The sequence below is a fragment of the Desulfotomaculum sp. genome, assembly GCF_982386235.1.
In genome coordinates, this window is the sequence record NZ_CEVWQM010000025.1 from 1 (window position 1) to 57,671 (window position 57,671).

At 43.2% G+C, this 57,671-nt stretch carries 55 protein-coding genes, 1 riboswitch and 1 other annotated feature (1 of these 57 running past the window's edge); of the genes, 10 read left to right on the forward strand and 45 right to left on the reverse strand.

Annotated elements, in window-relative coordinates; genetic code table 11:
- Window positions 1–649: 649 nt before the first annotated feature.
- Window positions 650–2,314: an L-lactate permease gene (locus AC1U9Z_RS13900; RefSeq protein WP_479957961.1), complete on the forward strand. Its 1,665-nt coding sequence runs from the start codon at window positions 650–652 to the stop codon at window positions 2,312–2,314.
- Window positions 2,315–2,332: 18 nt separating this feature from the next.
- Here the strand turns inward: AC1U9Z_RS13900 and AC1U9Z_RS13905 are convergent, their stop codons facing one another.
- From AC1U9Z_RS13905 to ychF, 5 genes are all read right to left on the reverse strand, one after another.
- Window positions 2,333–3,979, reverse strand: coding sequence for an ASKHA domain-containing protein (locus AC1U9Z_RS13905; RefSeq protein WP_333532291.1), 1,647 nt, complete (start codon window positions 3,977–3,979; stop codon window positions 2,333–2,335).
- Between the two features lie 19 nt (window positions 3,980–3,998).
- Window positions 3,999–6,398, reverse strand: a complete 2,400-nt coding sequence (locus AC1U9Z_RS13910; RefSeq protein ID WP_479957963.1) for a homocysteine S-methyltransferase family protein — start codon at window positions 6,396–6,398, stop codon at window positions 3,999–4,001.
- Window positions 6,388–7,074 (reverse strand): Vitamin B12 dependent methionine synthase activation subunit, encoded by a 687-nt coding sequence (locus AC1U9Z_RS13915; protein ID WP_479957966.1) that lies wholly within the window; start codon window positions 7,072–7,074, stop codon window positions 6,388–6,390. The genes AC1U9Z_RS13910 and AC1U9Z_RS13915 overlap by 11 nt, the downstream gene beginning before the upstream one ends.
- A 74-nt stretch (window positions 7,075–7,148) precedes the next feature.
- A riboswitch (SAM riboswitch) is annotated at window positions 7,149–7,256 on the reverse strand.
- 61 nt (window positions 7,257–7,317) lie between these two features.
- Complete coding sequence (locus AC1U9Z_RS13920) at window positions 7,318–8,574, reverse strand: BaiN/RdsA family NAD(P)/FAD-dependent oxidoreductase (RefSeq protein ID WP_479957969.1); 1,257 nt, start codon at window positions 8,572–8,574, stop codon at window positions 7,318–7,320.
- A gap of 174 nt (window positions 8,575–8,748) precedes the next feature.
- A complete protein-coding gene (gene ychF, locus AC1U9Z_RS13925) occupies window positions 8,749–9,849 on the reverse strand; it encodes a redox-regulated ATPase YchF (RefSeq protein ID WP_479957971.1) in 1,101 nt (366 codons plus the stop codon).
- 129 nt (window positions 9,850–9,978) lie between these two features.
- Here ychF and AC1U9Z_RS13930 point away from each other — a divergent pair, with 129 nt between their 5' ends.
- Complete coding sequence (locus AC1U9Z_RS13930; protein WP_479957973.1) at window positions 9,979–11,286, forward strand: sodium-dependent transporter; 1,308 nt, start codon at window positions 9,979–9,981, stop codon at window positions 11,284–11,286.
- A gap of 119 nt (window positions 11,287–11,405) precedes the next feature.
- Here the strand turns inward: AC1U9Z_RS13930 and rbr are convergent, their stop codons facing one another.
- The 8 genes from rbr to AC1U9Z_RS13970 form a co-directional block, all read right to left on the reverse strand.
- Complete coding sequence (gene rbr / locus AC1U9Z_RS13935; RefSeq protein WP_333532297.1) at window positions 11,406–11,939, reverse strand: rubrerythrin; 534 nt, start codon at window positions 11,937–11,939, stop codon at window positions 11,406–11,408.
- Between the two features lie 269 nt (window positions 11,940–12,208).
- Window positions 12,209–12,370 (reverse strand): hypothetical protein, encoded by a 162-nt coding sequence (locus AC1U9Z_RS13940; RefSeq protein ID WP_333532298.1) that lies wholly within the window; start codon window positions 12,368–12,370, stop codon window positions 12,209–12,211.
- A 139-nt stretch (window positions 12,371–12,509) separates the two neighbouring features.
- A complete protein-coding gene (locus tag AC1U9Z_RS13945) occupies window positions 12,510–12,869 on the reverse strand; it encodes an arsenate reductase family protein (protein ID WP_333532299.1) in 360 nt (119 codons plus the stop codon).
- Window positions 12,870–12,906: 37 nt separating this feature from the next.
- Window positions 12,907–14,445 (reverse strand): glycine betaine uptake BCCT transporter, encoded by a 1,539-nt coding sequence (locus AC1U9Z_RS13950; protein WP_479957975.1) that lies wholly within the window; start codon window positions 14,443–14,445, stop codon window positions 12,907–12,909.
- Between the two features lie 130 nt (window positions 14,446–14,575).
- Window positions 14,576–15,769, reverse strand: a complete 1,194-nt coding sequence (locus AC1U9Z_RS13955; RefSeq protein WP_479957977.1) for a M24 family metallopeptidase — start codon at window positions 15,767–15,769, stop codon at window positions 14,576–14,578.
- A gap of 239 nt (window positions 15,770–16,008) precedes the next feature.
- A complete protein-coding gene (locus AC1U9Z_RS13960) occupies window positions 16,009–17,208 on the reverse strand; it encodes a DEAD/DEAH box helicase (protein ID WP_479957979.1) in 1,200 nt (399 codons plus the stop codon).
- Between the two features lie 123 nt (window positions 17,209–17,331).
- Window positions 17,332–17,793: a chemotaxis protein CheX gene (locus AC1U9Z_RS13965; protein WP_479957981.1), complete on the reverse strand. Its 462-nt coding sequence runs from the start codon at window positions 17,791–17,793 to the stop codon at window positions 17,332–17,334.
- Window positions 17,794–18,213: a bacteriohemerythrin gene (locus AC1U9Z_RS13970; protein WP_479957982.1), complete on the reverse strand. Its 420-nt coding sequence runs from the start codon at window positions 18,211–18,213 to the stop codon at window positions 17,794–17,796.
- Between the two features lie 226 nt (window positions 18,214–18,439).
- On the opposite strand from AC1U9Z_RS13970, the gene AC1U9Z_RS13975 reads away from it, so the two are divergent.
- Window positions 18,440–18,604: a hypothetical protein gene (locus AC1U9Z_RS13975; protein ID WP_479957984.1), complete on the forward strand. Its 165-nt coding sequence runs from the start codon at window positions 18,440–18,442 to the stop codon at window positions 18,602–18,604.
- A 146-nt stretch (window positions 18,605–18,750) separates the two neighbouring features.
- Window positions 18,751–20,151 (forward strand): MFS transporter, encoded by a 1,401-nt coding sequence (locus AC1U9Z_RS13980; protein ID WP_479957986.1) that lies wholly within the window; start codon window positions 18,751–18,753, stop codon window positions 20,149–20,151.
- Window positions 20,152–20,320: 169 nt separating this feature from the next.
- On the opposite strand, the gene carB is transcribed toward AC1U9Z_RS13980, so the two are convergent.
- The 3 genes from carB to AC1U9Z_RS13995 all read right to left on the reverse strand — a co-directional run bounded on the left by carB (window position 20,321) and on the right by AC1U9Z_RS13995 (window position 24,713).
- Window positions 20,321–23,545: a carbamoyl-phosphate synthase large subunit gene (gene carB, locus AC1U9Z_RS13985; protein WP_479957988.1), complete on the reverse strand. Its 3,225-nt coding sequence runs from the start codon at window positions 23,543–23,545 to the stop codon at window positions 20,321–20,323.
- A gap of 165 nt (window positions 23,546–23,710) precedes the next feature.
- A complete protein-coding gene (locus AC1U9Z_RS13990; RefSeq protein ID WP_479957991.1) occupies window positions 23,711–24,247 on the reverse strand; it encodes a small multi-drug export protein in 537 nt (178 codons plus the stop codon).
- A gap of 130 nt (window positions 24,248–24,377) precedes the next feature.
- On the reverse strand, window positions 24,378–24,713 hold the full coding sequence (locus AC1U9Z_RS13995) for a tRNA-binding protein (RefSeq protein ID WP_333532311.1): 336 nt from the start codon (window positions 24,711–24,713) through the stop codon (window positions 24,378–24,380).
- 339 nt (window positions 24,714–25,052) lie between these two features.
- On the opposite strand from AC1U9Z_RS13995, the gene AC1U9Z_RS14000 reads away from it, so the two are divergent.
- From AC1U9Z_RS14000 to AC1U9Z_RS14020, 5 genes are read left to right on the forward strand one after another with little or no spacing between them, the layout of a single operon-like run.
- Window positions 25,053–25,778 carry a hypothetical protein gene (locus AC1U9Z_RS14000; protein WP_479957993.1) on the forward strand — a complete coding sequence of 242 codons (726 nt, stop codon included), beginning with the start codon at window positions 25,053–25,055 and terminating at the stop codon, window positions 25,776–25,778.
- A 16-nt stretch (window positions 25,779–25,794) separates the two neighbouring features.
- A complete protein-coding gene (locus AC1U9Z_RS14005; protein WP_479957994.1) occupies window positions 25,795–26,052 on the forward strand; it encodes a PqqD family protein in 258 nt (85 codons plus the stop codon).
- Window positions 26,030–26,500: a S24/S26 family peptidase gene (locus tag AC1U9Z_RS14010; RefSeq protein ID WP_479957996.1), complete on the forward strand. Its 471-nt coding sequence runs from the start codon at window positions 26,030–26,032 to the stop codon at window positions 26,498–26,500. Before AC1U9Z_RS14005 ends, AC1U9Z_RS14010 begins: the two co-directional genes overlap by 23 nt.
- Entirely contained in the window at window positions 26,490–28,184 is a 1,695-nt protein-coding gene (locus tag AC1U9Z_RS14015) for an ABC transporter ATP-binding protein (RefSeq protein ID WP_479957997.1), read from the forward strand. The genes AC1U9Z_RS14010 and AC1U9Z_RS14015 overlap by 11 nt, the downstream gene beginning before the upstream one ends.
- Window positions 28,165–29,358 (forward strand): nucleotidyltransferase domain-containing protein, encoded by a 1,194-nt coding sequence (locus AC1U9Z_RS14020; protein ID WP_479957999.1) that lies wholly within the window; start codon window positions 28,165–28,167, stop codon window positions 29,356–29,358. Before AC1U9Z_RS14015 ends, AC1U9Z_RS14020 begins: the two co-directional genes overlap by 20 nt.
- 185 nt (window positions 29,359–29,543) lie before the next feature.
- On the opposite strand, the gene AC1U9Z_RS14025 is transcribed toward AC1U9Z_RS14020, so the two are convergent.
- The 23 genes from AC1U9Z_RS14025 to AC1U9Z_RS14135 form a co-directional block, all read right to left on the reverse strand.
- A complete protein-coding gene (locus tag AC1U9Z_RS14025) occupies window positions 29,544–30,023 on the reverse strand; it encodes a 2-thiouracil desulfurase family protein (protein ID WP_479958001.1) in 480 nt (159 codons plus the stop codon).
- A 109-nt stretch (window positions 30,024–30,132) separates the two neighbouring features.
- Window positions 30,133–31,575 carry an Asp-tRNA(Asn)/Glu-tRNA(Gln) amidotransferase subunit GatB gene (gatB, locus tag AC1U9Z_RS14030; RefSeq protein WP_479958003.1) on the reverse strand — a complete coding sequence of 481 codons (1,443 nt, stop codon included), beginning with the start codon at window positions 31,573–31,575 and terminating at the stop codon, window positions 30,133–30,135.
- Window positions 31,576–31,592: 17 nt separating this feature from the next.
- Window positions 31,593–33,047, reverse strand: coding sequence for an Asp-tRNA(Asn)/Glu-tRNA(Gln) amidotransferase subunit GatA (gene gatA / locus AC1U9Z_RS14035; RefSeq protein ID WP_479958005.1), 1,455 nt, complete (start codon window positions 33,045–33,047; stop codon window positions 31,593–31,595).
- Window positions 33,048–33,060: 13 nt separating this feature from the next.
- A complete protein-coding gene (gatC, locus tag AC1U9Z_RS14040; RefSeq protein WP_333532320.1) occupies window positions 33,061–33,345 on the reverse strand; it encodes an Asp-tRNA(Asn)/Glu-tRNA(Gln) amidotransferase subunit GatC in 285 nt (94 codons plus the stop codon).
- A gap of 141 nt (window positions 33,346–33,486) precedes the next feature.
- The gene (locus tag AC1U9Z_RS14045; RefSeq protein WP_333532321.1) at window positions 33,487–34,761 is read right to left on the reverse strand and encodes an amidohydrolase family protein; all 1,275 of its coding nucleotides are present in this window, start codon (window positions 34,759–34,761) and stop codon (window positions 33,487–33,489) included.
- A gap of 132 nt (window positions 34,762–34,893) precedes the next feature.
- The gene (gene msrB, locus AC1U9Z_RS14050) at window positions 34,894–35,844 is read right to left on the reverse strand and encodes a peptide-methionine (R)-S-oxide reductase MsrB (protein ID WP_479958048.1); all 951 of its coding nucleotides are present in this window, start codon (window positions 35,842–35,844) and stop codon (window positions 34,894–34,896) included.
- Between the two features lie 185 nt (window positions 35,845–36,029).
- Window positions 36,030–36,731 (reverse strand): SanA/YdcF family protein, encoded by a 702-nt coding sequence (locus tag AC1U9Z_RS14055; protein WP_479958008.1) that lies wholly within the window; start codon window positions 36,729–36,731, stop codon window positions 36,030–36,032.
- A gap of 152 nt (window positions 36,732–36,883) precedes the next feature.
- On the reverse strand, window positions 36,884–37,702 hold the full coding sequence (locus AC1U9Z_RS14060) for a divergent polysaccharide deacetylase family protein (protein WP_333532323.1): 819 nt from the start codon (window positions 37,700–37,702) through the stop codon (window positions 36,884–36,886).
- 47 nt (window positions 37,703–37,749) lie between these two features.
- Window positions 37,750–38,397 (reverse strand): N-acetylmuramoyl-L-alanine amidase family protein, encoded by a 648-nt coding sequence (locus AC1U9Z_RS14065; RefSeq protein WP_333532324.1) that lies wholly within the window; start codon window positions 38,395–38,397, stop codon window positions 37,750–37,752.
- Between the two features lie 200 nt (window positions 38,398–38,597).
- Complete coding sequence (locus AC1U9Z_RS14070; RefSeq protein ID WP_333532325.1) at window positions 38,598–39,296, reverse strand: uracil-DNA glycosylase; 699 nt, start codon at window positions 39,294–39,296, stop codon at window positions 38,598–38,600.
- A 223-nt stretch (window positions 39,297–39,519) separates the two neighbouring features.
- Window positions 39,520–41,445, reverse strand: coding sequence for an oxidoreductase (locus tag AC1U9Z_RS14075; RefSeq protein ID WP_333532326.1), 1,926 nt, complete (start codon window positions 41,443–41,445; stop codon window positions 39,520–39,522).
- Window positions 41,446–41,619: 174 nt separating this feature from the next.
- Window positions 41,620–42,435, reverse strand: a complete 816-nt coding sequence (locus tag AC1U9Z_RS14080; RefSeq protein ID WP_333532348.1) for an undecaprenyl-diphosphate phosphatase — start codon at window positions 42,433–42,435, stop codon at window positions 41,620–41,622.
- A gap of 74 nt (window positions 42,436–42,509) precedes the next feature.
- Window positions 42,510–43,682, reverse strand: a complete 1,173-nt coding sequence (locus tag AC1U9Z_RS14085; RefSeq protein WP_333532349.1) for a TraB/GumN family protein — start codon at window positions 43,680–43,682, stop codon at window positions 42,510–42,512.
- 228 nt (window positions 43,683–43,910) lie between these two features.
- Window positions 43,911–44,750 carry a CvfB family protein gene (locus tag AC1U9Z_RS14090; RefSeq protein ID WP_479958050.1) on the reverse strand — a complete coding sequence of 280 codons (840 nt, stop codon included), beginning with the start codon at window positions 44,748–44,750 and terminating at the stop codon, window positions 43,911–43,913.
- A 336-nt stretch (window positions 44,751–45,086) separates the two neighbouring features.
- Window positions 45,087–45,446, reverse strand: a complete 360-nt coding sequence (locus AC1U9Z_RS14095) for a NifB/NifX family molybdenum-iron cluster-binding protein (RefSeq protein ID WP_479958012.1) — start codon at window positions 45,444–45,446, stop codon at window positions 45,087–45,089.
- Window positions 45,424–46,317: an ATP-binding protein gene (locus AC1U9Z_RS14100; protein WP_479958014.1), complete on the reverse strand. Its 894-nt coding sequence runs from the start codon at window positions 46,315–46,317 to the stop codon at window positions 45,424–45,426. The genes AC1U9Z_RS14095 and AC1U9Z_RS14100 overlap by 23 nt, the downstream gene beginning before the upstream one ends.
- A complete protein-coding gene (locus tag AC1U9Z_RS14105; protein WP_479958053.1) occupies window positions 46,295–47,155 on the reverse strand; it encodes a nucleotide-binding protein in 861 nt (286 codons plus the stop codon). Before AC1U9Z_RS14105 ends, AC1U9Z_RS14100 begins: the two co-directional genes overlap by 23 nt.
- 1 nt (window position 47,156) lies before the next feature.
- Window positions 47,157–47,525 (reverse strand): NifB/NifX family molybdenum-iron cluster-binding protein, encoded by a 369-nt coding sequence (locus AC1U9Z_RS14110; protein ID WP_479958016.1) that lies wholly within the window; start codon window positions 47,523–47,525, stop codon window positions 47,157–47,159.
- Window positions 47,526–47,554: 29 nt separating this feature from the next.
- The gene (locus AC1U9Z_RS14115; protein ID WP_479958019.1) at window positions 47,555–47,926 is read right to left on the reverse strand and encodes a DUF134 domain-containing protein; all 372 of its coding nucleotides are present in this window, start codon (window positions 47,924–47,926) and stop codon (window positions 47,555–47,557) included.
- Window positions 47,927–47,968: 42 nt separating this feature from the next.
- Window positions 47,969–48,217 carry a DUF5320 domain-containing protein gene (locus AC1U9Z_RS14120; RefSeq protein ID WP_479958021.1) on the reverse strand — a complete coding sequence of 83 codons (249 nt, stop codon included), beginning with the start codon at window positions 48,215–48,217 and terminating at the stop codon, window positions 47,969–47,971.
- A 233-nt stretch (window positions 48,218–48,450) separates the two neighbouring features.
- Window positions 48,451–49,077: a cysteine hydrolase family protein gene (locus AC1U9Z_RS14125; protein WP_479958023.1), complete on the reverse strand. Its 627-nt coding sequence runs from the start codon at window positions 49,075–49,077 to the stop codon at window positions 48,451–48,453.
- Window positions 49,078–49,278: 201 nt separating this feature from the next.
- Window positions 49,279–49,677, reverse strand: a complete 399-nt coding sequence (locus tag AC1U9Z_RS14130; protein ID WP_479958025.1) for a molybdenum cofactor biosynthesis protein MoaE — start codon at window positions 49,675–49,677, stop codon at window positions 49,279–49,281.
- A 15-nt stretch (window positions 49,678–49,692) separates the two neighbouring features.
- The gene (locus tag AC1U9Z_RS14135; RefSeq protein ID WP_479958027.1) at window positions 49,693–49,887 is read right to left on the reverse strand and encodes a YwbE family protein; all 195 of its coding nucleotides are present in this window, start codon (window positions 49,885–49,887) and stop codon (window positions 49,693–49,695) included.
- Window positions 49,888–50,131: 244 nt separating this feature from the next.
- On the opposite strand from AC1U9Z_RS14135, the gene AC1U9Z_RS14140 reads away from it, so the two are divergent.
- A complete protein-coding gene (locus AC1U9Z_RS14140; RefSeq protein ID WP_479958055.1) occupies window positions 50,132–50,626 on the forward strand; it encodes a cupin domain-containing protein in 495 nt (164 codons plus the stop codon).
- A gap of 99 nt (window positions 50,627–50,725) precedes the next feature.
- Here AC1U9Z_RS14140 and tyrS read toward each other — a convergent pair whose 3' ends face one another.
- The 6 genes from tyrS to AC1U9Z_RS14170 form a co-directional block, all read right to left on the reverse strand.
- Entirely contained in the window at window positions 50,726–51,949 is a 1,224-nt protein-coding gene (tyrS, locus tag AC1U9Z_RS14145) for a tyrosine--tRNA ligase (RefSeq protein WP_479958029.1), read from the reverse strand.
- A gap of 47 nt (window positions 51,950–51,996) precedes the next feature.
- Window positions 51,997–52,226, reverse strand: a binding site (T-box leader).
- A gap of 187 nt (window positions 52,227–52,413) precedes the next feature.
- Complete coding sequence (locus AC1U9Z_RS14150; RefSeq protein ID WP_479958031.1) at window positions 52,414–54,999, reverse strand: cation-translocating P-type ATPase; 2,586 nt, start codon at window positions 54,997–54,999, stop codon at window positions 52,414–52,416.
- 153 nt (window positions 55,000–55,152) lie between these two features.
- Window positions 55,153–56,061, reverse strand: coding sequence for an Mph(B) family macrolide 2'-phosphotransferase (locus AC1U9Z_RS14155; RefSeq protein WP_479958032.1), 909 nt, complete (start codon window positions 56,059–56,061; stop codon window positions 55,153–55,155).
- Window positions 56,062–56,223: 162 nt separating this feature from the next.
- Window positions 56,224–56,457: a hypothetical protein gene (locus tag AC1U9Z_RS14160; protein WP_479958034.1), complete on the reverse strand. Its 234-nt coding sequence runs from the start codon at window positions 56,455–56,457 to the stop codon at window positions 56,224–56,226.
- 46 nt (window positions 56,458–56,503) lie between these two features.
- Window positions 56,504–57,292 carry an aminoglycoside nucleotidyltransferase ANT(9) gene (gene ant(9), locus AC1U9Z_RS14165; protein ID WP_479958057.1) on the reverse strand — a complete coding sequence of 263 codons (789 nt, stop codon included), beginning with the start codon at window positions 57,290–57,292 and terminating at the stop codon, window positions 56,504–56,506.
- 248 nt (window positions 57,293–57,540) lie between these two features.
- A protein-coding gene (locus tag AC1U9Z_RS14170) for an RtcB family protein (protein WP_479958036.1) crosses the window boundary here: on the reverse strand, window positions 57,541–57,671 show its 3' portion. Its footprint extends 1,078 nt past the window's final position; 131 of the gene's 1,209 nt are visible here — the last part of the coding sequence; the start codon falls outside the window, past its right edge; its stop codon occupies window positions 57,541–57,543.

Sequence of the window (57,671 nt, forward strand, 5' to 3'; positions counted from 1 at the left end):
AGTTGATATACATTCCCGGTTAATGTATAATTTGGCTGTAAAGTTTTGTTCACAACTATATTTTACAACAAAAGACGGCTTCTGGCATCTGCCAGTCGCCGTCTTTTGTTGTTTTCCAGGCTGGCTTACTGCGACAGCCCCAAATCTGTGTTACTTCTGGCATTCAGAGCACATTTGATCGGAGTTATCAGAAACAGAGCTGCTAGAGCTAGAACACTCACTTGAATTTGAACAACTGGATGTCAATTGTTCTATTTCTTCTAGAGCCTTTGATGTACGTTTCTCTTTAGCCATTAATGTAACACCTCCTGTTCATAGATTGTCCAAATTAGACATTTTCACTCCTGTAAGGATTTACTATTTATGTCGGCCACATTGCCAACTAATGGAATGTTTTAATTTTTAAAAATATTTTTTATATAACAGAGGATTTTGACAAAACATGTTTAATATTAATATTAACGGTCTGACCATCAGATATCATGCCATACTATTATCAGATTTGCGTTGCATTTTAGGAAGTACGGCTCCCATTACCACAAGGTTCAAAGTTTGAGTATTACAAGGGGAGGTGATTTTCAAGTTTTAAGGCATTATTTATAACTAAAGAGGCAATCATAAATAACTAAAACTTGCAAGGAGGTCCTCTATGTTAGCTTTCATGGCCTTTGTGCCGATTTTACTAACGATTATACTAATGGCTGCTTTTAACTGGCCCGCCAAAAGAGCGTTACCCCTATCCTGGGCCCTCAGTGCCGGCATAGCTTTAACAGTTTGGCAAATGGATTTTCAACATGTTTTTGGCTATTCCTTATTTGGATTTTTAAAAGCCATTGACGTTCTTATTATTATCTTTGGAGCCATTTTAATTCTCAATACCATGAAAACTTCCGGTGCCATGACCACCATTAACAATGGTTTTAACGGCATCACCAAGGACCGTCGTATTCAGGCTGTCATTATTGGCTGGATGTTCGGTGCCTTCATCGAAGGTGCCGCTGGTTTTGGTACACCCGCTGCTATTTGTGGTCCCCTGCTAGTGGGTCTTGGTTTTCCTCCCCTGGCTGCGGCCATGGTAGCACTTATCTTTAACAGTACCCCTGTATCCTTTGGTGCAGTTGGTACCCCTGTATTTGGTGCCATGAGTACTTTGGCCGGAAACTTGAGCCAGGTAGGCGCTGATCAAGAAGTCTTTAAGTTACTAATGACTAAGTGGGTAGCAATTCCCCATGGTGTGGTTGGTGTATTTATTCCCTTACTGGGTCTCTGCCTCATGACCAAGTTCTTCAGTGAAGAAAGATCCATTAAACCTGGTTTGGCAGCAGCACCCTTTGCAATTTTTGCCGGTTTAGCCTTTGTCATACCTTATATTTTGACCGCTGCGTTCTTAGGACCTGAGTTTCCCTCTCTGGTCGGTGCTTTCATTGGACTGCCTATCGTTCTATTGGCTGCCAAAGCCGGTTTCTTAGTACCCAAGGATACCTGGGATTTCCCCCACAAATCCAAGTGGGAGGCTGATTGGAAATCTGTTATGGAAGAGAACACGGGTGATATTGGTGAGGCCAAAATGTCCCTGGCCAAGGCTTGGGCTCCCTATGCCTTAATTGCTATTATCCTTGTTGCAACCCGTATTCCCTCCCTGGGTTTAAAGGCCATGTTGGCCGCCCAAACTATTACTATCCCTAACATCATGGGTATTGAAAATCTAAATTATGCCTTACAATGGGCATATCTACCTGGAACCGTTCCCTTTATCCTGGTGGCCTTAATCACCCACTTTATTCACGGTATGAATGGCCAACAAATCAAGACTGCTTGGACCAACACCTTTAAGCAAATTACCGGTGCTGCCATTGCCCTATTCGCCGGTGTAGCCTTGGTTCAATTGATGCTTAACTCAGGTACCAACGCTGGCAACCTGCCCAGCATGATGACAGCGATGGCCCAAGCTGCAGCTGCTCTATCCGGGGATGCCTTCCCCTTCTTTGCACCCTTTATCGGTGTGTTAGGTGCCTTTATTTCCGGGTCCAACACAGTATCCAACATTCTATTTGCTTCCTTCCAGTTTGAGACCGCCAGAATTCTGGCCATGCCCGAGATACTGATTGTAAGCCTACAGATTATTGGTGGTGCTGTGGGTAACATGATCTGTGTTAACAACGTCGTTGCGGTTTGTGCCACAGTGGGTACCATCGGCGCAGAAGGTAAGATAATCAGAAGAAATGCCATCCCCTGCTTCATTTACGGCATCATCGTGGCTGCCATTGTAGCTGCCATGATTTACAGTGGATTCAACCCATTCCCAATTAAATAACCAAAACCCCCTGGATTTTTAAAGATCCGGGGGGTTTTTTAGCCTTTCGTATTCCTTATTCGGGAAATTGATTTGATCCAGGAACAACCCTTGATACCTTTCATCCATTGCCAGTTCCAAATGTTTAAAGGCTTTTTGCATATTCTCCGCCCTTAGTCTTTCACCGTAGGAAAGCAGCATCCTAATTGACCCTATTCCGGCGGCATTGCCAACCTGTTGTACCTTTGCTAAGGAGATGCCATTTAACAGACCGATTCTTTGGGCATTGGCCGGGTCTAAATAGTTCCCAAAACCCCCGGCCAGCTTTAACTCTGTTATATCTTCCGGTGCTATGCTTGCTTCTGTTAGGATCACCTTTATGGCTGCCGCCACTGCTGCTTTAGCAAGCTGCACTTCCCGAATATCCTGTTGGGTAATAAAAATGTCTTTCGTCAGATTTACGGCTCTTTCCGGGTGCGTTTTTAGTCTTTGTTTAATCTTAAAGGATATTACCGGGGAAAGTTCCTCTACCCCTTGGATACGGCCACTGCTGTCAACGATACCCAACCGCAGCATTTCAGCCAGGGCATCTACCAGACCGGAACCACAGATTCCTTCTGCCCGGCCCCCGCCGATAACGCTTGCATGCACATCAAAATCCATCGTAACCTTATCAATGGCACCGGACCTAGCTACCATGCCGTGCTTAATATTACCACCCTCCAGGGCAGGTCCCGCCGGGGCAGAGGCAGCCAGAAACTTTGCCCCTTTTTGCAGTAGGATTTCACCGTTGGTGCCAATATCCACCAGTAACTTGGTTTCATCGGACCAAGAAAAACCTTGGGCCAGACAGGCAGCCAGGGCATCGGAACCCACAAAACCACCGATCAAAGGTGGTAAATAACAAACTGCTTTGGGCACAGCGGTAAGTCCCAATTCCTCTGCCGTTTTATAGAAAGGTCCCTTGGCGTAAGGCTGAAAGGGGGCATTGGCCAGTCCATGTAAGGGAAGTTGCAACAATATGTGAATCATGGGAGTATTTCCTACCATGACAATTTCCCGGATCTGCTCAGGGTTAACCTGAGCCTCCTGGGCACAGGACAAGGCAAGTGAATTTAAACCTGCCACCAATGCTGAGCGAAGGTTTTGATAGTTTGCCTCTCCCGTTAAAGCATGGGACAGACGCGATATAACATCCGCCCCGTAGAGATATTGGCCGTTCCTTAGAGAGGCCACAGCCAGTCTTTTACCACTAAAGAGATCATATAAATAGCTAACCATCGTAGTGGTTCCTATATCCACGGCCAGTCCCAGCGGCGGATCGTCCCATTCAAACTTTTCTACAAAAACCCCTGCACGGTGCTTTAGCTCACCGTTTTTTTCTACCACAAAGGCAGGATCGGTAGGTATCCCCTGGGCGTGGCCTTCTGCCAAAATCACCAGTTCCCCAGAGGCTGGCACTTCCACTGTGCCAGCCTGATCAATAGGAGTTTGACAGGCTAAAACCCACTGCCCCTCCGTGTCAGAGGGCAATACCTTGACCAGGCATTTACCACAGCGGCCCGTACCCCCACAGGGGGCAGCCAGATCAATGCCGAGCAGTCTGGCTGCATCAAATACGGTTGTGCCCGGTGATACCTCAATTGATTTCCCCATTGGCTGAAAAACAATTTCTATTTTATCCAAGGCAAACCCTCTTTTGAAGTTAACATACCAATTTTTTAACCATATTTACTGCTTCCACCGCATCAACGGCATAACCATCGGCCCCGATTTCCTGGGCATATTGTTCCGTAACCGCAGCCCCACCCACCATTACTTTGCACCGTAGCCCCTGTTCTTTCACTTGCTTAATTATTTCAGGCATATTCACCATGGTGGTGGTCATTAAGGCACTTAAACCAATAATCTCAGCATTTTTTTCTGCTGCCACCCGGACAATCTCCTCATTGGGTACATTTTTGCCCAGGTCTATGACATCAAAACCATGGTTAGACAGCATTACCGAGACAATATTTTTGCCGATGTCGTGGATATCTCCCTTAACCGTTGCCATCACCACTGTGCCTGCTTTTTTAGAGGGCCCCTTGGCCAATTCCGGACGTAAATGTTCAAAGCTTTTGGTCATGGTCTCACCGGCCATCATTAACTGCGGCAAAAAGTAAATACCTAGCCCATATCTTCGTCCCACTTCCTCGATCCCAGGCACTAAGGCTTTATCCAACAATTCCATTGGCGATAGCCCTGTGGCCAAGGCTTCATCAATGTATGTCACAACATTATCTTTGTCCCCGGAAAGCACTGCCTGGTATAAAACTTCCAAGGGAGTAGTGGCCAACTTCTCTTGGGGCTTTGCCACTTGAGGACCGTTCGCTGCCTGTTGCTCCCTGGCAATGTACTTCTCAGCCCTGACATCCCGGGCCAGCAGCACGGCAGAGGCCCTCAGGGTTTCCATCATACGTTCATCCTGGGGATTTAGGATGGCTGCATCCAAGCCGGCATATAAGGCCATGGCAAAGAATGCCGTATTGATCAAGCCGCGGTTTGGCAGGCCAAAGGAAACATTGCTGACCCCCAAACTAGTGGTTACTCCCAGTTCCTTCTTTACCCGTCTAATGGCTTCGAGGGTTTGCGGTACTCCTTCCGGTTGGGCACTGACAGTTAACACCAGACAATCCAGCATCAAATCCTGTCTGGGAATACCCCACTCTTCGGTTTTTTGCACCAGCTTTCGCGCCACCTCCAGCCTACCCTGGACTGTGGCTGGAATACCTTGCTCATCCAGAGTTAAACCAATCAGGGCCGCCCCATAGCGTTTGGCCAGGGGTAGGATTGTTTCGATGCTACTTTCTTCACCATTGACAGAATTGATAATCGCCTTGCCGTGGTACAGTTTTAAAGCCTGTTCGATTACCTGAGGGTCTGTACTATCGATACATAGGGGAGCTTCTACCAAAACCTGAATGGCCTGAATGGCTCGCTCCATGGCCGAAATCTGGTCTACCCCGCCCACTCCAACGTTAACGTCTAAAATTTCCGCCCCGGCTTGTACCTGAGCCAAAGCATCCCGTCTGGTAATTTCCGTTTTCCCTGCACGAATTTCTTCTTGCAAAGCCTTTTTGCCGGTGGGGTTGAGACGCTCCCCGATGGCTACGGGTATACCCTGGGGATCAATGGTCACGGTTTTAACCCGGCTGGCTACCCTTAAACCAAAGGTTTTACTCCGGGGTTTTCTTTTAAGTTTCTTTACCCGGCCATAAATTGCCTGGATATGCTCGGGGGTGGTGCCACAGCAACCGCCCAGAATAGAGGCCCCATAGGTGACAAAACGCTCGGCATACTGGGCCATGGTCTCTGGTGTCTCCCGAAAAACGGTTTTACCATCCATAATTTCCGGCATACCGGCATTTGGTGAAACCAAGATCGGCAGGTTCGTACTTTCTGTAAGGGTCTGAACCACCTTTTCCAATTGACGGGGTCCCACTGAACAATTGACCCCAATGGCAGCAACACCAAGTCTTTCAGCCACCACTGCGGCGGTTTCCGGGTCGGTACCGGTAAAGGTGCGACCCGTTTCATCAAAGGTAAAGCTAGCCACCACTGGTACATTGCCGGCATCTGCAGCAGCAATGAGGGCTGCACGCATTTCTCCGATGTCGCCAAAGGTTTCAAAGAGGATTAAATCAACACCTGCCTCCACCATTGCCAGGCATTGTTCATAAAATTGCTCATAGGCTTGATCAAAGGTCATGGTACCCAGTGGTTGCAAAAACTTACCCAGGGGTCCCACTGAACCGGCTACCATTGCTCCGTATGGCCTGGCCGCCTCTTTCGCGATGATAACGGCCTGCCGGTTAATTTCTTTGACCTGATCAGCCAGGTTATAGTCCGCCAATTTTAATCCGATGGCCCCAAAGGTGTTGGTCGTTATGATGTCTGCCCCTGCTTCTAGATACAGTTTATGAATTTCCTTAATAATCTCGGGCTGGCTGAGGTTCCATTCCTCTGGACACCAACCCCCGGGAAGTCCCCTCTGTTGCAACAATGTACCCATGGCACCATCAATGATTAAAACTTCTTTTTGAACTCTTTCTCTAAAGGACAAATTCTTCTCTCCTTCCATTCCAGCAACGATATAGACAATCAGCCTTCTGACACAGGTCACATTTCCCACGTATTTTAGGCGGCTCTGGCACCCAACCAATAAAAAAACATAGGGATTTTGAGGGTTTCATCTGGCAAAACTCATTGCAAGCTATATTTATCTGCCACGCTTCAGCCAATTGAAGCACTGCCGGCAAATACTCCAGCGGCATGTCTTGATAACCAGGGCCTAGCTTGGCCGTGGCATATAATCCCCTTACTCTCATCTGGCGGGCTGCCAGGCCAATTACTTGCTCTGACAGTTCTTCCACCGCCACAGTTCCCACTGCATCCAGGATAACTCCCTTGGTTGTTTCGCCCTTATTAAATAACCGTGTCACTTCTTGTTCGATAGCTTCCCCAACTGTTACTGCCACCACGCTTACAGCACTAATTTTTCTTAATGCAGCATCTCCAAGCACAAGGTCAGGCATCGAGCCAATGGCAACCCCCTGCTGCTCTAGATAAAAGGGTACTTGATTAATTGCCGCCGTAGGTGTGGCTAAAACTTTCCCGGCTTGAATAACCGCTTCAATCTGCCTAAGCAATTCCGGCCAATGGTCCGTTGAATTTTTTATGCCCAGGTAACGAAGTACCTTGGCTGGTGGAATCTTTAAAGCTATTTGTGGCAGCAGCATATAATCCTCCAATAATTACCATAATAAAAAAACACCCAATAAGGGCGTTATGGGTGATCGAAATCCCGTCGCACACCTTATCTTTCAAGAAACAAAAGTCCCTGCAGGAGTTGGCACCGCCGCCATAAATGGCCGGTTGCCGGGTTTCATAGGGCCAGTCCCTCCACCACTCTTGATAAGTGCAAAATTTTTATTTTATTATTGTAATGTACAATAGGTTTAGCTTTTTCGTCAAGATATTAATTAGATAAAATTTGCCGCAGACTCCCCTGCCACATAGCCAGTGCTAAAGGCCACCTGCATATTAAAACCACCCGTCTGTGCATCCACATCCAGAACTTCTCCGGCAAAAAACAGACCTTTCATCAGCTTGGATTCCATTGTCCGGGGATTTATTTCATTTACTTTAATTCCTCCGGCAGTTATTGTGGCCTCTTGAATGGGTCTGGTACCGGTTATATGAATTGGCAAACCCTTCAATAAAGCAGTCAGATTGCTTATCTCGTGGTGGCTTACCCTATTTGAAGGACGCTCTAAGGGAATATCAACCAACCGTAGGATCACTTTGGTCAACCTCTCTGGTATGCTTTCGGCTAAACTATTTTTTATGGAACGCTTGCCGGCTTGGTCAAGGTTTTTTGTTAGTTTTTGTTCTAGGTCACCCAAGGGGTAGCCGGGGAACAAATCTATTTTTCCTTGGATTAAGGCCTGGCTATCCTTCTGACAGGCCAGTGCCACTGGTCTGCTTACCCGCAGAGCACCGGGACCCGAAAGACCCCAGTGGGTTACAATAACATCGCCAACCTCCGCTGCCATTGTTTTTCCTTTTTGATTGTAAAGGGTGATGGTTACGTCCTTTAAAGAAAGTCCCTGCACCTCTCGGTTGAGTATCCAGGGGTCGTTACAGGTAATGGAAACAGCCGCAGGCAACAATGGGGTCACTGAATGCCCCACCTGCCGGGCCAGCTTGTAACCATCCCCGGTGCTGCCAGTGGCAGGATAAGAAAGCCCGCCGGTGGCTACCACCACTGCTTTAGCAGTTACGACCTGGTCATTTATTTTGACACCCTGACAGGTTTGATCCGCCACCAAAAGAGAACTTACCTTAACGGCATAACTTATTTTCACACCAATTTGCTTTAGGTACCCAGTAAGTGCCTGAACCACATCGGCGGCCCGGTCACTAACCGGAAAAACCCGCCCTCTTTCTTCTACTTTCGTCTTAATCCCTAGGGTGCGTAAAAAACTTCTTAAATCTTCGCCTGAAAATCGGTGTAAGGCACCATAGACAAATTTACCATTGCCCGGAATATTGACAATCATTTCATTAATATCAGCACAATTGGTTAGGTTGCAACGTCCCCCGCCAGTAATGAGCATTTTTCTGCCCAGGGATTCATTTTTCTCCAGCAGCAGCACCCGTGCCCCCAGCATAGCTGCCCGGGCTGCCGCCATCATGCCAGCGGGGCCTCCCCCAACCACTAAAACATCCCATTTCAAATAAATCGACTCCCGTTTGGTGATTATGCCTTACTTGTTATATTTTAACTCAAGTAGGGGCTAAAGCATACTCATACTGGAAAGATCCTTCGCTAGCTCAGAATGACAAAACGGCTGGCTGAAGGCTGAAAAAGCAGCCCCTTGGCAGGGCTGCCATTTACCATATATGCAAAATTAAACATTAAATCTAAAATTAATAATATCTCCATCCTGTACGGTATATTCTTTACCTTCCAAGCGGAGGACGCCCTTTTCTTTGGCTTTGGCCATGGAACCAGTGGCCGACAGGTCTGCAAAGGCAATAACCTCAGCGCGGATAAAGCCGCGTTCAATATCGGAGTGAATCTTTCCTGCCGCTCTTTTGGCATCTGTGCTGCGCCTGATTGTCCAGGCCCGCACCTCATCCTCCCCAGCAGTTAGGAAGGAAATTAAACCTAAATATTCATAGGCTGCCTGAGCCAAACGATCGATACCCAATTCCTTGATACCCAGGTCTTCCATAAATAGTTCCCGGTCCTCGTCTGGCAATTGGCTGATTTCCATTTCTATACGGCCACATATCTCTATGACAGCAATGCCCTTTTCTGCAGCGTATTTTTCCACATTGGCCTTACCCGGGTAGCTTCCTTCCCTAAACTGGTCTTCATCAATGTTGATTACCAGCATCATGGGTTTCTCAGTCAAAAAGGCATAGTTTTTCAGAGTTGCTTTTTCTTCATCGGTTAAACCCAATTGGCTAATGGGACTTTCATCCTCCAAAGCCTGCAAACATTTCTTTAAGACTTCTAATTCAAAGGCGTTTTCCTTGGTAATCTTTTTACCCGACTGAATTCTTTCAATTCTCTTTTCCACCAGATCCATATCAGCCAAAAGAATCTCTACGGCAATGGTTTCTATATCCCGCATCGGATTAATCTCATCTTCCACATGGGGTACGTCTGAGTTCTCAAAGGCTCTTACCACATGAACCAATAAGTCAGCATTACGAACGGCACTGAGGAATTGGTTGCCAACACCCTTCCCTTCACTGGAACCCCGTACCAAGCCTGGTACTTCACTAAATTGAATCTGGGCAAAGGTAGTTTTACGCGGCTTGTACATGTTCACTAAAAAATCAATTCTTTTATCTGGTATTTTGGCAGATGCAGTAATGGTTTCGGTTTTACCACTGAGGAAATTTGATGTTTCCTGATTCGAGTTGGTCAATAAATTAAATATTGTTGTTTTTCCCACCATCGGCAGTCCAATAATACCACTGGTTAAATTGGTTGACACATTTATCACCTCTGTTGATGAGAATTTTACCATATAATTATTAAGTTTGCTATCAATATGGGCATAATTAACTTGGTTGGAGGAAGTTTATCCTTGGTAATACTTCATATATAACGGGTGGTGCATGAAATGGCTGCAGAACGTGAGACTTGGTCAGGAAAAACCGGTTTTATTTTAGCCTGTATCGGAGCAGCAATGGGGCTTGGCTCCATATGGATGTTCCCCTGGCGGATCGGTGCCCACGGCGGTGGAGCATTCATGATTCCTTATCTGCTCTTTACCTTTGGTTTAGGTGTTTTTGGTTTAATGGGTGAATTTGCCTTTGGCCGCAGCCAACGAAAGGGGGCCATCGGCTCCTTTGCCAAGGTATTTAAGTCAAAGGGCAAGAATTACGGTGCTGCACTGGGTATTATACCCGTTCTCGGTGTTACTGGGGTCTTTGTCTTTTATTTGGTTGTTTGTGGTTGGATTTTGAAATATCTTTATCTTGCCATCCGCGGAGCCTTTGGTAAAATTGATCCCGGTCCTTACTTTGCCGGCTTTGCTGGGCACCCTGAGAGTATTTTCTGGCATTTCTTAGCATTGGCCATAACCTTAACCATTATTGCCAAGGGTGTTTTAGGCGGTATTGAAAGAGCCAATAAATATATGATGCCCGGTCTGTTCATCATTCTAATTATTCTGTTGTTTCGTTCTTTGACCTTACCTGGTTCCATGGAGGGTGTTCGATTTCTGCTGGCACCAGACTGGAGCAAACTGGCAGATGGCACCACCTGGGTGATGGCTTTAGGACAAGCCTTCTTTACAGTGTCCCTGGGTGGTGCTGCCATGCTGGTTTATGGCAGTTACCTTAAGGAAACAGAGGATGTTACTTCCTCTGCCATTCATACTGCACTTTGGACTACCATTGCTTCTCTGTTGGCTGCCTTTGTTACCATTCCATCAACCTTTGCCTTCAATTTAGACATTCAGGCGGGGCCCCCTTTGTTATTTATTACCCTTCCAATGGTATTTAAGACGATGGCTGGCGGCACTATCTTTGCTATTCTTTTCTTCTTAGCTGTAATTTTTGCTGCCATCTCCTCCGCCATCAATCTAATGGAGGTACCCGTTGAGGCGATCATGGATCGCTTTAATCTGAGCCGGCTGAAAGCTTCCCTTATCGTAGCCCTGGCTGGCTTTATAATTGGTATCCCCCTGGATCTAAATATGGATCTATTTGGCAAATTTGCTGACCTTGTGACCATTTATTTTGTGCCCTTTGGTGCTGTTATGGCATCCTTTGTCTTCTTCTGGATATATGGTGCAGCCAAAGCCAGAGAACAAATCAATAAAGGTGCCGCAAAACCATTGGGTAAATGGTTGGAGTTTCACACCAAATATGTCTTTACCACCGTAGCCATTGTGGTGTTAATTATCGGTATAATTCAAAGTTGACAGACCTAATCGTGTTACACAATGAGCGGTGCGGAACGACACAGGGGCTGTTGCCTACATTTTGAATGAAAAAAGTGTCGCCTGCCTACTAAAAAGTAGTTTGCGACACTTCCTTTTGACTAATAGTTTTCAACCAGTAATTCGTAGTGGGCCTGAGGGTGAGCACAGGCGGGGCACAACTCAGGTGCTTCTTTTCCTTCGTGGACATAACCACAATTGCGGCACTTCCACTTGACTTGCTCTTCCCGCTTAAATACTCTGCCTTCTTCAATATTTTTCAACAAGGCCAGAAAACGTTTTTCATGTTCTTCTTCCACCTCGCCAATTTCTTTAAACACATCAGCAATCTCGTTAAAACCTTCTTCCCGGGCAATTCTCTCAAATTCCACGTACATATTGGTGTATTCGTAGTTTTCACCCTCTGCCGCTTCTTTGAGGTGCGTTTTGGTATCTGTAATGCCATTGAGAAATTTAAAAAGTCTTTTTGCGTGTTCCTTCTCATTGTCTGCAGTCTCAATAAAGATACCTGCAATTTGCTCATAGCCTTCTTTTTTTGCAGTGCTAGCCCAGTAGGTATATTTATTTCGTGCCTGACTTTCACCTGCAAAGGCAGCTAATAGGTTTGCTTCTGTTTTCGTTCCCTTTAAATTCATTTTCAAATCCCCCTTGTTCTTTCTTCTCTTTATGATGATAAAATTACTATTCGTTAAATTCCAATGATTTCCCTCTAATATGATAGGTCGTTCAGGCTTTGTTCATTTTTTTGTCATAATTATTAGAAAAGCTCAGGCCCGCGCCAGCCTATCGCGCGAGTCAGAGCTTTTCTAATCCTATCATCCTTAAAATTTTATACTTCTATTTTATACTTCTAATAGCAAGAAAAATAAAGCCGACCCTTGTAGGCCGACTCTTTGATCTTATATTACATTGGCTTTTCTTTGCTGGAGGTAACACGCATCTTTTCCTTGGGCTTTTCATTTCCCTGAAAAAGATCGTCAGCAAATTGATCTAACCTGGCAGGGTGGCTGGCAGGGCGTTCTGGATTCCTGGTGTTCGGGCTGTTGCTGGTACCACGATCTGACATTTTTTCACCTCCGTTAATTTAGAACCTTTTCGATGCGGGTCCAGACTCTCTTTGGGCCTATATAGCCGTTTCAAGGATTGACTGGCTTTCTGACAAAGGCCCTTCGACCTCAGCTGTAGTATTCCCGATCCGTTCCAGGTTATGATGCAAATGTCCCTTGCCATTCCTGTTCTTTAAAACCAACCAAAACCTTCTCACCATTTGTCAATATGGGACGTTTCACCAACATGCCATCGGAGGCCAGGATATCATAAAGCTCTTCCGCAGTGGCAGTTTTAATTCTGTCCTTTAACCCCAGTTCCCTGTATTTGACACCGCTGGTGTTAAAGAATTTTTTAATCTCCAAACCACTTCTTTGATGAAGTTCACGTATTTCATCTTTAGTTGGATTGTCACGAACAATGTGACGGGTAGAAAATTCTATGCCCTTTGCTGTAAGCCAATCCTTGGCTTTTCGAACAGTACTTCATCTAGGATAATCAAACAAAACCCATGTCATTTATCTGTCCTCCGGTATCCTCATATTTTTTTGTAATTTACTTTTCCTTTTTGGGTAAAGGTTTAAAAGCAATCTTGTTGCCCGTCCTCTTACGGTATTCCCTTAGCATACCATCATAGTCATCATCAAGGGCCTTCATAATAGAAAAACACATGAGTACCATGATAATGGCAAAGGGCAGGGCCGTCACAATAGATGCTGTCTGCAGTCCCTGTAACCCCCCGCTTATTAATAAAACAATGGCAATGGAAGACTGCAATATTCCCCAAATAAGTTTCACCTTTTTGGAAGGGTTGTTATCACCCTTAGAGGAAAACATCCCTAAGACAAAGGTAGCAGAATCTGCGGATGTAATAAAAAAGGTTATGATTAATAATGTAGCTGTGGCAGCTAATAAGGTTCCCAGGGGTAATTGTCCCAGGGTAATAAACAATGCAACTGTAATATCTTCTTGGACGGCAGCAGCAATTCCCTTTTGCCCAAATAACTCAAGATTTAACGCTGCTCCCCCAAAGGTTGCAAACCAAAAGAAACTAAACAAACTAGGAACCAATAAAACTCCCAAAATAAATTCCTTAATGGTACGCCCCTTAGAAATTCGGGCAATGAACATTCCCACAAAGGGGGCCCAGGCAATCCACCAAGCCCAGTAAAACAAGGTCCAATTACCAACCCATTTATTCTGGGTAAAGGGAGTAAGACGAAGACTCATTTGGATAATATTTTGCAGGTAATCACCAAGCGTAGTTGTTAGCGTATCAAAAATAAAAGAAGTTGGCCCTAGAAATAAAACAAAAAACAATAGGGCTATTGCCACTGAGATATTGGCATTGCTCAGAATTTTGATTCCCCTATCCAGTCCCGTGGTGGCTGATATCATGTAAAGCACTGAAACAACCAGAATAATTAAAAACTGAACAAAGGTGTTATTCGGAATGTCCAAAAGGTGCGCCAAGCCACCATTAATTTGAAGTGTTCCTAACCCCAGAGAAGTGGCAACACCAAATGCCGTGGCCACAATGGCCAGTATATCAATTGTTTTGCCTATGGGCCCGTTTATACGATCTCCTAGCAATGGGTAAAAGGTGGAACTGATTAATCCCCTGTATCCCTTACGGAAATTAAAGTAGGCCAAGGACAGGCCTATAATTGTATAAATGGCCCAAGGATGAAAACCCCAATGAAAAAAGGCATATCTCATACCGATCCTGGCCGCATCCGCCGTACCTTCTTGATAGCCCTGGGGCGGGTTTAAATAATGGCTAACCGGTTCTGCAACACCCCAAAACACCAGTCCAATGCCCATCCCTGCACTGAACAGCATACTAAACCAAGTGATATTGGAATATTCCGGTTTGCTGTCATCATCACCCAAACGTATCTTTCCATATTTACTGAAAGCAAGGTAAATGGCAAATATAAGAAAACCAAAGGTTGCCAGAAGGTAAAACCAACCAAACTTCTCTGTCATAAAGGCTAGTAAACTATTGGCTTGCTGGCCTAGGCTATGTGGAAAAAGTGCTCCCCAAAATACAAATGCCAGGATGATAGATACAGCTATATAAAAGATAATCAACGACCCCCTGTGCTACAGTTAAATCATTGTTATTTTTATTTCTTTTCAGCATATCTATACTACCTAGAAAATTTAAATAAGTGCACATATTTTACCTCATGCCAGTTATCTTGGGATTTTTCGCCCAATGCTAATATACCGGAAGCAACCCAGGGTGATCCCCGGTAATACTCCGTCCGCCTTGGGGAGTAACCACAAAGGTGTTCTCAATTCCCACTACACCAATGTCTTCAATCCCTTTTTTAGGTTCAATTGCAAAAACCATTCCTTCCTTTAGGGGTTCCGAAAAACCCTTGGCAATGATCGGTAATTCATCTGTCCACAGGCCAATTGCATGACCTAGAAATGGTATAGCCCGTTTACCAAAGCCCATAAAATTTTCACGGAACGCATGGCTCAGGCTATTCATGATCGTGTCATATATAGTAGCAGGAACAGCCCCCGGTTTTAGCATATCTGCAATTTGATACTGTATTTCCACACATTGATTATGGATAGAGATTGCTTTTTCTGGAAGGGATTCCCCAAACATGTAGGTCATCGTTTTATCTGTATGATAACCCCCGACGCCACACCCTAAATCCATATAGACTAAATCCCCTTTTTTAAGTTTACGTTCCCGACTACCCATCGTAGGCACTGCCCAGCTTATGCCATAACTCCCTGCCGGCCCATAAAAACAGGTCGGGTAAAGCGAACTTTCGCCGAAGGCAGTATAACCTAGTGCCATCTCGGTGTCAAACCCTCTTAACCTGGTTACTCCATGATGACCTTCTTCAACCAATAGGCTAAACACCTCCGTGGCAAGTCTTGCTTCACTGATACCTTCTTTAAGTAGTTTTGGTACATCGTCCTCCATCACCCTTTGATGAATTTTACCCGATTGTTCCATTAGTGATAGTTCGTAGGGACTTTTTATAGCCCTTATGGCAGCTATCTGTGCATCTACAGAATGTCCTACGGTAAAAGAGAAATACTTCTGAAGCCGCTGATATAATGCCAGTGGCACACTTTCGGTTTCCATATAAAGCACTTTAGGAAACTCCTTAAAGGATGCAGCCACATCGTTATAGGTTTTCATCGGCTTTATGTTCGGAAAAAATGATTCCTCCATGGCCCGCTCATAACTGCGACGAACCCAAAAAATTGCTTCATCCCCCCGGGGAATCATCAGCAGGCCCTCTTGCATGGTCCCAGTAAAGTAGTAAAGGTTAACTTTATTAATAACTACAGCTATTTGCCAGTCTGGGTTTGACATTTTCATCTTGTCCCTAAACCGTCTCATTCTTGCCTGAAGCTCAGTAAAAGGTACCTTCGACTTCAATGGACAGCACCCCTAAATATTATTTTACAATTAATTGAATAATATCATAATTCAATCTATTTCAACAGCTTCCGTGCTTTAAAAATGTGGCCTTATATCTTAGGCGTTAAGCCATCCGCTAGGTCATCCTGAGCGGCAGCGAAGGTTCTTTTTCTATCATTGAAAGGCTATCCTCAAGATCCTTCGCTCTAGCCAGGCTGACAAAGATTTTTCATGGTGACGTTTTGCTGAATGAGCAGCTATCTGGATTTAACAACGCCTTTTGTTGTGCCTTTTTTCTTAGCAGGTGGCCTGTTCTTCTTTTGATCAACAACGAAACCTTTGAATACGTCTTTTTTACTAATTTTTATCTTAAGCTCTTTTTCGTATCTTTTAATTATAGGTAATTCTTTTTCCGTAATGATGGTCACAGCCGTACCTAGCCGGCCGCTTCTGCCCGTTCTGCCCGCTCTATGCAGATATTCCATAGCTTGTTCAGTTAAATCCATACTAAAGATGTGCGTTACACCCTGCACGTCTAGGCCTCTGGCAGCGATATCCGAAGCCACTAAAATTTGAATCTCTTCATTTCTAAACCCTTCTAAAGCCCTTTGACGGTCTTCCTTCGATACTCCACCCAGTATTTTGTGGGCTTTGTAGTGATGATATTGCAATTTCTCAGTAATTCTCTGAATCTCTTCACTATTATTGACAAAGACAATTGCTTTTTGGGGTTTATATGCTGCTATTAGTTTTCTTAAAACCTCAAGTTTATCCCTTTGACTCTCGGCCATAAAATAAAAATGGGAGATATTTGAATTGACTAGTGCGCTAGCTGTAATCTTTACTACCTCTGCATCCTGCATTAACTCCTTGGCAATTGCCAGGGTTTTTGCATTGATATTTGCTGCAAAAACCATTAATTGCCGATCCTTCATGGTGGTTTTAATCACTGCCTTAACCCGGTTGACATCATTTTGATCCAACAGCCTGTCACCCTCGTCTATGACGATGGTTTTTATGGTATGGGCACTAATCTTTTTCTTCCCTATCAGTTCCTGAATTCTGCCCACTGAGCCTACTATTATATGGGGTTTCTCCCGCAAAGCCTCTATTTGTCTTAGAATGTTAACTTCCCCAATAATGGGGCTGGAGGTTACCGGCAGTCCAGAGTTTTCGGCTAGTTTTTTTATCTCTTGATTAATCTGCATAGCCAGCTCATGGGTTGGTGCCAAAATAATAGCCTGCATTTCCCTTTTATCACGATCGATCTTTTGAAAAATGGGCAATAAATAGGCCAATGTTTTGCCGCTTCCTGTTTGTGACTGTCCGATAAGGTCTTTATTTTGCAATAGTAAAGGTATTGTTTTGGCCTGAATTTCCGTAGGTTCTGCTATTCCTCCCTTATTTAACCCCTCTATCAGTTTTTCATTTAACCCGATTTCAGCAAATGTTGTCATTTTATCTCCCATATTAATTTTATATCGTAATATATCTTCTATTATCTTAACCTTGATTGTTTATTTCTAAGCCTAAAAACACCCTTCTAGGTTAGATGCCGGTCATGAAATAAGACCCTTTTTCTATTTTTCCTTAAGAAATAGAGCAATACTAAATTCTCCAATGGGAGTTTTTAATGGTAATAACAGGGCCTTTTCGTTGCCTAAAGATAAGGATTTGTATTCCCCAACAATTACCTGTGGTGTGGCAATGTCGCAATGATAATTATTAGCTGCCAGCATGGTTATTGCATTACCACCTATAATGTTAGCCACTTCACCAATAGCGGATGAAACAAAGCTATCTATTTCATCCATTTCCATACCACTCATAATTTTAACCATTTCCAACGTCATATCTTTAGGGAAGCTAAATAATACCGTTCCCTTGACGTCACCGATAATGCCAAGAATCACACTGGCATCTTTACTGGACACCATGTCCTCAAGCAACCTCGGCATTCCTCTTTCCGTGGTTATATCAAGCATTAAAGCTAAAACATCATTCGTTGCTTGGTAAAAGGAGTTTACATATTCCGCTTTCATTTATTTTTCTCCCCCTTGACCTTCTACATATTCCCCAATTTTCTGATCCATGGCAGCCACGTGCATAATTAACCAAGCCATTAGTTTTCCACCAAACTCCTGCACAAGTTCTTCACTGTAACCCTCTTGCTCTAACCTTTGTACATAACGATTTACATCTGCTTTAAATTTAGCGTGGATCTTCTGATGATTTTCTAAATCAGGATAGTTAATTTTCTTTTGATAAGCTTCCTCCGCATTAAAATGAACCACAACATATTCTTGCATAAAAGCCATATTTTCTTTAACTTTATCCAGCTTGAACTCCCAGTTACCCTCTCCCCGAACAGTCTGAATAAATTCTGATACCCGTTTAAAGAGTTCCTCATGCTGGTTATCAATGAGAGGTACGCCAATTTTATACTTCTCTTTCCACATCATTTTATTATCCCGCCTTTCAAAAATAAACTGCAACCCCTTTAATTGGTGCAGTTTTATGTTAATTTTACCATGGGTTGGTACTAAATTGACCCACTGATTTGTTAAGTAACAATTTATAAATATTATTTAGATAAATTTTAAAATTAGAACTTTTAATGGTTAGACAACTATTTATGTTAAAATATTCTTTGCTGTAAAAATATTGGAATTGGAGGCAAATAGCAACATGAAAAACGGTTCAATTAATAACAAACTTATGCTAATTGGTATTGTGCCAATTATTTTATTTGGTCTTTTAATTATTCAGCCCGTATTCGGCAGTGGTACCAGTAATGAGAGTCACCAAATTGAATCCCCCTCACCAGTATTATTAAAATTAACCAGAGGATAACAACAAACCCGAAGTTTATCTAACTTCGGGTTTGTTGTTGGCCCAGAAAGTGACTTGTAAAACAAAAGGTGGTAATATGATTATAAGAAACCACAGGGGGGTATTATAATCGTTTAAATGAATTTTGAGCAAAGGATTTGATGAAAGTGAATGCAAATGAATCGCTAAAGAGGTACACTCTATTGGTGGCCTGCGGGGCATCCTTTTTGACTCCTTTTATGGGCAGCGCCATTAACCTTGCCATTCCTAGTATTGGTAAAGAATTTAATAGTAATGCTCTTTTGCTTAGTTGGGTTGCCACTAGCTACATATTGGCCTCTGCAACTTTTCTGGTGCCATTCGGAAGGCTGGCAGATATTGTGGGCAGGAAAAAGATTTTTTTGCTGGGGATTATTGCCTTTACCCTCTCTTCATTTTTCTGTGGTTTCGCCTGGTCAATTAATTCCCTGATTCTTTTTCGGGTCTTGCAAGGGATTGGCAGTGCCATGATCTTTGGTACCGGGATGGCTATTTTGACCTCGGTTTTTCCACCCCAGGAACGGGGTAAGGTGCTCGGTATTAACGTAGCTACCGTATATACAGGTCTTTCCTTGGGTCCGGTACTGGGCGGTGTCCTGAACCACAACTTAGGTTGGCAATCCATTTTTTATTTAACAGCTTTGATCGCCCTGGTTGTGCTGTTGTTTAGTATTGCTAAATTAAAGGGAGAGTGGGCCGGTGCCAAAGGTGAACCCTTTGACTTACTGGGATCCATCCTCTATTCCGTTGGTTTGGTAACCTTTATGTATGGTATTTCTGCCATTGATTCTGTTGTCTGGGCAAAATATGTCCTGGCCATCGGTCTGGTTGTACTGATAGCCTTTGTACTTTACGAAATGAAGGTTACCCACCCAGTTTTAAAGATCGGTTTGTTTAGTAAAAATATAACCTTTGCTTTTTCCAATCTAGCCGCTCTGATTAACTATAGTGCTACCTTTGCTTTAGGCTTTCTACTCTCCATGTACCTGCAGGTGGTATTGGGCTACAATTCCCAAACAGCAGGCTTAATCCTGCTTTCCCAACCAGTATTGATGGCTTTGTTGTCCCCCTATGCCGGAACCCTTTCAGACCGGATTGATCCCCGGATTGTATCTTCCTGGGGTATGGCCATAAGCACCCTGGGGCTGTTTGTTTTTTGTTTCTTGACCAAAACAACTCCTATTTGGTTAGTGGTGCTGAACCTTGGGTTACTGGGCATCGGTTTTGCCTTGTTTTCATCCCCAAATACCAACTCAGTAATGGGATCGGTGGAGAAAAAATTTTATGGGGTAGCCTCTTCCACCCTGGGTACCATGAGGCTAACAGGCCAAACCATCAGCATGGCTGTGGTAACTTTGCTGCTGACTATTTATATTGGTGAAGTAAATTTAAGTTCAGCGGACCCGGATTCACTCCTTAAGGGTACCAAAACAGCCTTTATTGTATTTACTGTGATGTGTTTCGGAGGAATATTTGCCTCCCTAGCCAGGGGCAAAGCAAACTCCGTGCAGGAAGCCAGGGGTAAATAAGGCCATGGGTCGTGGGTCGTGCGCTTTTAGCCACGATAGCACAAGGGGACGGTTCTTTTGTGTTGTTCTAGAGCACAACACAAAAGAACCGTCCCCTTGTGCTCTGAGACCGTCTAGCTGATGACTAAAACCCCCTTCGACAACTAATTCTTGTCGAAGGGGGTTTTTCTTAAACCGTAATATCCGAATGATATTCCTGTAAGGACTTTTTCCTGGACTCTGACAAGCCATTTGCGATATAGGCTGCAATACCCTTTGCACTGGCCAGGGCAGCAGTCATGGTGGTGATATAGGGTACCTTGTGCTTGATTGCTATCTTACGTATATAGGAATCATCAAATTCACTAAGCTTAGTCTGGGGTGTGTTAATGATCAGATGGATTTCCTTGTTGGCAATGCGATCGGCTATATTGGGCCGTCCTTCATTGATCTTTTTAATCCCTTCACATGGGACCCCATTTTCCTGAAGGAATTTGCAAGTTCCCTCCGTTGCTCTGATTTTAAAGCCCATCTGGAAAAATTCCCAGGCCGCCTCAAGAACATCGGGTTTATCACTATCGTTAACACTAATGAGCACAGTTCCCGAGGTCGGCAGTGATGCCTGTGTTGCCTCCTGGGCCTTATAGTAGGCTAATTCAAAGGAATCCGCCATACCCAATACTTCTCCGGTGGAGCGCATTTCCGGTCCTAATACGGGATCAACCTCAGGGAACATATTGAAGGGCAGCACCACTTCTTTAACCCCATAGTGAGGAATTTTTTTATGAACCAGGTTGCCCATGGGGTACCTTTTGCCGGCGTAGTCAGCCATAATTATTTCTGTTGCTATGCGGGCCATCGGGATATTACAGACCTTGGAAACAAGGGGAACGGTTCTTGATGCCCTTGGATTGGCTTCCAAAACATAAACCTTGCCATCCGCTATGGCATACTGCATATTCATCAGGCCAACGACTTTCATTTCTTTAGCAATCTTCTTCGTGTAATCCACAATGGTGTTCATGTGTTCCTCCGAAATACTTACAGGTGGAATTACACAGGCTGAATCTCCTGAGTGAACACCGGCATATTCAATGTGCTCCATCACGGTTGGCACAAATGCATCGTGGCCATCGGCAATGGCATCTGCCTCCGCTTCAACGGCATGCCCAAGGAATCGATCAACCAGAATGGGTCTTTCAGGAGTAACCCCAACTGCCGCAGCCATATACTTACGAAGCATCTTTTCATCGTGGACAATTTCCATCCCCCGCCCACCAAGAACATAGGAAGGACGCACCATTAAAGGATAGCCAATTCGATTAGCTATTGCAATGGCCTCTTCTATATTGGTGGCCATGTCCGACTCCGGCATGGGGATAGCCAGCTTTTTCATCATCTGGTTAAACCTGTCGCGGTCTTCTGCCAAATCAATGGTTTCCTGCGATGTTCCCAGGATTTTCACACCAGCCCGCTCCAGTTCCTTTGCTATATTAAGGGGAGTCTGACCGCCAAACTGAACGATTATACCCAGTGGTTTTTCCTTCTCATAGATACTTAATACATCTTCCACCGTAAGGGGTTCAAAGTATAGCTTGTCGGAGGTATCATAGTCGGTGGAAACAGTTTCCGGGTTACAGTTGACGATAACCGTTTCATAGCCTAAATCTTTCAGGGCAAAGGCTGTATGAACGCAGCAGTAATCAAACTCAATACCTTGGCCAATTCGGTTGGGACCGCCGCCCAGAATCATTACCTTTGGCTTATCGCTTACAGAAGTTTTATCCGGAGCGTTATAGGTGGAAAAATAATAGTCTGCATTTTCAACGCCACTTACAGGCACTGCTTCCCAACCCTCCACCATGCCCAAGGCAGTTCTTGCCTTACGTATTTCCACTTCTGTCTGGCCTAAAAGCATGGCCAAATAACGATCCGCAAAACCATCCTTTTTTGCCTTAATGAGTAGCTCAGCGGGCAAACTTCCATCTTTATATTTTAATATTTCCTCTTCCAACAAAACAAGTTCCTTCATTTGTTCAATAAAATAGGATTTAATATGGGTCAGCTTATGAATCAAATCTATATCGGCACCCTTGCGCAGGGCTTCATACATCAGAAACTGGCGTTCACTGGTTGGCTCAGTAAGCATGGCAAGTAATTCATCCAGAGAATACTGGTTAAAATTCTTAGCAAAACCCAAACCATAGCGGTTGCTTTCAAGGGAACGTATGGCCTTCTGAAAAGCTTCCTTGTAGTTTTTACCAATGCTCATAACCTCGCCCACTGCACGCATTTGAGTCCCCAGTTTATCCTGGGCACCAGGGAATTTTTCAAAGGCCCAACGGGCAAATTTGATTACCACATAGTCGCCGGAGGGGGTGTATTTTTCCAGGCTTCCATCCCGCCAGTAAGGAATTTCATCCAGTGTAAGGCCAACTGCCAGCATGGCTGATACATAGGCAATAGGAAAACCAGTGGCCTTGGATGCTAATGCGGAAGAGCGAGAGGTACGTGGGTTTATCTCAATAATGACAACCCTGCCGGTTTTCGGATCGTGGGCAAACTGAACATTGGTCCCACCAATAACCTCAATGGCTTCCACCACATCATAGGCATACTTTTGTAATCGCTGCTGCAGCTCAGGGCTGATGGTCAGCATCGGGGCTGCACAGAAGGAGTCCCCGGTATGCACTCCCACAGCGTCGATATTCTCAATGAAACAAACCGTAATCATCTGGTTCTTACTATCCCTGACAACCTCAAGCTCCAGTTCTTCCCAGCCCAGCACAGACTCCTCAACAAGAATTTGTCCTACCATACTGGAAGCAATACCACGGTTAGCGATGGTTCTGAGTTCCTCAACATTATAGACCAGGCCCCCGCCTGTGCCGCCCATGGTATAGGCCGGTCTGATCACCACAGGATAGCCAAGCTCCTGGGCTATTTTTTCTGCCTCCTCAACACCATAGGCTGCCTGACTGCGGGGCATTTCGATGCCCAGTCTGTTCATGGTTTCCTTAAAGGCTATTCGATCCTCGCCCCGTTCAATGGCATCTATCTGAACACCAATAACCTTAACACCGTATTGTTCTAAAACACCACTTTGGCTAAGTTCGGAACAAAGGTTAAGAGCAGTTTGTCCGCCCAAATTTGGTAACACAGCATCGGGTCTTTCCCTGGCAATAATTTCGGTAAGGCTTTTGGGATTTAGGGGTTCAACGTAGGTTGCATCTGCAATTCCTGGGTCAGTCATAATGGTAGCCGGATTGGAATTGACCAGAACTACCTGGTAACCTAACTTTTTCAAAGCCTTACAGGCCTGGGTCCCAGAGTAATCAAACTCACAGGCCTGACCAATAATAATCGGACCAGACCCAATAATTAAAATTTTATTTATGTCCGTTCTTTTTGGCATGTTCGTCCTCCCTCTTACAATCGATGCATTATTATGCATTTATTTGAATTAATATAATGTTAATTTTATCATATTGTTTACAATCTACAAGTAGTTATGCTAAAAAATTTCTCTAAAAGAGAGCTGGCAAGGGTTATTTGCCCTTGCCAGCTCATCCTTGCCGCATTATTTAAATAGTTTAATAAGAAACCCGTTTTCCTCTACATTAGGAATAAAAAAAGCTACCCCATAACTGGCTGCCATGGCAGATACAATTGTCCATAATACTAAGCTGATAAGCATCCAAATAAACACCCGTTGCCTTTTTGAACCAAAGCTTATTGCCATAAGGGCAGAAATATGGGAACCTACAAGCATAGGACCAAAAATGGTTAGTCCGGGTAAGCCAAATTTGCTAAAAAGATTTCTGGCTCGTTTTTTCTTTTTTGATTCCGGTTCAGGAGTATCTTCCTCACTGTTCTGGAACGCCATTTCATCTTCCCCTTTTATCTCATTACGCTTTAGCTTTCTTGCACCCCACCATCTCTTGACCTTATCAGCAAAGATGATTAACAGCACTACCGTAAGTAAATTCCCTAGAAACCCTAGTACAGCCACTGGTATTGGAGCTAGCCCTCCAGCTATCGCCAGCGGGACAACCGTAACCAGTTCAAACAAAGGAACGGCAGCCAAGAAGAAAACCAAAAAATAAGATATAAACAATTAGCAACCTCCTAATCAGGAAAATTTAAGTCCTTGGTTTGTATAATCTGATACTATTATCGTTGAACATTGCATTATAGGTCAAGGGGGCGTCTCTATAAATGAAACGCCCCCTTGCTAATGTTTTAAACTAACCTAATTTGTCACCTTTACGAACCGGTTGGTCTGGTTGAATTAATACCACCCCTTGTGCAGCATAAACGCCTAATATTAAGACCTCCGATGTAAAACCTGCAATTCTTTTTGATGGAAAATTTACCACCCCTAAAACTTGCTTACCTACCAACTCTTCCCCTTGATAGCACTCAGTAATCTGGGCACTGGACTTCTTTACACCGATTTCATCACCAAAATCAACCCATAATTTATAGGCAGGTATTCTAGCCTTTTCAAAAAACTCCACCTGTGTAATCTCACCAACCCGGATATCCAATTTCATAAAATCTTCAAAAGTAGCGTTAGACATATTGTAAAACCTCCTATACACATTGTAAAAAGCTAATACTCCATGGAGTTAACGATTTTTCGGTAAACCCAGGATCCTTTCTGTTTTATTGTAAATTATTAATATTTATTTTTCAATTTTACTACGATTATCATAGAAAGCCAACGTATCTGCCGGGACACAGTCAATCAATCGCTGCAATGGTTATTTTCAGCATACCCTAATCAGGGAATATTCGAAGGAATCTGAACTTTTTCATCGAATATGTCTATCTGTAAAGAAGTGGTAATACTTGAGCATTGCATTAATCGGCCTCCTGCAAAGGGTTTGTCTCAGAAAAGCTTATGGAGGTAATGGACGATGAATATATACAAAATCGCAGACCTTACTGTTGCCTTACAGGCAAACGGAGAAACCTTACAAAAACAAACCCTGGCCTATTTATCGAATCCAACCAGGCCTGTGGATATCAGCATCACCTTGACCGAGGATTTCTTGCTGCAAAAGCAAGGGGAAAATCCTCATTTAAGCCCTAATGAATGTGAATATATCTGGACCGGTGCTGAGTTTTACCACCGTCTGTTAGACTTTGACGGTTTTGTCTTACATTCCTCAGCGGTGGCCTATGAGGGACAAGCTTATCTTTTCTCCGCACCCTGCGGTACCGGCAAATCTACCCATGCCAGTCAGTGGCAGGCGTATTTCGGCGAGGATAAAGCAGTCATTATTAATGATGACAAACCAGCCATCCGGCTCATTGATCAGCATTTCTACGTCTACGGAACACCCTGGAGCGGCAAAAGTCCACACAATACCAATATTAAGGTACCCCTGCAAGCCATCTGTTTTTTAGAACAGTCAGCGAACAATTGGCTAGCAAAAATTGCTGTTAAAGACGCGCTCAGGTTAATTCTTAATCAAACCCTGCGCCCCCATAATATACAGCATATGGATAAGTTGCTTTATTTATTGGACCGTCTCCTGCGGCAGATTCCGATTTATAAAATGGGCTGCAATATTAGTGAGCAAGCGGTAATCATGGCTTACCAGGCGATGTCTGCCAAAAGAAAGGGTGAGAAAAATTAAAATCAAAGAGGGCTATATGCTGCGGCAAGTGGCAGGAAATAATGTGGTCGTGGCAATTGGCAAAGCCACCCTTGATTTCAACGGGTTAATTAGTTTAAACGATACGGGAACCTTTCTCTGGAAACTGTTGGAAAAAGGTACCAACAAAGAGGAACTGCTTTTGGCCATCCTAGACGAATATGACATTGATGAGGCAAGGGCAAAAAGGGATATCGCAGAATTTATTGAGAAGCTGAAAGGTGCAGATTTGCTTGTCCAGGCGAATTTTACTTAGTGAAGTATCCCCGCTCATGGAGGAAATCCTGAAAGGCGGCGGCGAAGTGTCCTTTACTCCCAGGGGAAATAGTATGCACCCCATGCTGCGAAACCACCTGGATAAAATTATTCTGGTACAGGCCCCCGCTAAACTAAAAAAATATGATATCCCCCTTTACCGACGCCATAACGGGCAGTTTGTTTTACACCGGGTGGTGGCTGTAAAAGAAGATGGCTATGTACTCTGCGGCGACAACCAAATTCAGCGGGAATATGGAATCAGGCACCATCAGGTGATGGCAGTGGTCAAAGCTTTCTATCACCGAGGGAAATACATTGACTGCCATACCAATAACCTGTACCGTCTGTACTGTATCACCTGGATTGCCCTAACCCCGGTTCGCAGGACCCTATGCAAGTTGAGGGCACTCGCCAGCAAGGCAAGGAGGAAGCCCTTTGAAGGATAGGGAGACCGTGCAGTGGCTGTATCATAATTCCCGAACACACCTGGCACCCATGGTCATTCTGATAATCGGCAACGCTATTTTTGCAGCCTGCGGCATAGCCTTTGCATTGATTTCTCGGCAGGTAATTGATGGTGCAGTAACCAGTGACCGCCAGGCTATCCTTATCTTTGCCCTACTGTTGCTGGGCGTTATCCTGCTGCAACTGCTGCTGAACCTCCTCTGCCGGCATCTTGAAGAGATCATCAAGGCTAGGTTGGAGATGAGGTATAAAAGCCAACTCTTTTCTAAACTTCTCCACAAAGACTATGCCACCGTTTCCAACTACCACAGCGGCGAACTGCTCAACCATCTTACTAACGATGTGACCATCATCGCTGATGGTGTGGCCACCATTGTACCCAGCCTGGCCTCTATGCTGACCAGGCTACTTGGGGCCTTTGCCGTCCTGGTTGCCATAGACCCCATCTTTGCCCTTGTTTTCGCCTTAGCCGGTACCTCTATCTTCTTTATAATCAGATTATTTCGCGGCCTGATGAAACAACTGCATAAACAAGTACAGGAAACAGACGGCAAGGTACGTTCCTTTATGCAGGAGAGTATTGGAAACCTACTGGTGGTAAAGATCTTTGGTGTACAAAGGCAACTGGAGGATCGGGCAACCGACCTGCAACAGAAAAATTACCAGGCCAAGAGAAAGCGCATGACTGCCAGCATCTTTGCTAACAGCGGCTTCAGTTTTATTTTCCAGCTTGGTTATCTATATGCCCTGGTGTGGGGAGCCTACAAGCTTTACCAGCAAGCCATTAGCTTTGGCACCTTGGCTGCTATCCTGCAACTGGTGGGGCAGGTGCAGACCCCCTTTGTTGGTCTGTCGGGCCTGCTGCCCAAGTATTATGCTTTACTGGCTTCCAGCGAAAGAGTGATGGAGCTGGAACGTCTGGCTGATGAAACGGAGCTTAATCAAGGTCCGTTGGATACCGCCCAGTTGGAGCTTGGTTTTAAGGCGATTGTGTGTGCCAATATTCGTTTTGGCTACGATCGGGATAGCATTTTAGAGCATGTCACCCTGAGTATAAACAAAGGAGACTTTGTGGTTCTCACCGGAACCTCCGGTATTGGCAAAAGTACACTCTTAAAGCTGCTGCTCGGTGTGTACCAACCCAATGAAGGTGATATCTACCTGCAAATGAATGACGGCAGTGGGATTAAGATTGACCGGCAAGTCAGAAAACTTTTCGCTTATGTACCCCAAGGAAACCTATTGCTTTCCGGTACCATTAAAGAGAACATCTCCTTTATCAAGCCCACCGCCAGCGATGATGAAATAATGCGGGCTGCCCAGATAAGCTGTGCTGACGAATTTATTAACCAGTTGCCCCAAGGGCTCAACACGGTAATCGGCGAAAAGGGTCACGGTTTATCCGAGGGTCAAATCCAGCGACTGGCCATTGCCAGGGCTATCCTGAGTGATGCACCTATCCTGCTGCTGGATGAAGCTAGCTCCGCCCTTGATGAAGGCACGGAACAAAGGCTGCTTAGCAATATTAAGTCCCTGCAGGGCAAAACCTGCCTGATTGTCTCCCACCGCAGGGCAGCCCTGTCTATCTGCAATCAAGAGGTCTGCATTGAAAATAAGACTATCCTTCCCAGGGAGGTCGGTATGAATGAAGGAAAATCCAGCTAGTCCTACGGTGGGCAGTTATTTAATTGCCCTGCTGGCTTCGATACTAAAGGGGGAAAGTCCACCGCCAATGCCAGCCGGGCTGCCAATGGATAAACTCTGCCAATTTGCCGCCTGGCACCATGTAGCCAATATGGCCTATTACGGCTTACTCAAATTGGACCCGTTACCGCCGGAGTCCATACTCAAGTCCTTTAAGCAGGCCCGCAGCAAGGCCCTGGCTAAGGAAGCCCGGCAGGAGTTTGAGGTACAGCAAATTTTAGCCGCCTTTGAAGAAAAACAACTTAAGCATATGCCCCTTAAGGGATTTATCATTAAACACCTTTACCCCCAACCGGACATGCGCTTAATGGCTGATGTGGATATTTTAGTGGAAGCAGACAAACTTAAAGCAGCCCGGGAGATTATGCTTACCTTAGGTTACACCTCTGTCCACGAAGGGGGCAACCACGACGTCTACCACAAAATGCCGGTGATGAATATAGAACTACACCGGGCCTTGATTGCGGAAAGCTATCATGATTTATATGCTTATTTTGGCACAGGCTGGCAGCGTGCCGCACTGCAGGCAGGGAAAAATTACAGCTATGAAATGTCTGGGGAGGATTTTTATATTTATCTGCTGGCCCATATGGCCAAACACTACCGGGGGGGCGGCACCGGTATTCGCTCAGTAATGGACGTATGGGTGTATAAAAAACATTACCAGGACAGCTTAGATTGGGACTACATCCGCAGCGAGCTGGCAAAGGCCGGTCTGGATGACTTTGCCCAAAATATGGAGGGTTTGTCTGAGTGCTGGTTTGATGGTAGGGAGATGAATGAACACGATCAGGCAATGACTGCCTTTGTACTGTCCAACGGAACCTATGGCACAGCCCAAAATGCTGCCCTGGGCAAGTTCATCAAAACCAGAAAAGCCGACGACAGCTTTAGGGTGGCCAAGTTAAAATACACCTTGGGTATCTTCTTTCCCAATAAGGAACACATGACCATCCTCTTTCCATTTCTTAAAAAACTGCCCTTTCTGATACCTCTCTGCTGGATTGTGCGCGGCCTAAAAACAATTATATTAAGACCAGCTAATATTAAACACCGTATCCGGAATACTGTTTCCCTCACGGAAACTAACTCGGCCCAAAGGGAAAAAATCCAACGGCAGTCCGGATTTAAATAGGACTGCCGTTGTTTATATCATTAATTCCATGCATCCGGATAGGGAGCAAGGTTATCTATGCCGCTTGAGGTCATTCGATCCTCCGTCTCGAACCGGATCATTTCCAATTCCGGCTTTCCTATATTTTAAACTACAACTACCTGACAATTTTTTATGCATGATAAAAAGCATTTTTCACAATACGCCTATGTCATGGTCAACTGTGAAATTTGTTCCTCCGAGATAACCTTAATACCATTTTGATGTAATAAAGCGGTTGTGACACCCATGCCCGAGACAACTTTGCGTTCCACCCCTGGGGAATCGCTTTTAACTCGATTGTAAATGCAGGAACTACCGCAGGAAGGGCTGCGTTCTTTTAAAATAGCCAGCTTAATGTTATTTTCCTGTGCCATTTGCAATACCTTAGCCGCCCCTTGCAAAAATTCTGTGGTTACATCTTGACCCCCTTCACATAAGCAGCGGGCATTGCCGGTCAATACCTGAAAGCCATCCCCTGTTTCAATGTCCACTGGTTCCCTAGGCGTTGCCAGGCCCCCCAGTTCCTCAGGACACACAGCAAGGGCTTTTCCCTGTTCCACCAGTGCTAAAACCTCCGGCACCAAATTGTCTCCGCCATGATATTTACATTTAATGCCAGCCAGACAAGCACTAACTAAGATCATATTCTCTCTCCCCTATTCTTTACCCAATGTATCAATGCAGAATATTGTAAAACCACCCCAGGGAAACGAATGTACCTCAGGGTGGTTTAAATTTCTCCCGCTTATACCCTTACTCAGCAAGCTTAGCCCGAAGCATCTTATTCACCACACCGGGATTGGCCTGTCCCTTGGTGGCTTTCATTACTTGACCTACCAAAAAGCCAATGGCCTGCTCCTTACCAGACTGAAAATCTGCCACTGATTTGGGATTCTTCTCAATAACCTCTGCAATAATTTGATCCAACAGCCCGGTATCCGATATTTGAGAGAGACCCTTTTCCTTGACAATTTGGTCTGGGTCTTTACCCTCCTCAAACATAACCTCGAAAACCTCTTTGCCGATCTTATTACTGATGGTGCCTTTTTTGATTAACTCCAACAGAGAGGCCAGTCCGGCAGGGGTAATCTTAGCCTCGTTTAGTTCCATATTGCGGGCATTTAACAGTCGTAAAAGTTCACCCATGATCCAGTTGCTAATGGTTTTAGCATCCGGATACTTTTGCAGTGAGGCATCAAAGAATTCTGCTAAGGCAAGGGAACTGGTAATGATGCCGGCATCATAGGCAGGCAGACCATACTCCTCAACCAGGCGTTTCCTGCGAGCGTCCGGTAATTCAGGAATGACTTCTCTGACCTCGTCAATCCATTCTGACGTTAGCTCAATGGGGGTAAGTTCATGCTCGATAAAACACCTGTAATCCGGGTTTTCTTTATTACGCATGGATACTGTAATTCCTCTGTTTTCATCCCAGCCACGGGTTTCCTGGATAACCTTTTCCCCGTACTGCAAAACACCTATCTGCCTTTCCACTTCATACTCAATGGCCCGCTGCACTGCACGGAAGGAGTTCATATTCTTAATTTCTGTTTTGGTGCCCAATGTCGTAGTGCCAACCGGGCGAACGGAGACGTTGGCATCACAGCGCAAGGAACCCTGCTCCATCTTTACATCAGACACACCCGTATATTCCAGGATAGACTTGAGCTTCTCCAGATAAGCCTTCGCCTCTTCGCCTGAGCGAATTTCAGGTTCCGATACGATTTCTATCAGGGGCATCCCGGACCTGTTATAGTCCACATAGGAAGCATGGGAATTCGTGATGGACCCGCCTGAATGGGCTAGTTTCCCAGGGTCTTCCTCGATATGGGCCCTGGTAATGTTAATTCGTTTATTCTCACCATTAACTTCTATATCAAGATAGCCGCTTTCAGCGATGGGCCGAAAGACCTGGGAAATTTGAAAGCCCTTGGGTAAGTCTGGGTAATAATAGTTTTTTCTATCAAACCAGGTGTAGGTTCCTATTTCACAATTGAGGGCCAGACCAGCCTTGGTGGCTAACTCCACAACCTTTTTATTTAAGGTACCTGTACTACCTGGCAGACCCAGACAGACGGGGCACACCTGCGTGTTTGGCTCCTTGCCAAATTCCGTTGAACAGCCGCAAAATAATTTTGTCTCGGTCTTTAACTCCACGTGAACCTCTAAGCCGATAACTGCTTCGTATCTACTCATCTTAACCGTTTAACCCCCTATAAATCAGGCGTTGGCCTGGTTTGGTCTGTACTTTGCTCCAGGGTATAGCCTACCCTCAGCAAAGTTCCCTCGTCAAAATGCCGGGCAATCAGCTGCAGTCCCACTGGCAGCCCTTCCACCATACCATAGGGCAGGGACATGGCCGGCACACCAGCTAAGTTAACTGGTATCGTACAGGCATCGGACAGGTACATAGCCATCGGGTCCCCTGCCTTTTCACCGATTTTGAAAGCAGTTGTGAGGCTTGTAGGCGTTAACAGCAGGTCAAATTTTTCAAAGGCCCGTTCAAAATCCTGTTTGACCAGATTACGTATTTTTAAAGCCTTCGTGTAATAGGCATCATAATTATCCGTACTTAATGCATATGTACCGAACATGATCCGTCTTTTTACCTCTTCCCCAAAGCCCTGGCTGCGGGTCTTTTTGAACATCGTCAACACATCTTCGGCCTCTGCCCTTAGGCCATGCCTAACTCCATCATATCTGGCTAAATTGGAGCTGGCTTCGGCAGAGGAAATGATATAGTGAGCGGCCGGCGCGTATTCGGTATGGGGCATCGTTGCCTCTTCACAGATGGCTCCCAATTCCTCCAGCTTACGGACAGCTTCCTGAAGCTTTGCCGCTACCTCCGGTGCCAGACCTGTCCCGAAATACTCTTTGGGCAAGCCAATTCTCAATCCTTTGACATCATTTACCAGGCTCTTTGTAAAATCGGGTGCATCGACAGCAACGGATGTTGAATCCTTGCTATCGTGACCACAGATTACATTTAAGATTAAAGCCAAATCCGTCATATCCCGGGTCAGGGGACCAATTTGGTCCAGAGAAGAAGCATAGGATATTAGACCGGAACGAGAAATATAGCCGTAAGTAGGCTTAAGACCTATGACACCACAAAAAGCCGCTGGCTGTCGAACGGCACCACCTGTGTCTGAGCCTAAAGCAAAGGCTGCTTCCCCCGCTGCCACTGCAGCAGCTGAACCCCCACTGGAACCACCAGGTACTGCTTCAGCGTTAAAAGGATTTTTGGTGCTATAAAACACGGAATTCTCAGTGGAAGAACCCATGGCAAACTCATCCATATTGCATTTGCCCATCAGTACCGCACCCGTACTCTTTAACTTTTCGACAACTGTGGCATCATAGGGAGGGATGAAGTTATTTAGCATTTTTGAAGCACAGGTAGTCTTTACTCCCTTTGTACAAATATTATCCTTTATGGCCATGGGAATTCCCGCCAGGGGAGAGAGTTCTTCCCCCTTGGCCCGTCTCTCATCAACAGCCCTGGCCTGGGCTAAAGCTTCCTCTTCTGTTACTGTTACAAAGGCCTTAATGCCCTCTTCAACCTGACGGATACGTTCCAAATGGCTCTTGGTTATTTCTTCGCTGCTAACTTCGTTTTTCTTGATAAGTTCACTAAGGTCGTGAACGGATAATCGATTCAATTGCATCGGAGACCTCCTGCTAAATAATACGGGGCACTACAAAGGCCCCCGCTTCTTCTTTTGGCGCATTAGCCAAGACCAGCTCTTTAGCAAGACTTGGCTGCAGCTTGTCCTCCCTAAAGACATTTTTAAGTGGAAGGACATGGGCAACAGGCTCTACCGTACTGGTATCTACTTTGTTTAAAAGCTCCAGGTAATCCAGTATTTTATTGAGGGACCCTGTATAGGCTGCTTTTTCTTCCACTGTTAGATCAAGCCGACTTTGATGCGCGACTTGTTCCACGTCTTTATCAACCATTTTCATTGGCAGCTCATCCTTCTTTCTTCGATTATATGTATATATGCCATAACCTTAGGCAAGTTATGACTTCTTTCCCTATTATACCATTTGCTTGTAAATAACGGAATTTTCTAGTGTAAAGGTAGTTTTTAATTTTTTGGGGGGTTAAATCTCCACTTCTTTTCCTAGAAGATATCGCATGCAGATATTCCTATCATCCCCTGCATAGCAAAAGCGCTCCAGTCGTTCCACGGGAGTAAGCTCCTCCCCGAACATATTGCTGTCATCAATTACTAAGGTGTTGAAACAGTAGCCTTCATCAAATGCTCCAACTTGATTAAAATACCTTCCGCCGGAACGCGTTGCCATATAAAAAGCCTCTGCCAGGTTGACAGCCTCCCACTGTGGGTCAAACATATTACGGATTTTTGAATGCTGAATCGTGTTGGCTATTGCCCTGGCAATTGATAAACTTGCACCCGAACCTATATCACTGCCAATTGCCAGGTTAATACCCCTCTGCAACAGCTTTTTCACTGGCATGATACCACCGGCATTAATATTGGCAGTTGCCTCCGGACAATGAACGGCCAAACAGTTTGGGTTCTCCATCAGGGCTAAAACATCGTCGTCCATAAAAATACAATGGGCCATGATGGTAGGTCTTTGTCCAAGTAGATTGTTTTTATAAAAAATCTCTGCTCCATTTTTGTAACCGGGGAAAAGTTCCTTAACCACTTTCATTTCATTAACTGCTTCGCACATATGTGAATGGACGGGAACCTCATATTTTTGGCATAAATCACCTAACCCGGCCAACAGTTTTTCGCTGCAGGTGATGGTAAATCGGGGGACAATGGAAGGCTTAACCTGGCTGGTATTTTGATGTTGTTCTATGAATTTTTCAGTATCAATAAGGGATTGTTCGGTCTCTTCTATATAATATGCCGGACTATTTTGATCCATATTGAGCTTTCCCGTAAAAGCAAACAAGCCTTTTTGCTCCAGTATATCGAACAATATTTCCGATGCTTGATAATGAATGGATGGAAAACAATTTACATGTAAAGTGCCCTGCCGTAATAACTCATCTACAAAAAGTGTATAGACTTTCCTTGCGTGTTCTGCATTTTTAAACTTTGCTTCGGTGGGATATGTATAAGTAGTTAGCCAGTCCAAAAGCTCCCGATCCATACCAATGCCCCTTTGCAAAAACTGAGGAGCATGAACATGCATATCACAAAAGCCCGGTATAATCAGATTATTGCCCCAATCCATGACATTCTCTTTTGGAAATTCTTCTGGCAATGCCGGATAAATCCCCTTGACAATTCCATCCAGTACCAATATATATGAATTCTCTTTACTAATAAGGGTATCCTTATCCTGACTGTAGATTATGTTTCCCTTATATGCTCTATATTTGCTATACTTTCCCATTGCGATCTCCTTTACTAGTTAGGAAAACCTTCTATTTATATACCATGCCTGCACACCCTATGTCCAGAACGGAAAATACCTGGCAATTATAAAAACTTGGCTTATTTGTACGCCAAGTTTCTATAGGCTGGCTCAATCAAATATATGAAGTAGGCTTTCATAACCTTTTTTCTTCATGTCTTCCTTTGGAATAAATTCGAGGGAGGCACTGTTGATACAATACCGCATGCCGCCTAACTCCCTTGGTCCGTCATTAAAAACATGTCCCAAATGGGCATCCCCGGTTTTGCTTCGCACTTCCGTCCTGTTCATGCCATAACTTGAATCCTTTGCCTCACGGATAAACTCAGAATCAATGGGTTTGGAAAAGCTTGGCCAGCCACAACCTGCGTCAAACTTATCTCTGGAAGTAAAAAGTGGTTCCCCGGTAGTAACATCTACATATATGCCATCTTTAAAATTATTATAGTATTCATTTCTGAAAGGTGGCTCTGTGGCATTATTTTGTGTTACATTATACTGCATATCCGTCAGGGTAGTTTTTAAAACCCCTTTTGTTTTGGGCCGATATCTCATTTTATGATCCTGTGCCAGCTGTACTGCTGCAAATTTTTCTTCTCCAATATGGCAATAACCACCTGGGTTCTTGTCTAAATACTTTTGATGATATTCTTCGGCTGGATAATAGTTTGCTAGCTTAAACACCTCGATGGCAAGTGGCTTCTCATAGTTCTTCTGGAGTTCTTGTAGTGAGTTAGATATTATTTCTTTATCTAGCTCATCGGAATAATAAATTCCGGAACGATATTGAATCCCGATGTCATTCCCTTGTCTATTTTTTGCCAAAGGATCAATGGCCTGATAAAAAAGTTTTAATATAAATTCTAAACTTACTTCATCCGGGTTATATACTACTTTGACTGTTTCCGCATGGCCCGTGTTTTTATGACATACATCTTCATAACTAGGGTTCTCCGTATTACCATTGGCATAGCCTACCTCGGTGCTAATAATTCCTGTTATTAAAGACAGATATTTTTCTATCCCCCAAAAACAGCCGCCGGCCAGATAGATTTCCTTTATATTGCTGTTGTATTTATGATCCATTCTACAAATCCTTCCTTTCTCTAAGGATGTCCGCTGGCTACAACAAAATTAAGCTAATCTACAAAATATCTTACCCAAAGTTGACCCTCGGTATTGGCCTATGGGCATGGAAAAATCAGCCGCACCAAGACCAGGCTGACAATGGGTGCGTGGTTGCTTCGTTAATCGTTTGTCAAATTACCATTACCTGTTACTGGTATGGTTTCACCTAAAAAGGTAGGCTCCGGTTTAATCATCACATTTATGAAATCCTTTACCCTTGCCAACGTCTCTCTGAAGTCTCGGACTTCTTGCCCGGCATAGCTCCTTGGATCAGAAGCAACTCCATACGCCTCAATTTCCAGCTTTTTTGCGATATACAAAGCGCGGTACAAATGGTATTTCTGTGTTACAACGATAATTTTCTCGGCTTGAAAAATATCTTTTGCACGATACAGGCTATCATAGGTATTAAAACCCGCATGGTCCATAAATATATGTTCCGAATGAATATCTCTATCGATGGCAAACTGCTTCATGATATTAACCTCATCGTATTCTTTCCTACCATGGTCGCCGCTCATTAGTAATCGATCGGAAGCTCCATTCCGATATAACTTGATACCCTGCAAAAGTCTATCCTCCAGCATATGACTGGGTCTTTCATTATTCCACACACCTGCCCCGAGAATCAGGATACAATCCGCATCTAACAAGGCTGCCTCATCTTCTGACACAATTCTATCCTTTACGGAGGATACAACGTGATAATTAATAAGTAAAAGAGAGGCTAATCCTATTAAACTAACGAATAAAAATGCAACCATCATGCTTTTAAGTTTTTTTCTTCTTATCCCTTTTTCTATCATCATAACTCCAAACATATAGAAATTTCCTTTTATATTATTATACATTATTTTAAGGTTGCTTCTACCCCTTCACAGATGAGTATACCCTATACCACCGATTAAAACCTGCCCATGTTGATTCATGAACAGAACCCAGTCCCTTCAGACTGGGTTCTACATCACCCTGTTTAGACTTCTCCATCGGCATTGCCGTTGTTTGCTTTGACAACCTCCGACAGAGGTACTAACTTAATGCCCTGCTGTTCAATGTATGGAATGAGCTCCTTGATTGCCTTTGCCGTTACGTTACCACCATGTCCCACATGTCCAATTGCTACGGCATAGCCCTGCTTTTGGGCAAGTTCACAGGCCTTGCGAATTTGCTTGGTAACATGTTGGTTGCTTTTAACATCATCCAAAAACACATCTCTTTTCACCCAGGGAATGTGCATACTTTTCGATACGGGTATAACCTGTGACTTACTGGAAGTCCCGCTATCCAGGACAAAGATTCCCTTGCTCTTGGCCACATCCAGCATGGGCATAATCTTTTCCTTATTGCTGGTTATTTTGGAGCCGGTATGATTATTAAAACCACAGGCATGGGGAATGGAGTCTAAATTTTTGCTAAAGGTATCCCGGATTTCCTGTGTACTCATACTAGCAAAAATAGCTCCGGGCCCAAGCCAGGAAGCCTTGCCGTGCATAGGTTCCATCGGTTGGTGCAAAATCACCTCATGACCCAGCCGATGGGCTTCTTCAGCATGGGCTATAGAATTAATTAAATTGGGCATTACAGCCGCCGTTATGGGACGGTCAAGGGCCAGCAATTCTGTTACACCATGACTATCAGCACCCCCAAAATCATCAATGACAATGGCTAATATGGGCTGCTTCTGAGTAGTTAAAGGTTTAGAAGCAACAACCGCGTTCCGCATGGTAAAATAACCGAATAGAACCACCATACTCATCAGGACAATATAAAAGCCCCACCTTTTGCGTTGCATTTAACTCACCCTTTGCTGTAGATTTTGCCTTAATACATGCGTGCTTTTTATATTTCGACATTTTCTTTGGTATCCTGATTTTTCACTTGCAAATAGTTGATCGTTCCTGTGGCAATGGCCTGGGCCAACATTTGTTGATAGTTTTTATCCAAGAGCTTTTCCCTTTCTTGGGGGTTATTGAGAAAGCCCGTTTCCACAATTACACAGGGCATCTCCGTATGCCTTAGGATGTAATAACTACCGGTTTTTACCACACGCTTGTTGATATCCGGTATGCCTGTCAATTCATTTTGAATGCTCTCCGCCAGTAATTTCCCCTGGGTTGAATTATTGTAATAAAAAGCCTCCGGACCAGAGCATTTGCGTCTGCCCACATTCACGTGGATACTGACTACGGCATCAGCATTAAATTTACGGGCTATCTCAATGCGCTTTTCAAAATCGTATCGTTTGGCATCCCGACCATGCAAACCGGGAACCGCAAGGTTGTAATCACCGTCCCTCGTTAGCTGAACCTCCACGTGGCTGGCTTGTAGGATTCTACTGATTTCCTTTGCAATGGCAATATTTATGTGCTTTTCCATCACCCCATTGCGAGTAGCACCTGGATCATAACCTCCATGTCCGGGGTCAATGACAACCTTACCCAATGATTCACCTGCCCAGCCTATACTAGGATAAATCAGCAAAAACAAAAGGAAAACCCACCGTAAAAGCACATTCTCACCTCACCTTTGGTGTTATTTTGCCAAAGGTGGGTATAAAAATATCCCTCAATCATTCTGATTAAGGGATAGGATCATTTTACATTATTGTAAAGGTGTAGAAATTTTCCTGTAGTTCCATCTTAAAATGGGGGTAAAACAATCGCTTCGACTATGAATACCATCATACGCTAGACCAAAATATTTTTAATCGCAGCCCGGAAATTACCCGCTCCCCCATTTGCTGGGTGTGGTACATGAATATTTTCAATCCCAAATTTACTCAAGGTTCTTGATGAGTGTCCTCCGATAGAAATAACGGTAATGTTTGGGCATAGCTTTAATAACATTTCCGTATAGTACGCACCCACTTCTAATTCTACAGCGGTAGGGGTACGATTGGTTAAAGGTCCTTTACTTCGATCAAAGGGATGAAAAGGGAATATATTCCATGTAATTACCTGATAAGGAGATACTTTGCTTTTTATTACTTCCCCCCACACAATGGTTGCTGTGGGCTCTGTAAATCCAAAATTTTTTTGCGTATCCTTTAGTTTTTGGTTGTCTGGGTTGCTGGTTCTTCTCCCCTGTATATCTTGTAAAATAACGGAAGGTTTAACACCAGCATGGTTCCCCAAAAGTATTCGTTCCGATGTCATTGCCACACCTGTAAACCTACCGCCCTGGTAACCAACAGCTTCTGCCACAAGAAGGTACCTTGCCCCGGGTATCCTGGCAGATAAGAATTGTTCAAGGTGGTTGGACCTTATGGCCGGTGCTTCCGGACATATATCACAAATTTCATCATAATCTTGCCACGGATTAAAAACATTTTCGATTGATTTATATTTTTGAAGTTCTTCAATAAACTTGTTTATGCTGCTACTCATCGTTGTTGCCTCACATTAGTTAGTTATAAATAAAGTATAGCATGAAAAATGAAAACAAGCTTCCTTAAATTAATGTTCCAAGATGAAGTTAATAACCAAGACTTAATGAACGAAGAAATTCGTAAACAAATTGCACAAAATCCGGGCTACTACCTTAAATTAACGTGCAAGGGGGCGGTTGTTAACACCCGTCCCCTTGTCATCCAGCCAATTCATGATCTATTTACAACTTCAAAGCTAACCGTGCGCCTTCATCGATTGCCTCAACACCCCGGCGAACCTTTGCCGCATCACCAATTACGTGTAGTGATCTCACCTTGCCGGTCAATTGCCTTTCCAAGGGGTTATAGGACTTTGCACCGATTGCTAATACAGCCATATCAAAGTCTGATAGCTCTATTGTGCCAGAAGAATTTGTGCAAAGAGCACCATCCTGCTTGAACTTCTCTACTTTTGTACGGGTTACTATTGCGGCCCCACCTGATTTTAAAGATTGCAGGCTAAAATATACGATACTTGGGTGAACATTCTTTCCTACAGCATCCTCCATTTCAACAATTGTAACCCTGCGGCTTTGGCTAAGTAGATGTTCGGCTGTTTCCAATCCTACCAAGCCACCACCCACAATAAGAACATTTTTCCCCAACATTACCCTTCCCAATAAGACATCTACTGCCTGAACAACTTCAATACCTTCGTTGGGTATTGGAAAATCCAAGGGAACTGCTCCGGTAGCTAAAATAACTTCATCGGGGTTTAGGTTTAAGATCATCTCTGCATCTGCTTCTATATTAAGCTTAAGATTTACACCATATTTCTTACACATTTCATAATAATACCGAATGCCCTTGGCCAGATCCTGTTTTCCAGGCGGCACAGCCGCTGGTATAAACTGACCGCCAACTTTGTTGTTCTTTTCCAATAGGGTTACCCTGTGCCCCCTGGCAGCAGCAACCCACGCTGCTTCAAGTCCGCCTGGCCCGCCGCCCACAACCACAATGGTTTTGGGGTTTTTTGCAGGTGTGATCTTCATTGTACCCTCATGGCCTGAAAAGGGATTGATCATACAGGACACACCGCGATCACCGGGAATTACTCCTGGTACACCCTGACACCTGGTCATACAACCAACACAGGGGGAGATTTCCTGTGGTCTGTTCTCAGCAACCTTATTAGGGAACTCCGGATCGGCAATGGACCCTCGCCCTAAAGAGACAAAGTCAGCCCGACCGCTGGCGATAACTTCCTCCGCCATCAAGGTATCCGTAATACGACCCACAGCAATAACAGGTACATTGACCGCCTTTTTAATAGCCTCTGCCGCGTATAGGTTAAAGCCGGTAGTAACACTGGCAGGTGCAACCATCCAGGGCATACTTGCGTAAACGCCCGTGGAGACATGAATGGCATCTGCCCCAGCCTCAGCCAGAGCCTTCGAAATGGGTATCGTCTCGTTAAGCTTTAGTCCACCATTTACTCTTTCTTCCCCGCTAATGCGAAACACAAGGGGAAATTCCTTGCCGCATTTGCTTTTTATATTTTTTATTAATTCCAGTGCAAACTTCATGCGACCTGCTAAATCTGCCCCAAACTCGTCTACCCGCTTATTCGTATAACCCGATAAAAATTGGGCCACCAAATACCCATGGGCACCATGAATTTCCACACCATCAAAACCAGCTTTTTTAGCCCGGAGTGCGGCATCACCAAATTTCTCTACCACTGCATCTATTTCTTCAATTGAAAGTTCCCTGGGAAGCTCAAGATTAACAGGGCAAGGGACAGCCGATGGGGCCACTGGTTGCATACCAGTCACAGCACGATTTGTCTGTCGTCCAGAGTGCTGTAGTTGAACAAGTACTTTTCCCCCTGCCCGGTGTATCGCGTCTGTTAATGTTTTAAGCCCAGGAATGATGTCATCAGAGTCAATCCTAAGCTGTCCCGGTATTGCTTTGCCCTCTAAATCAATATAGGCGAATTCTGTGGTGAGCAGTCCAAATCCCCCACGGGCCCGTGCAACATAATAATCTACTAATTTTTGACTTACCTTTCCATCATCACCATGACTTGAACCCATCGCTGGCATAATAAATCTATTTTTCAGTTCTAAACTACCAATTTTACCTTTTTTTAGGACGTTTTCAAACAATTATGTTACCTCCCCGGAAAAATTAAAAGCAAACACCTAACTTTTAACCAAAATCTTACCCACATTAGGGTGAAATCATTCTTTGGACAGGGCTGGGATTGACTTTTATTATCGGGGTAACAACAAACGATGACACCTGTATCAGCACAGGTGTCATCGTTTTCTAAGAAGAAATTAATAAACCAGTATAATCAATATTGCCAACACGATTCGATAAATTGCAAAGGGAACTAACTTAATCCGATTGATTAACTGCAAAAAGAACCGAATGGATACTAGGGCAAATAGGAAGGCACTAATAAACCCGACCACGAAGAAGGGCAACGCATCCATGGTAAAGTACTGCCAGTTCTTAATCATTGATAGTCCGCTGGCTCCCAGCATTACTGGTACTGCCATGATAAAGGTAAAGTCCGCTGCCGCCCGGTGGCTCATACCCAGCAAAACCCCGCCGGAAATTGTCGAACCGGAGCGTGAAAAACCAGGCCACAATCCGATGCACTGAAACAATCCCATACCAAAGGCCTGCTTATAACTGATTTCATCAACGGTTCTTTTGGCTTCCCTGGGACGAAACTTGTCTGCCAAAATCATCAAAATAGCTCCCAATACCAGACCAAAAATAACGGTCTCCACAGAAAACAAATATTCATCAATGTAGTCTTCAAATAAGAATCCTAAGACACCGGCCGGAATCAAACCAACAAAGATTTTGGGTAGGGTTAACCTCTGTTGATAAAAAGACGTGCTTTTTCTTAGATCCAATAGGTCAATAAAACGATCTTTAAATACCACTACCACTGCTAAAATAGATCCCAGTTGGATCACTACTTTAAAGCTATTGGCTACAGAGGCCGAGAATATCTCCTTAGAGTGCAGCAGCAAATCATCAACAATAATCATATGACCTGTTGATGAAATCGGTGCAAACTCGGTCATCCCTTCCACAAGTCCTAAAATAAATGCAACCAATAAGGCATATAAATCCATCAATAAGCCTCCTGAAAAATATTATCCAATACTTACTCTTACTCCATGTTGCTTAAAAGCTAAACGATGGCATACTACAGGTTTTCTAAAAATAAGCGAATTACATCAGCCCCACCGATAAGGGTACCGATTGAGCCTCCTATGTTCGTTAAAGATACGATCAATAAAATTCTCGTCACTTTATTATTCCAGAAACCCTTGAGGCTAAAAATATCCTCGGCTAAATTTTCAAAATCCCTTACATTGGGTCGACGAATATAGGCCTGTGTAAGTCCCGCAAACCAGCCAGCTGCAATTAACGGATGCAAGGTAGTAATGGGAGCTACAACAAAGGCAGTAAGAATTGTTAGGGGATGTCCAAAAGCAAAGATGCTTCCCAATGCCGCAAAGGACCCCGTCCATAGCACCCAACTTAGGGATTGTTTAGCCCCAACAACCGGATTCGTGATAAAGGTATAGGCAACCAGTGCAATAAAAACGACTGGAATAGCCCAAACTAAAATTTTAGTGATATTGGATTTAGCAGGTAGCTGAACTAATTTGGTTAAATCGTGTTCTTTTTTTATTTCTTCCTTAATCCCTGGTACATGGGCAGCCCCCAAAACTGCAACAACCTTGTTGCCTGGAGCTTCCTTGATTTTCTGGGCTAAATATTGATCCCGTTCATCGACTAAAGGAGTTTTTAATTTTGGAAAGGATTTTGTAAATTCACTGAGTATAGAATTGAGCATATCCTGGGATTTTAATTTTTCCATTTCCTCTTCTGAAATGCTCTCGTCGTCAAAAATACTCAGCATAATTTCCTTGGCAAGCCTAAGCTTGCCGAAAAATCCTACATTATGCCAAATACGGGCAAAGGTTACTTGAATATTTCTATCAGCCAGTACTAGGCTGGCACCTATTTCCTTTGCTGAGTTAATCCCCTCAATCATCTCTTGTCCTGGTTTAATGCCAAATTGGTTGGCCATACGTTTTTGAAAGGATGAAGCTAATAGATTGACTAAGAGCAAAGTCGCTTTATTTTCTTTAATAATTTTAAATATATCTGTATCCTGCCATTTGCTTCCTTCGGTTATGGTTTGATATCTTTGTTCATCCAACTCGACACAAACAGAATCTGGTTTTTCAGCCTCAATTACTTCCTTAACTAAGTCAGCGCTGCGCTTTGATACGTGAGCCGTGCCAATCAGTATAATTTCTTTGCCATCTAAATTAATTCTCGTAATGTTTTCAGTTTCTTCGGGCATGAATTACCTTCCTTTGCATTAAACTCTTACCTTCTCACCACTAGGCTCGTTCTTAGCCTATTAACTAAGCTGTACTTATCGAAACTCCAGAATCATTATATTGTACTATACATAATAATGTAAAGCAAAGGCACCTGACCCTGCACAGATGCCTTTGCATAACAGGCTAAACTTCTTTGTTTGTGATGCATTTTTTTTGCATCTCCCGCTTGCCTAGTTATTCTATCATTACCACATTGCCTCAATACCTTCTTCGGTAGTTTTGATTGCTCCTTCTTTCAACAGTCGTCCAACGGCCCTTTTGAAGGCCCTTTTACTTATGTTCAACTCAGCCTTTATTTGTTCAGGGGAGCTATGATCATTGATCCGAAGAATACCACCACCTGATTTTAACCTTTCCATAACCATTTGTGCATCGGTTTCTATTTCATTGTAAGCCTTATCCCTAAAACTTAATTCCAGCTTACCATCCTCCCTCACCTTTTTAACTCTTAATTCAACCTGGTCTCCTACGGTATAGTTGCGATGCAGTTCATTTTTATGAATTAATCCATGGTATGTATCATCCACAGCTACAAAAGCGCCAATCTCTTCATTGATACTATAAACCGTTGCATAAACTCTATCATTTACTTTATACGGTGAATCGCTGCTTAGCAAATTATATATTCGCATACTTGCACATATTTTATTGCTATTATTAATATACAAACCCACAAGACAAAAATCCCCTTTTCGAATCACACCCACTTGTTCCTTTAAAGGCAATAACAAATCCTTCGGCATACCCCAGTCCAAAAAGGCCCCAAAACTTGTAATTTCCACTACTTTTAAAAATCCCAATTCTCCTATTGTCAGCTTTGGTTTTCTAACCGTTGCTAGGGTTTTGCCTTCTAAATCCTGATAAATAAATACATCTATGGTATCACCAATTTCTAATTTCCCGGGTAGATCATTTTTTGGTAATAGAATATCAGCCAGACCTTTTTCATTTTCATCAGCCAAATGAACCCCACAATCACTCTTGCCCGTTACTTGCAGCTTATGCACTTTTCCTATTTGTATCATCATATACCTAAAGCCTTCCCTTCTACATGGTGTCTATTATTAACGTGTCCCATTACCCCATGAAAAAATTCCAGTCATTGGGGGATAAATTGCTTAATTCTTTGAACTCTTAGACACGGTTGTTGCACACTACATAATAATATATCATTTCTATTATTATTTTTGATAGGCATAGAAAACTTCACTCTCTATAATAACCCTAGGCAATGTCAAAATAAATACGAAAACCCCCAACCATTTGGTCAGGGGTTTAAGCTTTTGAAACATCTGGGGTTCAAAATATTATGTAAAAATCACTAACCTGTGCCAGGTTTTGTTTCCACTGAATAATTAGGTTTAATGCCCACCACATTCATCATGGTGCTTATGATCGTGGCAAACCGATCCTGTAGATTTAAGTGAACCCTCTAAATAGCTTATTGCCGCAGTTTCGGCACTTCCTCTCGCTCCGGTAATGACTTCAATACCTTTTTCATGAAAGATATTGACGGCACCACTACCCATACCCCCGGAAATAACCACGGTGACTCCCATGTCATTGAGGAAATTTGGCAAAAATCCAGGTTTGTGTCCTGGGTTCGGTATGGACTCACGCTTAACAATTTGTTTATTTTCAACCTCGTAAATATTAAAATCCTGACAATAACCAAAGTGTTCTGAAACTAGACCATTCTCACTTGCTATTGCAATTTTCATCCATTTCATCTCCATCAAAAAGTAATTTAAAAACTTTTTCGTAGATATCATTTGTTGCCCGACCTGCTGCACAGTCTATATCTACAATACTCTGACCATGATTGATCGCTGTAACAGCCTTTGCATCAAAGGGAATATTGCCAACAAAAGGAAGACTTCGTTTATTACAAAAGGACTCTATTCTTTTTGTATTCTCGCTATTAATATCATATTTGTTAATACAAACTGCAATCTTTGTTTTAAAATTTTCTGCAGTTTTTATTATCCGTTCCATATCACTGATGCCCGAAATAGTAGGTTCCGCTACAATCAAAACCATATCAACGCCACTCAGTGATGCAATGACGGGACAGCCTATACCAGGAGAACCATCAATAATGGCAACGTTAGTATCCATCGCTGCTGATTTCATCTGCTTTTTTACCTCGGTGACCAACATCCCAGAGGTACCGCTGCCCATTTTTAGTTGTGCAGTGGAAAATACTGAATCACTCACATATAGCATTAGATCTCCTGCAATATCGGGTTTGAAAGATATGGCATTGACTGGGCAAATGGCTTCACAAACACCACAGCCTTCACAATCATAATAATCAACCTTATAATTAGCACCAACATGAATAGCATCAAAACGACAGTTTTGCCTGCACAAATCACATTGCACACATATTTCTGGATCTATTTCGGCTTTGGGCAAGCCATAATAGTCCGATTGCTTAACATCCGATGTCTGATGCATAATTAAATGCAAATTAGGTGCATCTACATCACAATCTGCATAGGCTTTAGCATCCGCTAACTTAATAAAAGCACTGGCAATCGTTGTTTTTCCCGTACCACCTTTGCCACTAAGGATTAGTAACTGCTTCATGCCGCACCTCCTTAGCAACTGTTTGGAGTAAATCAGAGAAAAGATCGTGATATTTTTTGTCTTCCCTTACTAATATCTGGGCATTTGAATTTATTTTTCCAAGGACATGATCAAAGGGAATTTTACCTAAAATTTTAATGCCATTTTCTATACAGAATTGCTCTGATGGATTATCTTCACCCGGGAGGCACTTATTAAGCACGACTCCATGCGGCTTGTCAAATAACTTCACAAGAGTATAAACCATCTTAAGATTATGGGCCCCAAACAAAGTAGGTTCTGCCACCAAGATACAGAAATCGGCATTCTTAATGCTCTCCATGACAATACAAGCACTGCCGGGTGGACAATCGATAAAAGTGAATTCTTTCCCTTCGCCGATATAACTTAAAAGTCTTTTTATAATCGGGATGCCCGAAGCGATACCTGTATTTAATATCCCTGTAATTACAGAAACATTTTCAGAAGTACCTCTTTGAACCTCTCCGATAAATCTTTCTTTTTCCGACAATGCTTTTTCCGGACAAAACAATATGCATCCACCGCAGGAATGACAAACTTCTTCAAAAACTAATAGATTATTGACAATATAGGCTAAGGCATTAAATTTACAAAAATCAACACATTTACGACAGCCGTTGCAAAGGGTTTCATCTACCTTAGGAATTTTAACTGAGATTTCTTCTGATTGTATATTTTTAGGCTTGAAAAAAAGATGACCATTTGGCTCTTCGACGTCACAATCGATATAGGTTGATTCCTTTACGGATGCAGCTAAATTTACAGATACAAGCGTTTTACCTGTGCCTCCCTTGCCGCTTAGCACAGCTACCTTCATACTATTTGCCCCCATGATTATGAAATCCTGGATGAATTTCATCCAACAATGATATTTTTCCTTCATTATAAGCACGGATATTATCCTTGATAGAATCGTTAACTGTCTTGTATAGTTTTATATTCGCTGCTTTTAGAACATTGGCAGCATTCTCACCACATCGTGGTGTAAGTAAGGCACTTACCTGGCTATCCACAATGATCTGTGCCGCCTTAATGCCAGCACCACCTTGGCTAGCTGCCGCACTATTATCTAGAAAGTCACTTTCCTTTGATTCGTTATCATAAATAAGAAAATATGGAGCACGACCGAAGGACTGACATACATTCGTTTCCATAGAGTTGTCATCAACTGGAATTGCAATTTTCATTGAAAAGCCCCCTTCATACTTATCTGTCATTAGTAGTTATTATCTTCCAAAAAACCTCTGCAGCACCTATGTCTACGGAAACCACCCATGCAAGGTTTTTCGATACCATCACAAAGCTTGTAATCACCCCCTTCTATCCTAAGTATTTTTCCATTTACCAATGATTCCGCAATTTTTTTCCTTGCATCATTATAGATACCTTGGACAGTTGTGCGTGCGATATTCATTTGTTTGGAACATTCTTCCTGCTTAAACCCTTCTAAATCAATTAGTCGTATCGTTTCGTATTCGTCAACCGTCATGATGACATAATGTTCATGATCGATAGGAGTGTTAAGCGGCCCAAATCGGGTACTCTCCGGCAGGCTGCATACCTTTCTCCATTTTCTAGGCCTTGGCATAATTCATTAAACCTCACTTATTGCAAAAGAGCCTTCGCTCTATCAAGTACCCTTTTGCGATTGATCTGCAGGTGAACCTGCTGCCATACCCCTTCCAAACCCTTTTCCAGCCCTTCTTCCAAAACACCTTCCAAGCAAACTTCCATTACCTTTCCCCAAACCTCTTCGATTACCTAGCCCTTGACCAAACCCATTGCCACTGCTATCCGTACTCGCTCCACTGCAAACTCCAAGACCTCTTCCTTTCATTGAGCCATTTCCCATTGGTCCAGTTCCATCTCTTCTAGGCATATAAACGCCTCCTTTGTGGTTATTGACATATGTCAATTATATTTTTATTATACTCCGCATTTAACATATGTCAATAATTATTTATATATATTTTATAATTTTTTAAATAAAATAACACCAAACAAAGCACCTATAGTTACTTTGTTTGGTGTTATAATTATCCTCCAATAAGACAAATAGCCTTTTGTAAAGAACGTAGAGTATTTTTGCAATTAACTGGGTTTCCAGAAAGATTAGTCGTTCTTTCTCAATCTTTTCTGAATCTGCTGTCGCAAATTATCGGTGGGTACATCTGGTAAGAAAGAGATAAATTCAGAGGTGCTCATAAGCTTAATACCAATATTCTGCATATCCAAAAGATTGGCTTGATGTACTTCCTCCGTCTTAGCTCCCGTGGCATCCGTTAAAACAACAACTTCATAATCCAATGAATTTGCATCCCAAACCGTTCCTCTAATGCAATTGGGCGTCTGTACCCCGGTAACAACAACTTGATCGACACCTAACCGTCTAAGCAGATTGTCCAGCTCCGTTTGAAAGAAAGCACTCCACCGTTGTTTCGTAACTAAGTAATCGCCTGGCATCGGTTTTAATTCTTCTACAATTTTTGCTCCCTCTGTTCCCTCGATACAACCACCGCCTACTTGAACAAATCGATTATATCTTGTAATTTCTACGTCGCTGCCGTCCCCACGGTAGTAGCGAAATACATGTACAACCGGCAGACCATTTTCTCTACATGCGTGTAATGCCTGTTTAATAAAAGGAATTACCCCCATAGCACCTGGCACTTCAAAGGGAGCCCCAGGTAAACAAAAGTCATTTTGCATGTCAATCACTAATAAAGCTGTTTTCCCCATAGCTAGTACACCCTTTCTTAACTATACATACCTTCAAAGATTGCAGCAAGTTGTCATAACCTTCTTTTCGTGCAACAGAAGCAAAGTATGTATCTTTATTTCTGGCCATTGATGCTCCGGCAAATGCCTTTAGTAAATTATTTTCAGTTTTGGTTCCTTTGATATTCAAATAAACCGCAGGGTTGAGGGGTTTGGTTTATTTCACTTTTGCTCTATTTCCGTAACGCATTCTGTTTTAATTTTTTCAACCAGAAATTGCAAAGCATCTATCACATGTGGTCTAATATCGCCGCCTACCAGTAAATACATGATGTCATCACCCACATCCAGCCTGCCTTCATTAAGCCAAACTTTAACATAGAAGATGCCAGCCATTTTGTATGTTTCCTCAACCGCCGCAGCCACTTTCTCTGGAGCATAAGCAAATTCCATTCCTTTTACCAAGGAATCATCATCAAGGCCTTGGCGAACCTTGGCTTTTGATGTCTGACGTACAATGCCATTATGGACTAAGAACATTCCTTCCTGTAAAGCCCTGGGATCTGCCTTTGCCTCCCTAAGCCATTCATCCATGGATGGTGATACTTTTTTATTAGCCATTCATCCATACATCCTTTATTTAATAATCTCCTGAACTCTTCCGATCTGTCCATCGTCTAGTCTTACTTTTATTCCCCTATGATGTTTAGGTGATTTTGTAAGAATATCCCTAACAATTCCTCGTGTCCTTTTACCCGTTCGTTGATCTTTCTTCAAAACAATATCCACTGTTATTCCTGGATAAATATTACTCCTATCTTGTCCTTCCATAAAAAGCAAAACCTTCTTTCTATCCTTACCACGTACCCCCTGTATTTTTACAAACGGGTTACATAAATACAATATTACTCTTACCGTGATTATTCAAGGGGGCTTTTGGGGGATCGGGTGTGATATTTTCTTATCGATTACGGTACTCAAACAAGGGTGAATCTAAGCACATTTCTTAACATAAGACATATGATGATATTGTAATACAAGGAAAGGAGTGCTTAATTTGGATAATTTTCGTAAAATGAATTTCTGTCCTTACTATCCAAACATGCCAGTTTTTAGCCCGGGATTTGGCAATCAGTTCCCTAATAATTACTTTTCCCCAATAAAATTAATGGATTATGGGCCTTACCCCTTTGTTGTTAACATTGAAGAAGCTGCAAAGCAAAACAATAATTTTCGTATCGCTTTATGGACAGGAAATTATTTACAACTCACCTTGATGAGCATTAAGGTGGGAGAGAACATCGGTTTAGAAATGCACCCCAACCTCGATCAATTCCTACGTATTGAAGAAGGGCAGGGGCTTATTCAAATGGGAGATCGAAAAGACCGATTGGATTATCAAGCACGTGTCCAAGATGATTATGCAATTATTATTCCTGCCGGTAAATGGCACAATCTAATTAACACAGGCAATCGGCCAATTAAGTTATATTCTATTTATGCACCACCTGAGCACCCCTTCGGAACTGTTCATAAAACAAAACAAGATGCGGAAGAACACCACCGCTAAAAAAAGCGACCCCTAACTTATGGTTAGGGGGTACATCTAGGGGTTCATGTCCTATCCTAATACGAACAAGTCAGATATTTCTCCAGTCTAATCATAACTTTACTTCATCAAGGCTTTATGGTAGGTTTTCTTTCCTTTACGTATTTTGACACCGTCTTTAAGTTGTTCCGAAGTAATATTATACTCAAAGGTATCAACCTTCTCGTCATTAATAAATATACCGCCCTGCTGAACCAGACGTCTTGCTTCGCTCTTAGAAGCCGTTAAACCACACACTACCATCAAATCCAAAATATTGATAACACGATCGATCAGTTGCCCGGATTCAATTTCAGTAGTTGGCATGTTGGCATCATCTGTGCCACCTGCGAAGAGGGCATGAGAAGCAATTTTCGCCTTTTGGGCCTCTTCTTCACTGTGAACCAGCTTAGTCAGTTCATAGGCCAGAATTTCCTTGGCTTCGTTTAGCTGACTGCCTTCCCATTTGTCCATTGCGTCAATCTGTGAAAGTGGCAGGAAGGTAAGCATACGTAAGCACTTAAGAACATCCGCGTCACCAACATTACGCCAATACTGGAAAAATTCAAAAGGTGAGGTTTTATTGGGATCAAGCCAAACTGCACCCTTTGCAGTCTTACCCATCTTATTACCTTCCGAATTTAATAGTAGTGTAATTGTCATGGCATAAGCATTTTTACTTAACTTACGGCGAATAAGTTCGGTACCACCCAACATATTCGACCACTGGTCATCACCACCAAACTGCATATTACAGCCATAATTCAGATACAGATGATAGAAGTCGTAGGACTGCATGATCATATAGTTGAATTCCAAGAAAGACAGACCCTTATCCATTCTCTGTTTATAGCATTCCGCCCGCAACATCGTATTGACAGAGAAATGAGCTCCTACTTCACGAAGTAATTCAACATAATTCAGCTTTAGAAGCCATTCTGCATTGTTAACCATGATGGCCTTATCATCACCAAATTCAATGAATTTTGCCATTTGCTTCTTAAAGCAATCGCTATTATGCTGAATTGTTTCAGGTGTCATCATCGAACGTAGGTCTGTACGGCCAGATGGGTCACCAATATAGGCCGTTCCATCGCCTATAAGAACTACCGGTTTATTTCCTGCCATTTGCAAACGTTTCATTAGGCACAGAGCCATAAAATGACCAACATGCAAAGAATCCGCAGTTGGATCAAATCCAATATAAAATATTGCTTTACCACCATTAATTAGTTCTTTAATTTCTTCTTCGTCGGTAACCTGGGCAATCAAGCCGCGAGCTACCAATTCATCATAAATTTTCACTATAACAACTCCTTTGTAAAATAAAAATGCCCTCTGTTCCAATTGGAACAGAGGGCAAAAATTGCGGTACCACCTCTGATTTAGAAATTCCTCACAGAATTCCCCTTTACAAGTGCAAATACACTTACTCGCTGTACCGGGCGTACCCGTCAAACCTTACTAAATTCAGGCCGCAGCTCCAGGATGTATTCGAATCAGCACGCCCACAGCCTCTCACCAACCGACTGCTCTCTGAATGACGGAAAACTGACCTACTTCTTCCTTTCATAGCTCTTGATAATTCAATTTTAACTTATTGTAGTTGAGAAAGCATTAAAAGTAAAGTACAGAAAGGGACATTCCACAACTTCACGCATAAATCAGTTTTGGAAAAGATGTCGTCATTTTATGTTTATCCATTAGGTAGAGGGAAAATCTATTGCTTACTCCTTTTCATATAGTGCCCAAATAAACCGAAGTTTATCCTATCTAGAACTTCTTTGAACAGCCTTTACCAGTTCCACAATGGGTATAATAACGATCGACAGTGCAAGTGATGTAAAAAAGTTGCCTGCGGATAAGGCAGTAAGCCTAAACATTGTATTTATGCCTGGGATGTATATGACCATAAGTGTAAGCGCAAAGCAGGCCAGCATCGCACCAATCAGGTATTTATTATGTCCTTTTAAAGTGAATATTGATTTTTTTAGCGACCTCATATTGATGGCGTGGAATATCTCACACATAGAGAGGGTAAGGAATGCCATTGTCATGCCTATTGTGTGGGACTGAACGTTTCCAATAAAGAAGGAGATTAGCGTCAACACGGCTATGATAATTCCCTGATAAATCACGTTGACACCAAGTCCCCTCGCGAAGATCCCTTCTTTGGGATCTCTCGGTGGTTGCCTCATGCTGTCAGTCTCGGCTTCCTCCATGCCAAGAGCCATTGCGGGGAACGTATCTGTTACCAAATTGATCCAAAGGATATGAATTGGTGCAAACAACTGCAGGTTAAACAAAGTAGCGACAAAAATGGCGATTACCTCGCTCAGGTTGGAGGCCAGCAAAAACTGTATCGCCTTGCGGATGTTTTCATATATCCTGCGGCCTTCCTCAACAGCATAAACGATGGACGCGAAATTATCATCCGTCAGCACCATACCCGCCACATTCTTTGTGACATCCGTGCCAGTGATGCCCATTCCCACGCCAATATCGGCGGATTTCAGTGCCGGGGCATCGTTCACGCCATCACCAGTCATGGCCGTAATTTTTCCCTTCCTACGCCAGGCGTTGACGATTCGCACCTTATGTTCCGGTTGAACCCTCGCATAAACTGTGATATTGTCAATGACCATGTCCAACTCATCGTCCGACATCCTTACAATCTCTGCGCCTGAAATCGCTTCATCCTTATCTTTTAATATGCCCAATTCCTTGGCAATGGCAACCGCAGTATCCTTATGGTCGCCCGTAATCATAATTGCACGAATGCCCGCTTCCTTGCATTCGTTTATAGCTGTCTTGACCTCTGGACGGACGGGATCAATCATTCCGGCAAGGCCGATAAAGGTAAGGCCCTTTTCTAAATGTTCCGGTGAGAAATTATTTGGTTTTTCTGTATAGCTGCGGTACGCCGCGCCTAAGACCCGAAGGGCTTTGTCTGCCATGCGCCTGTTATGGTCTAGAATCCTATTTTGTAGTTCAGCCGTAAGGTCTTGCACCTGTCCGTCTATGATTATATAATCACAACACTTCAATATTTCATCCGGCGCACCCTTCGTATATTGCCTAAAAGTGCCATCCGATAGGGCGTGTACGGTTGACATCATTTTACGCATTGAATCAAAGGGCAATTCTCCTATGCGTGGTTTTTCCTTTTCAAGCTCATTTTTAGGAAGCTTTAAGGAGATAGCATATGCCGTCAAACCAACCTCGGTGGGTTCGCCAATAAGCTCACCGGACGGATTAATTTCCACATCGTTGCATAGGGCAACCGCTTCAGCTAACAGCTGTTTGTCGCCAAACTGATCTACGACGGTCATTTTGTTCTGAGTAAGCGTACCTGTTTTGTCCGAGCAGATCACCTGAGTACATCCCAAGGTTTCAACCAATGTCAGTTTACGGATAACGGAGTTTCGCTTTGACATTTTTGTTACGCCAATGGATAACAACACGGTAACAACCACAACAAGCCCTTCCGGTATGGCCGCCACTGCGAGGCTTACGGCAATCATCAGTGTTTCAAACACATGTCCGCCGCTGAAACCTCCGTTTCTTAGGATACTAAAAAAGAAAATGAATACGCATATCCCCAGTATCATAAAGCTTAACATTTTACTTAGGGAAGCCAGCTTTTTTTGCAGCGGCGTTTTTTCCTCTTTTGTTCCTGACAATATATCAGCAATCTTCCCCATTTCTGTAGCCATGCCTGTGGCTGTTACAACGCCTTCCCCACGCCCGTACACCGCGTTTGTCCCCATATAAGCCATATTAACTCGGTCGCCTAAGGGTATTTCATCCTTTTCAGTCATCAGGCTGGTGCTGGTTTTTTCCACAGGGACGGATTCTCCAGTAAGAGCGGCCTCCTCCATTTTAAGACTGACGGCTTCGATGATACGTATATCTGCTGGTATGGAATCTCCTGCCTCAAATAAAACAATGTCCCCAATTACCACATCTTCTGATTTAATATCACTTACTACACCATCACGCCTTACCCTGGTATGAGGTGCAGACATTTTTTGCAGGGCTTCTATTGCTTTTTCTGCCTTTCTTTCTTGTACAACGCCTAATACAGAATTGAGTGAAACAACAACGAGTATAATGATCATATCGGCGATTTCACCAAATGCACCGGAAATAATGGCGGCCGCAATCAGCACGATGATCATGGGGTCTTTCATCTGCTCAAAAAATCTGACTACATTGGATTTGTGTTTTGTTTCCGCCAGCTTATTTTTGCCATTTTGATTAAGCCTTTCTGCTGCGATAGAAGCTGACAGCCCTTGTGCCGAGGAATTTAACTCTTCTAAGACGGATCTTACTTGTCTTTTATAATGTTTCATATTTCCTCCAAATAATCCCATCAGCATAATAAAACCAGGCAATTCAATTGAAATATACATCATCTCGACGTAGCCGATAGGATAGCAGATGTTTAAAGGTCATTGTTGGACCTTACCGTATGTGGGAACATGTCAACGACTGTATCACACCACTTACGAACCTTTCACTTCCAACGCTTTCTTCGCCATCTGAACATACTCATCAATACCAGATACCAATGCAAACTCAGCAACTGAAACCGGATATGCAGCGTCTAGTTCAATAATATGCTTTTTCATCTTAGGCCAGTAATATCCACCAGCTTCTCTATAGGCAATAATCAGAGCTTCGAGCCCTGCTTCACCAAAAGCCCTATAATTAAAAACAAAGTCACTTGATATATCCGTAACCTTAGCTTCGGTCCAGTCAATTAATCCCGTTACATTAGCATCTTTATCAATCATAGTATGTCCTGCATGAACATCTCCATGAATCAGACCCGTTTTCTTAGGCCATATCTCATCATCGTTAATCCATGCCTGCCATCTCTTCCATAAATCTTCACCTACACCAAACTTTGCTTTTACAGCATCCATACGCTGTTTCATTGACATTCTAGCTTCTTCTGGGGTATGCACTACTAGGCCTATCTCAGCAGCTTTATCACTAGGTATGCTATGAAGATCCACTAACACTCTACCAAGGGACATGTGAAATGATTCTGGGACATTGTTTATATCTATCTCCCAAACATAGTTTCTTATATTATGATCAATCGTTCCTGCCGGTACACCATCTAGCTTTTTGTACGCTATTAATTCATCCGTATAAATGATCCAGTTTGGCGCTTGAAAAGATTTAGCATACTTGTTTACCAAATCTAATACTTGTTTTTCAGCCTTTGTTCTAGGCATCACATCTGCACGTCTAGGCAATCTAAGAACCCACTCAGTTCCACTTTCATCCCGTGCAAAAATAACTTGAAAATCAAGCCCAGATTCATTAAACTGCATCGTTTCTTCCTTAAGGATAACATGATGTTTTTTAGCTATTTCAATAATTTGTTTTATATCTTTACCCAATTCAAATCACTCCTGTCCAGACTTTTAAAATATCACTACCTAAGCTAAATTAATTATGACGTGTAATTTGATTGGCAACCACTTCGAAATAATAATTCTCTAATTCTTTCATAATTGTATGGCTGTAAATCTTCCTTTGGAGAACCTACCATAAAGCTGATCTTAAAATACAACAACATCTGGATCTTCAGCGATGATCTCCTTAGAATCTTGACGTGACTTGATAAACTCCCTAAGAGGGACGATGCTTCTTCGATACTCTGTGCCAACATACTCTGGAGCTAGCTTTCTGGATACAAGTTTGTACTCTTCAATATCGTAACCCGGCCTTGGAGTTAAACCTTCGCTTCTAACTCCAAGGCCATCTTGTTTAAGTATTTCTTTATAGCTGAACATATATCCTCGCAGCCTTTTTCATAATTAACGCGATTCGAAAAGGTACTTAGACCTTAAGACCAGAGTCTACAGACTTTTTCATATAATTAATGAGTGAAGCCACCTCGGACTCCAGTCCTTCCCACTTATCATCATATTCTCCTCGATAGGCTTTGCTAGCTAAGTCGAGTAAAGCTGCATGCTCACTGGGTAATTGAGTTATTGCCCATTCTGCTGCCAGATCTTTTGAACTAATTTCACCGGTAGAAGCTGTCAGCCACATTCTGGCTAAGGTTAAAATTACATTGCGTTCGTCACCTTTAATATCTGCTATCAACCCAGGTAAAGATTCTTTAATCGCACTTCGAATATCTGTCATTGGTACAGGCTCAAGTACTTCTATTGCTTTTGGTCCAGAAAGATTCATGCTATTTTTTCTTACTTGAGCTAAAAGAATTGCTAAATCTGGATCATAAGTTGGTTGAGAAATTTTTCCCCTTTCAAACTGCTCTCTTAGCCACTCGCCATACATAAATTCATATTTGGGAGGAAAATGCCAAGGAACAACCTCTATTTGATTTATGACTGTAACTTCAAGTGGTCTCATGGCATTTGTGTTTCCTATTTCCCCAGATATAAGCATTAGCCTATCTGTAAGATCCCTTCGAGTTCTTCCGGATAAACTATCATTTGTTACCACCAAAATATCGACATCGCTATTAATGCGTAAGCCTTCCATTACAGCAGAACCGTATAAATATACCCCAACTAATATATCATCAAGTAGTTCCTCTATAATTTTTAATGCTTGAATTGCCTCTTTCGGTATTTTTTTGCTATTCAAATCTATACTCAACTGCGATCTCCCTTCATCTAAAGGCTGTTTTGGCATCTGCATCGTGCTGAACATGCCGCCACCTATTCTCTGCCAAGCTTCGCTTAACTTGTGCATATTTGTCCGCTCACTCTCATTGGACCGCAACCAATCGCAGAAGTGTAGCAATTCCCTGCATTTTTATATACTTTCGCTTTAATTCTAATAAGGGAATATTTCAAACCTAACCCCACACTCGTACACTCTGGTTAAGCAAAATATCATGCCGATTAGTCCTTTTCCCCGGCTTTAAAGTTATAAATCGGTTTGATCCTTTTTACAATATCCGCCGTCGGCCCAATATGGTTTACGATATCAGCCATATTCTTATAGGCCATCGGACACTCATCCAGGGTTTCTT

Coding starts and splice junctions, on each gene's coding strand:
- AC1U9Z_RS13900 (WP_479957961.1), top strand. CDS start 650: ATGTTAGCTTTCATGGCCTTTGTGCCGATTTTACTAACGATTATACTA.
- AC1U9Z_RS13915 (WP_479957966.1), bottom strand. CDS start 7,074: ATGCTGCTGCCACAAATAGCTTTAAAGATTCCACCAGCCAAGGTACTT.
- AC1U9Z_RS13930 (WP_479957973.1), top strand. CDS start 9,979: ATGGCTGCAGAACGTGAGACTTGGTCAGGAAAAACCGGTTTTATTTTA.
- rbr (WP_333532297.1), bottom strand. CDS start 11,939: ATGAATTTAAAGGGAACGAAAACAGAAGCAAACCTATTAGCTGCCTTT.
- AC1U9Z_RS13940 (WP_333532298.1), bottom strand. CDS start 12,370: ATGTCAGATCGTGGTACCAGCAACAGCCCGAACACCAGGAATCCAGAA.
- AC1U9Z_RS13960 (WP_479957979.1), bottom strand. CDS start 17,208: ATGACAACATTTGCTGAAATCGGGTTAAATGAAAAACTGATAGAGGGG.
- AC1U9Z_RS13965 (WP_479957981.1), bottom strand. CDS start 17,793: ATGAAAGCGGAATATGTAAACTCCTTTTACCAAGCAACGAATGATGTT.
- AC1U9Z_RS13970 (WP_479957982.1), bottom strand. CDS start 18,213: ATGATGTGGAAAGAGAAGTATAAAATTGGCGTACCTCTCATTGATAAC.
- AC1U9Z_RS13975 (WP_479957984.1), top strand. CDS start 18,440: ATGAAAAACGGTTCAATTAATAACAAACTTATGCTAATTGGTATTGTG.
- carB (WP_479957988.1), bottom strand. CDS start 23,545: ATGCCAAAAAGAACGGACATAAATAAAATTTTAATTATTGGGTCTGGT.
- AC1U9Z_RS13995 (WP_333532311.1), bottom strand. CDS start 24,713: ATGTCTAACGCTACTTTTGAAGATTTTATGAAATTGGATATCCGGGTT.
- AC1U9Z_RS14000 (WP_479957993.1), top strand. CDS start 25,053: ATGAATATATACAAAATCGCAGACCTTACTGTTGCCTTACAGGCAAAC.
- AC1U9Z_RS14005 (WP_479957994.1), top strand. CDS start 25,795: ATGCTGCGGCAAGTGGCAGGAAATAATGTGGTCGTGGCAATTGGCAAA.
- AC1U9Z_RS14020 (WP_479957999.1), top strand. CDS start 28,165: ATGAAGGAAAATCCAGCTAGTCCTACGGTGGGCAGTTATTTAATTGCC.
- AC1U9Z_RS14025 (WP_479958001.1), bottom strand. CDS start 30,023: ATGATCTTAGTTAGTGCTTGTCTGGCTGGCATTAAATGTAAATATCAT.
- gatB (WP_479958003.1), bottom strand. CDS start 31,575: ATGAGTAGATACGAAGCAGTTATCGGCTTAGAGGTTCACGTGGAGTTA.
- gatA (WP_479958005.1), bottom strand. CDS start 33,047: ATGCAATTGAATCGATTATCCGTTCACGACCTTAGTGAACTTATCAAG.
- gatC (WP_333532320.1), bottom strand. CDS start 33,345: ATGAAAATGGTTGATAAAGACGTGGAACAAGTCGCGCATCAAAGTCGG.
- AC1U9Z_RS14045 (WP_333532321.1), bottom strand. CDS start 34,761: ATGGGAAAGTATAGCAAATATAGAGCATATAAGGGAAACATAATCTAC.
- AC1U9Z_RS14055 (WP_479958008.1), bottom strand. CDS start 36,731: ATGTTTGGAGTTATGATGATAGAAAAAGGGATAAGAAGAAAAAAACTT.
- AC1U9Z_RS14060 (WP_333532323.1), bottom strand. CDS start 37,702: ATGCAACGCAAAAGGTGGGGCTTTTATATTGTCCTGATGAGTATGGTG.
- AC1U9Z_RS14070 (WP_333532325.1), bottom strand. CDS start 39,296: ATGAGTAGCAGCATAAACAAGTTTATTGAAGAACTTCAAAAATATAAA.
- AC1U9Z_RS14080 (WP_333532348.1), bottom strand. CDS start 42,435: ATGGATTTATATGCCTTATTGGTTGCATTTATTTTAGGACTTGTGGAA.
- AC1U9Z_RS14085 (WP_333532349.1), bottom strand. CDS start 43,682: ATGCCCGAAGAAACTGAAAACATTACGAGAATTAATTTAGATGGCAAA.
- AC1U9Z_RS14090 (WP_479958050.1), bottom strand. CDS start 44,750: ATGATACAAATAGGAAAAGTGCATAAGCTGCAAGTAACGGGCAAGAGT.
- AC1U9Z_RS14095 (WP_479958012.1), bottom strand. CDS start 45,446: ATGAAAATTGCAATAGCAAGTGAGAATGGTCTAGTTTCAGAACACTTT.
- AC1U9Z_RS14100 (WP_479958014.1), bottom strand. CDS start 46,317: ATGAAGCAGTTACTAATCCTTAGTGGCAAAGGTGGTACGGGAAAAACA.
- AC1U9Z_RS14105 (WP_479958053.1), bottom strand. CDS start 47,155: ATGAAGGTAGCTGTGCTAAGCGGCAAGGGAGGCACAGGTAAAACGCTT.
- AC1U9Z_RS14110 (WP_479958016.1), bottom strand. CDS start 47,525: ATGAAAATTGCAATTCCAGTTGATGACAACTCTATGGAAACGAATGTA.
- AC1U9Z_RS14115 (WP_479958019.1), bottom strand. CDS start 47,926: ATGCCAAGGCCTAGAAAATGGAGAAAGGTATGCAGCCTGCCGGAGAGT.
- AC1U9Z_RS14120 (WP_479958021.1), bottom strand. CDS start 48,217: ATGCCTAGAAGAGATGGAACTGGACCAATGGGAAATGGCTCAATGAAA.
- AC1U9Z_RS14125 (WP_479958023.1), bottom strand. CDS start 49,077: ATGGGGAAAACAGCTTTATTAGTGATTGACATGCAAAATGACTTTTGT.
- AC1U9Z_RS14130 (WP_479958025.1), bottom strand. CDS start 49,677: ATGGCTAATAAAAAAGTATCACCATCCATGGATGAATGGCTTAGGGAG.
- AC1U9Z_RS14135 (WP_479958027.1), bottom strand. CDS start 49,887: ATGGAAGGACAAGATAGGAGTAATATTTATCCAGGAATAACAGTGGAT.
- AC1U9Z_RS14140 (WP_479958055.1), top strand. CDS start 50,132: ATGAATTTCTGTCCTTACTATCCAAACATGCCAGTTTTTAGCCCGGGA.
- AC1U9Z_RS14150 (WP_479958031.1), bottom strand. CDS start 54,999: ATGAAACATTATAAAAGACAAGTAAGATCCGTCTTAGAAGAGTTAAAT.
- AC1U9Z_RS14160 (WP_479958034.1), bottom strand. CDS start 56,457: ATGTTCAGCTATAAAGAAATACTTAAACAAGATGGCCTTGGAGTTAGA.